Origin of the sequence: Acetatifactor aquisgranensis (assembly GCF_943193215.1) — a bacterium.
Classification (GTDB): Bacteria; Bacillota; Clostridia; order Lachnospirales; family Lachnospiraceae; genus Acetatifactor; species Acetatifactor aquisgranensis.
In genome coordinates, this window is the sequence record NZ_CALPDH010000011.1 from 115,344 (window position 1) to 162,852 (window position 47,509).

Sequence of the window (47,509 nt, forward strand, 5' to 3'; positions counted from 1 at the left end):
ATAAATCTCGTCCGCCGAGAAGACCCTCCCCGGGTTCTTGATCAAAAGCTGCACAATCTTGAATTCCATAGGAGTCAGCTTCACCGGCTCACCGTCCACGCTCACTTCCACAGTATCCTCATTGAGTTCCAGGCCGCCGATGGTGTAAACATGGTCTTTGTTTCCGTCTTCTTTTAAGGCAGACAGATATTTGGAATATCTGCGCAGATGGGAATTGACCCGCGCCAGGAGCTCCAGCGGGGTGAAAGGCTTCGTCACATAGTCGTCCGCCCCCATATTCAGCCCCATGATTTTATCCACCTCTTCCGACTTGGCCGACAGCATGATGACGGGGAATTCATACTCTTTGGACCGCAGCTTCATCAGCATGGTGACTCCGTCCATCACAGGCATCATGATATCCACGATTGCCAGATGTACCTCCTCCCGCTCCGCCACCGCAAGGCCCTCCGCGCCATTGGCGGCCTGATATACCTCATATCCCTGGTTCCGCAGATAAATTTCGATGCCCTCCCGAATCTCCTTGTCGTCCTCTACCACTAAGACGTGATACTTTTGTTCCATTCGATGTCCCTCCGGTTTTCATTGCGGACTTCCCTGGCTGCGGTCTGTGACATCAGTACCGGAAGCTGCCGGCCCTGTAGCAGTCCGGCGTGCTGCCCAAGCTGTGGCCTAGCCCTCCGGCAGCAGCCGGATATTCCGCTTTTTCTGTATTGCGTCTTCCGCAATAACACTATTATAATAATGAACCGCTTTTAAAGCAACAGCTTCTTCGCGGTAGAGGGTACCTTTTTGATACGCGTTCCTTGACATCTCCTCTGCATCATATGTACAGGCTCCGTTCAGGAACTTTGTCACTCTGGCGGCATACTCCCCGGTATCCTCCCCAGTCAGGATGCCGTTTATCCCATCGTCTACCAGGTCCTCCACGCCGGATGCCCTCACGGCAATCACGGGCGTGGCTCCTGCAAAGGCTTCCAGCACTACGATACCCTGGGTCTCTGTCCTGGAGGCGAACAGGAATGCGTCCGCCGCCTTAAAATAGGCGGAAATCCGTTCATTCGGTATGGTTCCCGTAAAGACCACATCATCCCCGAGTCCCAGCTGTAAGCTTCGCTTCTCCAGGGCCTCCCTGTCCGGCCCGTCTCCCACCAGCAGCATCCGGAACGGCTTTCCGTAAAGGCTCTTCATCCGGGCCAGGCTCTCCAGCAGAAATGCCACATTCTTCTCATTGGCCATTCTGGATACTGTCAGTAAAAGCGGCATTTCCACTGCGCCGTACTGTATACGTATCCGCGCCGCCCGCTCATCGCTTACCTGAAAATTCTCCTGCTCAATACCTGTGGGCAGGACTCCGATTCTATCCTGAGGCACATGGCAGGTATCCGTAAGGTACTGCTGCATGCCTGCGGTGGGCGCGAACACGAAATTGCAATGCTTCAAAAAGGTGTGCAGGTACAATGGCATGACTTTCTCCAGCCTGCAGATTCCCTTTGTATAGCAGCGGGCGTACTGTTCATATCTGGTATGGTAGGTGAACACCAGCGGGATATGGAATTTCCGGGACAGGCGCACCGCCGTTCTGCCAATGAGCATGGGATGGTGCACATGAATGATGTCATAATCATTTTTGCGGAATTCCTGCTCTATCCTTGCGTCGAAAGGGTTGGGGAGCACGATTCCTCCGATGAAACGCTTCATACAGGTGGCATAGCGGAACACATTCTCCTCGGCAGGATCCTTTTCCATCTCCTGCTGTTCTTTATAGGTAGGCGCGAAAATCGTCACCTCATGCCCCAGCTCCTTAAGCCCTCTGGCCAGCCGTTCTATGGAGATGGGCACGCCGCCCATGACTGGTTTATAATTGTTCGTCATCAATGCGATTCTCATTGTGCGCCTCCTCTCAAGCTATCCCGAAAATCTGAAAGATTTTTTCACCCATCACATACCCTGCCCCTACGAACACGAAATTCCATATCAGGATCCCGCAGGCGGAGCTGACGATGTATTTGGTCAGATTCATTTTAATGATGCCTGCCGGAATGGACACGATGGTGCGGATCATGGGAATCAGCTTCCCCAGGAACACACCGACGCATCCCTTTCTCCTGATCCATTCCAGGTTTTTCTCCAGAGCCTCTTTCTGTTTGGGAAATTTTCTAGTGTAGGCGTTCAGGAACAGCTCGCCGCCCTTACGCCCCAGCACATACAGAGCCAGGCTTCCCGCAAGACCTGCCGCCACCGTTATCACCATCACCCAGAAAAAATTAATGTTCCCTCTGGATGCCATGATGCCCGAGAGCGGCATGATAATCCCGGCAGGAAAGCCCGGAAGATTCAGATATTCCAGAAATACGATTACGAATATGGCGATTGCCCCGTATTTGGTAAAGTAAAAAGTAATTGACGATAAATCCATAGTTTTCCCTCCCGTTTCTCTCCTCAGCCGCCGGTTCCTTCAGGGGAGCAGGCTCCGCTTTTGTTAAGAATAGTATATGGAGGAAAAATAAATTGCAGGCGCAGAGTTTTCTCAAGAATTCCTAAAGATATTTTAAGGAAATAAAAAACAGTTCAATCTCCCTCTCCCGGATTCCCGTCCTCATTTTATTCTCGGGATAAGGCAGTGTGCTCCTGTTCAGGTCACTGTCAAACACAAGGCGTATGCGGATTATGTGGCCGAAGCAGATTGACACAAATGCCGTAAACTCTCAGGAGGCCCTTTATCTGAATATGCTCTCAGAAATCAACTATGCGTATCGGAATCCTGTCTTTTCTCTGAGAATACCGGCCGACAGAATGAATCTTAACTACTCCTATGTCAGCCATGTTTTCGCAAAATACTGTAAGAGTTCTTTCCCTCAGTATCTCCGTTCGCTTCGGATTGAGACCGCAAAAAAATATCTGGAGTACACAGATGATTCCATCTCTATCATTGCCAGCACATGGGGTGACGCCCGCCCATGGCGGCGCAGATATATTGCAAAATCTTGAATGATATTTGTTTTCTCTGCATTAAAGAAACCCTCCTGAAATTCTCGGAGGGTTTCTTTAATGCACAACTGTATTTTTGAACTGATTAGTTGTTGATCAGCTTGTCCTCTTCATTGTTCCAGCTGTAAAGCTTTCTGATCTCCTCGCCCACTTTCTCCGCTGGATGCTCGCCGGCCAGCTTTCTCATGGCCTTGAAGTGAACCTGTCTTCCGGCAGGAGACATATCAAGCAGGAATTCTTTCGCGAACGTTCCGTCCTGGATGTCGCTTAAGATCTTCTTCATAGCTTTCTTGGTCTCTTCGGTGATAATCTTGGGACCGGTGATGTAGTCGCCATACTCGGCCGTATTGGAGATGGAATAGCGCATCCCGGCGAAACCGCTCTGGTAAATCAAATCTACGATGAGCTTCATCTCATGGATACACTCGAAGTAAGCGTTCCTCTCGTCATAGCCGGCCTCAACCAGTGTCTCGAAGCCTGCCTGCATCAGGGCGCAGACGCCGCCGCACAGCACGGCCTGCTCGCCGAAGAGATCTGTCTCGGTCTCGGTGCGGAAAGTAGTCTCCAGCACGCCTGCCCTTGCGCCGCCGATGCCCAGCGCATATGCCAGTGCGATATCCTGTGCTTTGCCTGTGGCATCCTGCTCCACAGCAATCAGGCAGGGAACGCCCTTGCCCTCCTGGTACTCGCTTCTCACGGTATGTCCGGGTCCCTTGGGCGCGATCATGGTCACGTCCACATAGGCGGGCGGCACGATGCAGCCGAAATGGATATTGAATCCATGGGCGAACATCAGCATGTTGCCCTCCTCCAGGTTGGGCTCGATGTCTTTCTTGTAAAGGTCAGCCTGCTTCTCATCGTTGATCAGAATCATGATGATGTCGGCTTTCTTCGCGGCCTCCGCGGCGGTGAACACCTCGAAGCCCTGCTTCACTGCCTTGTCCCAGGACTTGGAGCCCTCATACAGACCGATGATCACATGGCATCCGGAATCCTTCAGGTTCAGCGCGTGCGCATGACCCTGGCTGCCGTAGCCGATGATTGCGATAGTCTTTCCCTCTAACAGGGACAGATTGCAGTCTTCCTGATAAAAAATCTTTGCCATTTTACTTTTCCTCCATTTGGTTGTTTTATTCTTCCAGCCTAGGGAAAACAAGCTTTCCCTGAGTCGAAAATACATGTGTATTCAGCCCGTCAGCCGACTGACCCGGTCAGTCGAAGCGCACCACAGGCTCCGTTCCTCTCCCCAGCCCTGCTATGCCTGTCCGGGCCAGCTCCAGGATTTCGTATCCCTCCAGCAGACCGATAAAAGCGTCAATCTTCTGCTGGTTGCCCGTCAGCTCAATCATCAGGCTCTCCGGTGCGATATCAATAATCTTCGCCCGGAAGATGTCCGCCACAGAGATGACTCCCTGCCTCTGTTCCGCGGTGGCGCGCACCTTGACCATAATCAGCTCCCGGTATACGCTCTTTTCCGGCTTCAGTTCCTTGATGTTCCGCACATCCTCCAGCTTGGCCACCTGTTTCTCAATCTGCTCCAGAATCTCGTCGTCGCCGGAAGCCACAATCGTGATGCGGGTGATGCGGGAATCCGAGGTCACCCCTGCCGTAATGCTCTCCACATTATAGCCGCGCCTGGCGAAAAGCCCTGAAATCCGGCTCAGGACGCCGGATGTATTGTTGACCAGCAACTGGAACACTTTCTTCTGCATCAAACCTCATCCTCTCTTTCTGACTCACTTATAATCCGCTCTTCTTTTGGTTTTCGTCTCACTCCAGCGGCTTCAATCCCTCGAACAGCTCGTCATAGCTTTTCATGGTATGGCATCTGCCGTAGGACAATTCCCTGTCATCGCCATATTGCAGCAAAAAGCATTTGGCCAGTTCCTCCACCGTGACCTCCAATGTGACCATGAACTGGGTGTAGGCGAAATGATAAGCACCGCTGCCCTCCTCATAGTTGGAGGTAATCAATGACTCCGTCACCTGATCCAAGGGATATAGCTTCAGATGCAGAAGCTCATGCACGATGACCTCCTCCAGATTTTCCTGTTTCGGATTCATGCCATTGAGCATCAGAACTGCTTTCTTATCCGTACAGTCCACTTTCAGGTCGCCGGTCTTCTGAAAGGAGGATTCCATGACGATTTCCAGCTTCACGTCCCAGCTTTCCTCCAAGCGCAGAATCCTGCGCCATTTTTGCAGCAGCTCATTCAGCCGCATTTCTGCGGAATGCATTTCTTCCATCTTCAAGACATCTCCTTCTTAAAATTCCTCCGCTATCATAACAAGTTCCGGACTAAATGTCAACACTAACGCTCATCCCGCGAAGCATCCCACGAAAACATCGACTTATCCAAGCTTTCCTATCATCCTAAGACACCGGGGCGTCCTCCCCTGAAAGCGCCTGCCTGAAAGCCTGCAGCTTCTCCGTCGCTCTATAGGTGATACCAACTCCGTCCTGTCCAAGTACCTCTTCAATGATGTACTGCCCTGCCAGCTTAATATAGGCATCCAGGCTGGCCCCTCCACGAAATCCATGACATAATAGGCCGTCTGGTTCTCCCCGAAGCAGCTGTGTATCCATTCAGCCTATCCTTCAAAAGCCGTCAGCCCTCGTCATTCTCCGCGCACTTGGAGAGCGCCACCGTTCCGGTGCGGGCCACCTCCACGATGCTGATGGTCTGGAGCATCTTGATCATGAGCTTTATCTTCTCCGGCTCGTCGCAGATCTGGATCATCATGAAATGCTTGGACATATCCACGATCTGGGCCTTCATGATCTCACACAGCTCCATGATCTCCCGGCGGTTGCCCTTGTTGTATCTGATTTTGATAAGCATCAGCTCCCTGGCGATGCACTGCTGCTCCGCGAAGGTCTTCACCTTGATGACGTCCAGCTTCTTGTTCAGCTGCTTCTCTATCTGCTCGATGGTGCGCTCGTCCCCACTGCTGACGATGGTCATGCAGGACACGTCGCTGTTGTCCGTCTCTCCCACCACAAGGCTGTCTATGTTGAAGCAGCGCCTGGCAAACAGGCCCGCCACCTTGCCCAGTACACCGGAACGGTTCTCCACCAGTACAGAATATATTCTTTTCTTCATAAAATATCCTCCTATCCCAGTCCCTGTCTATACCAGATCCATAGGGTCGATCACGCATTCCAGCAGCATGGACTCATCCTTTTCCAGGAATGCCTCTATGGTCTCGTCACATTTCTCCATGCTCTCCAGCCGCAGGAACGGAATGCCGTAAGCCGCGGAAAGCTTCTCCAGATCCGGGCTCCCGGACAGGTCTACCACGGAATACTGGTCCTGATAGGTGAAATGCTGGTACTGGCGCACCATGCCGAGATAATTGTTCTTCAGCACCACGATTTTCACAGGGATATGGTGCTGGCACATGGTGGCCAGCTCCATCATGGACATCTGGAAAGAACCGTCCCCGCAGACCGCCACAACCTGTCTGTCTGGCTCAGCCACTTTCACGCCCATGGCGGCAGGAATGGAATAGCCCATGGTGCCCATGCCGCCTGTGGTGAAGAATTTCCCATTCCGCACTTTCACATAGCCGCAGGACCAAATCTGGTTCTGCCCCACATCCGCCACATAGACCGCGTCCTCCTGCATCTTCTCCGTGAGCCGCATGATGAATGCCGCGGGATCCACATAGGCAGGATCAGGATTGCGCTTCGCAGCCATTGTCCGCCGGTAGCCTTTCAGTGTCTCTATCCATTCCCCGCAATTACAGGAGAATTCCTCATTCTTCAAATCCTCAAAGATGTGTTTTGCGTCCCCTACCAGCGGGATGGTGGGGCCCGCATTCTTGCCGATTTCCGCAGGATCCACGTCGATGTGCACCAGCACCTTATTCCGGGTGATCATGTCCGGCTGGTTCACCGCCCGGTCAGCCACTCTCGCTCCCACCATAATCAGCAGATCCGACTCATTCATGGCCCGGTTGGCATAGGCTTTCCCATTATTCCCCACCATCCTGAAATACAGAGGATGGTCCGTAGGCATGACGCCGATTCCCATCATAGTGGACACCACAGGGATATTGTGGGCCTCCGCGAATAGGCGCAGTTCCTCCTCCGCTCCGCTTAAGAGCACCCCGCCTCCGGCGCAGATAATGGGGCGCTTGGCTTTCTCCAGCTCCTTTACCACCTTTTTGATCTGCACTGCATTTCCTTTGACCGTAGGCTTATAGGTGCGCAGAGAGACTGTCTCCGGGTATTTGAACTTGCTGATAGTGGCATTCTGGATATCGATGGGCACATCGATGAGAACGGGCCCCCGTCTGCCGGTATTCGCAATATGGAATGCTTCCTTGAATACTCTGGGGATGTCATTCACATTTTTCACCAGGTAGCTGTATTTCACAAAGGATTCCACCGCCCCCGTGATATCCGCCTCCTGGAACACATCACTGCCCAGAAGCTCGCTGTTCACCTGGCCGGTGATGCAGATCAGCGGAATGCTGTCCGCAAAGGCCGTGGCGATGCCTGTGATTACATTGGTGGCTCCCGGGCCGGAAGTGACCGCGCACACCCCGGGCTTTCCCGTGATTCTGGACACGCCGTTGGCCGCATGGGCCGCATTCTGCTCCGTGCGGATCAGAATCGTCCGGATGTCCGACTCCAGGATACTGTTGTAAAAAGGGCAAATGGCTACGCCGGGATACCCGAACACCGTTGTGACCCCTTCTTCCTCCAAACATTTGACAATGGCATCTGCACCTATCATGTATTTTCCTCCTCTATTCTCGTGATGCGAAACTGTCCGGAATACATACCGCAATTCTTTCTTTTCATTTGTCCGATATTTCTGTCGGCAATGATATATCAATCAGGGTGCCTATCAAATCCCAGGTATCTCGTTCCTTGAAAGCTCAATCTGCCCCTGTCTCCCTCCGCCAGCATCCCATATTCAGAACCGCTCAGGTGAAATTCCATCCTGTCGCCGCTCTCCACCTCAAAGGTAACATAATAGGATGTGGAGGAAGATGTATGGCATCCATAATCCCCGGCCGCTCCTGTATGGTGATGATGCACAGATGTTCTCCGCGAGACGACCCTGGCTTCCACCGCCAGCCTGGGAGACTGATTATTCTTGCTCCACTGGCCGATACCCCGCACGATAGTCAAAACAAACATACCGAGTATCAGAACAAACACCAGAATGAAAAATACTTCAAAAAGACCGCTGCTGAAAAAGAATCCCATGGCAACCTCCTACATCGTTCTGGTTCAAAGCCCTTTACTGCACAAGCCGCCTGGCAAGCCTGACTGCCTCCGCCGCGTCTGCAGAATAGCCGTCCGCGCCGATTTCATCTGCATACTCCTGCGTGATGACCGCGCCTCCAATCATAATCTTTGCGTCCACATGCTCTTCCTTTGCGTAAGCGATGACTTCCCGCATGCGCTGCATGGTGGTGGTCATCAGAGCCGACAGTGCGATGATTTTCGCACCGTTCTCTCTGGCGGCGCGGATGATTTCCTCCTTGGGCACATCCTTGCCCAGATCGATGACTTTAAAGCCGTAGTTCTTCAGCATCAGCGCCACCAGATTCTTTCCGATATCATGGATATCCCCTTCCACGGTGGCGATGACGACTACAGGCATGTCATCACCCTCTGTCGCTTTTAGCAGAAGCGGCTCCAGAATCTCGATAGCGTTCTTCATGGCCTCCGCGCTGGCAATCAGCTGCGGGAGGAAATATCTCCCCTTGTCGAACAGCTCGCCCACCTCATTGATGGCCGGCAGCAGCACTTCATGGAGCAGCGCCTGCGCCTCTTCCCCCTGCCTGATGGCATCTTTGGTCTGCTGCGCGATACCGGCGCGGTTGCCCTTGAGGACGGAATTGTACAGCGTTCTCCGGCAGGCGTTCTCTGCTTTCGTCACGGATGGCTTATCTTCCGCCTTTTCTCTTCCCGGCTTTCCTCCCCCATCCTTACCCGCTTCCGGCAAAGAGGCGATATCCCGGCAGTCAGAAATCTGATGGACTGCGTTTTGGCATGTGTCTCGCTTCGACACTGCCTTTTCCCTCTTTTCGGCTAACGTGCCTGCATATTCGATATAACGTATATCCGCCTCTTCTTTTGCGAGCAGCAGATCCGAGGCAAAAACGCAGCTGACCAGCAGTTCCTGTGAGGGATTGGCGATGGCCATGGTCAGCCCCTCCCTGACAGCCATGGTCAGGAAAGCCGCATTGACATATCCCCTCTCCGGCATGCCAAAGGAAATGTTGGACAGGCCGCAGATTGTGGCAAGCCCTCTCTCCTTACAATAGCGGATAGTCTCCAGCGTCTCCAGCGCCGCTTTCCTGTTGGCGCCTACGGTAGACACAAGGCCGTCCACGATGACATCCTCTTTCTTAAACCCAAGGGAATACGCCCTCTCCAGCACGGTCTCTATGATATGTATCTTTTCTTCCAGGCTCTTTGGCAGTCCCTCGTCCGAAAGAGGCAGCAGAATGAACATGGCGCCATATTTCTTCACGATGGGCAGAAGCTTCTCGAATTTCTCCGCCTCCAGCGAAACCGAATTCACCAGCGCCCTGCCGGGATAATGACGCAGCGCCGCCTCCAGTACGTCCACATGGCTGGAATCTATGGAGAGCGGCAGATGGCATACGCCTCCTACCTCCTCCAGCGCCCGCAGCATGGTCTCCTTCTCGTCGATGCCGCTCATACCCATGTTCACATCCAGAATCTGCGCGCCGCTTCTCTCCTGTTCCTCCGCGTACTCCGTCACCTTGTCGAAAACCCCTTCCCGCAGCTGTGCCTGCAGAAGCTTCTTGCCTGTGGGGTTGATGCGCTCCCCTACAATCAGGAAATTGCCGTCCAGACCGAAAGCGACTGTCCTGCGCTCTGAGGCGAGATAGCGCATCCCTTTGCTTTTTCCAGTCCTTTCAGGAACAGAGCCTGTCCCAAAACATGCATGGAGCTTTTCTATATATTCCGGCGTCGTCCCGCAGCATCCGCCCAAAACAGAAGCGCCTGCCGCCGCCAGTATCTTCATCTCTTCCACAAAGGTATCCGCATCCATATCATAACAGGTGCGCCTGTCTTTGTCCAGAACAGGCAGTCCCGCATTGGGCTTGGCGATGACGGGAACCTCCACACAGGAGACCATGTCCGCGATTACCTGTTCCATATGGGCCGGGCCCGTGGAACAATTGGCCCCGATGGCCGCAGCGCCCAGAGATTCCAGCACGATGGCCGCCGTCTTCGCATCCGTTCCGTACAATGTCCTTCCGTTCGCCTCAAAGGTCATGGTCACCATCACCGGCAGGTCACAGACCTCCTTAGCCGCAATCAGCGCCGCCCTGGCCTCCGCCAGGCTCATCATGGTCTCCACCACCAGCAGATCCACTCCTGCGTCCCGCAGAGCCGTTATCTGCTCCTTATAGACATCTATCAGCTCCTCCAGTTCCATCTCACCGACAGGAGAGAGCTGCCCTCCCGTCATGGTCAGATCCCCGGCCAAGTACACCGGCCTGCCTGCCTCCAAAGCCGCCTGTCTGGAAATGGAGACAAGTCCCTTTATCATGGGCTCAAGCCTGTCCGCCAGCCCATAGTCCGCCAGCTTGATCCTGTTGGCTGTAAAGGTGGGCACATACAGGATGTCCGTGCCTGCAGCCACATACTGCCTCTGGAGATTGCACATCACATCCGGATGCTCCAGAATCCACTGCTCCGGGCACACTCCGGAGGGCATGCCTGCCCTGACCAGATTGGAGCCTGTAGCTCCGTCCAGGTATATGTATGATTTTGCGATAGCCTCAAATTCTTTTTTTGTCATAGTATCCTCGATCCTGCTGTCTGTTCCTGCATCTTATATCCTCTGAAAATCTTAACCTTTATCATACCACAGACATAATTTAATCGTAAAGGGGTGGATTTATCCAATTTAGCAATAAAAACGGTTGCGGAAATAGGCAAAATATGGTAAGTTGGAAGAGTATTTTGTTTAAAAGGCATGAAAACGGAGGTCAAATCAATTGATAAAGAAGATATCTGTCATTTTTCCAGCGCTTTTTATCGCTGTCATACTGACCGCCTGCGGCGAGGACACCGAGCTATCCCGGTTCCGAAAAAGCATGGACGATTTCTGTACCAGAATCTCTGAAATAGACGATTCCATCAACCATATCGATGCGCAGTCAGACGCCGCCGTCACAGAGCTCCTCGACTGTCTGGACGATTTGGACAGCACTTTCCAGGATTTCGCGCAGCTGGATTTCCCTCAGGAATTTGATTATCTGGAAAATCTGGCCGATGAATCCAGCGAATATATGACAGAGGCTGTGAAAAGCTATCACGATGCCTACGGCAGCAGCAATTACGACGAGTACACCGCGGAATACGCCAAGCAGAACTATTCCAAGGCCTACAAACGAATCCAGATCATCATCTCTTTCCTCCATGGAGAAGAGCCCACGGACGCGGACCTGAGCATCGAATACCAAACCGAATGAAAACACCCATCGGCGCAGAACCGGTGGGTGTTCTCTTTCAACCCGTTATTGCAGAAGCTTAATGATTCCCAGCAGCGGAATTTCTTTGTCCTGATCCTGGAATGCATATACCACGCCCAATACGCCGCAGGCGAATGCCACGATTCTCAGAATCCATACGAACCATCTGATGATGGGGATATATCCCAGGATGAAGAGGACGATAAATGCCAGATGCACTACAAGCCCCTGATTCAAATGGAACTTCGCACCTTCCTTGTCTCCTGCAAAAAACGCCACAAACCACCCTACAATCGTCAGATAAGATACTATACCTGTCGTCTTTCTATCCATAGCCGTTTCCTCCAATTCTTTTGTTCTATTTTTTTCCATAGTCTACATAGTAATGCCCCAGAACAGCCGCAGCATATTCTTGCCGATGAAATTCAGGGCAATCAGGCCTACGCCTGCGCCCAGATACCAGTTATGGTATCTCCACCCCCTTACATGCCCGACACCCAGCCGCTCCAGCCCCTGGGTCACCATGAACCCGCCGCAGATTACCGCGGCATAGGGAATGAGCGGATGGTACCAGACAGCCGACAGCAGCCTGCCGTGAAGCAGCGCAGTCAAAGCTCTTGTCCCGCCGCATCCGGGGCAGTAGATGCCGAATACCTCATCAAAAAAACAGGGCATCCGCGGTATCCTGTTTTGAAGCGCGAAATGGTATAGTGCCCACACTCCGGCTCCCAGCCCCAGAAAGATAAGTCCGATATAAAACAGTTCTGTCTCTAATGTCCTCTTCTTGCCCATTTATGTCCTATTACATCATATCCAGGATTTCGTTAAAATAACCTGTCTGTAACATCTGGCCGATTGCCATGGCATAATAAATCGTCGAGATGACCCCCAGAATCAGGCCGATGATGGAACATACAAGGCCACCTGTACCTATGCCGTTTTTGCTGGTCTTGTTGCCCATGGCGGCGCAGATGATGCCGGCTATGCCCAGTATGACAGCCGGGACTCCGTAACAGCAGCAGGAGCATATCGCCAGAATGCCGCACACAAGTCCGGCAATCTGAAGCCCATTGGCCCCATTGTTGGAGCCGAAATCGTCAGCGCTCTGCCGATAAGGAATATTCGCTGTATAGTCCTGATAATTATTGTACTGCGTGCTCTGCCGGCCTGTTCCACTGCCAGCAGATGCCTGAGACGTATTGTCCTGACCGCCGCTGTACTGGCCCTTCTGTTCATAGTCAGACCATGCGTCACCTCCGCTCTCCGTCATTTTCGCACCACATTCTCGGCAGTAAGCCGCGTTTTCATTATCCTGGAACCCGCATATCGGACAAATCTTCTTCCCCATCGCATCATCTCCCTGATTTTTGTTTGTCTAAAGAATGTTCACTATCTTTTATTATACAATAGTGTCAGGGATATTTCCATATAAAAATGAAAATTTAAGATATAAAATATGAAAAAACGCCGCGACTTTATAATCGCGGCGTTTTCATGTCTGTTATGTCGAAATTTTTAACTTGCAGCCGTTTTCAGAATTTGCCTGCGTCAGCAGCCTCCTGCACGGCCACAGCTACAGCCACGGTAGCGCCGACCATGGGATTGTTGCCCATGCCGATGAGCCCCATCATCTCAACGTGCGCGGGAACGGAGGAAGAGCCAGCGAACTGGGCGTCAGAGTGCATACGTCCCAGCGTATCGGTAAAGCCATAGGAAGCAGGGCCTGCCGCCATGTTGTCGGGATGCAGGGTACGTCCTGTGCCGCCGCCGGAAGCAACGGAGAAGTACTTCTTGCCCGCCTCGGTCCTCTCCTTCTTGTAGGTACCTGCTACAGGATGCTGGAATCTGGTGGGATTGGTGGAGTTGCCGGTGATGGATACGTCCACGTTCTCTTTCCACATGATGGCCACGCCTTCGGGAACGCTGTTGGAACCATAGCAGTTCACCTTGGAGCGGAGTCCCTCGGAATAAGGGATTCTCTCGATTTCCTTTACTTCGTTGGTATAGGGATCGTACTCTGTCTCCACGAATGTGAAGCCGTTGATACGGGAGATGATCTTCGCCGCGTCTTTGCCCAGGCCGTTCAGGATAACGCGCAACGGCTTCTGGCGAACCTTGTTGGCTTTCTCTGCGATGCCGATAGCACCCTCTGCAGCTGCGAAAGACTCATGTCCTGCCAGGAAGCAGAAGCAGTCGGTATCCTCTTCCAGAAGCATCTTGCCCAGATTGCCGTGGCCAAGGCCCACCTTACGGGTATCCGCAACGGATCCGGGGATGCAGAATGCCTGAAGCCCCTCGCCGATTGCAGCGGCAGCCTCGGAAGCCTTGCGGCAGCCTTTCTTGATGGCGATGGCAGCGCCCACTGTGTAAGCCCAGCATGCATTTTCAAAGCAGATGGGCTGAATCTTCTTCACCTGCTCATATACGTCAAGTCCTGCGTCCTTGGTAATCTTCTCTGCTTCTTCGATAGAGGAGATACCATAGCCGTTCAGTACTTCCGTAATTTTATCAATACGTCTTTCATATGATTCAAATAAAGCCATTTTTCCTGTCCTCCTTTATCCTTTTATTATTCTTTCCTGGGATCGATAATCTTCACGGCATCGTCGACACGGCCATACTGGCCCTTAGCTTTCTCGTATGCGGTGTTGGGATCGTCGCCCTTCTTGATGAAGTCGGTCATCTTTCCAAGGTTCACGAACTGATATCCGATGATTTCATCATCCTTATCCAAAGCGATACCAGTCACATAGCCCTCTGCCATCTCCAGATAACGGGGACCTTTCTTCAATGTGCCGTACATGGTACCGACCTGGCTTCTCAGGCCCTTTCCAAGATCCTCTAAGCCGGCGCCTACAGGCAGGCCTTCCTCGGAGAACGCGCTCTGGGTACGTCCGTAGACAATCTGCAGGAACAGCTCTCTCATGGCCGTATTGATGGCATCGCACACAAGGTCAGTGTTCAGAGCTTCCATGACGGTCAGGCCGGGAAGAATCTCGGAAGCCATAGCTGCGGAATGGGTCATGCCGGAGCAGCCGATGGTCTCCACCAGCGCCTCCTGGATGATGCCCTCTTTTACATTCAGGGTCAGCTTGCACGCGCCCTGCTGAGGAGCACACCAGCCCACGCCATGTGTCAGTCCGGAAATGTCCTTGACCTCTTTCGCCTGAACCCACTTCGCTTCTTCGGGAATCGGCGCACAACCATGATGCACACCCTGAGCGACTGTGCACATTTCTTCAACTTCCTTTGAATAAATCATGTGAAATCTCCTTTCGATTATGTATGTTATTATTCATGACAATAGAAAGTCCGCAAAGCGTCCTCTCCATTGTTTGTCCATTTGGAAATTGATTCTCCATTTTGTCCTTTTTCATTCTCTCATATTTATGGGAAAAAATCTAGTATTTTTTGTAAAAATGGAGGGTTTTCCGGCTATTTTCCTTATGCCGATAATGCATTATCTTTTTTCCGTTATTTCTGCAGCCTTTTTATAGATACTTCCGGCGGGAATCACGCCCCGCACCATGGACGCGGGATAGATACTGGTATTCCGGCCGATGACGGTTCCGGGATTCAGGACACTGTTGCAGCCCACTTCCACATTGTCGCCAAGCATGGCTCCCATCTTTTTCAGGCCGGTTTCCATGAAAATGCCATCTCCTTTAACCACTACCAGCGACTTATCGCTTTTCACGTTGGAGGTGATGGAGCCGGCCCCCATGTGGGCCTTGAAGCCCAGGATGCTGTCGCCCACATAATTGTAGTGGGGCACCTGGACTTTATTGAATAAAATGACATTTTTCAGCTCTGTGGAATTGCCTGCCACGGCGCCTTTTCCTACAATGGCGTTTCCCCTGACGAAAGCACAGTGCCGGATCTCCGCGTCCTCATCTATGATCAGGGGACCGTTCAGGCAGGCCGTGGGAGCCACTTTAGCGGATTTTGCCACCCAGATACGCTCTCCGCGTTCCTCATAGATGTCTTTGGAAAGGCTCTCGCCCAGCCGGATGATGAAATCATGTATCTTCGGGAGGACCTCCCAGGGATAAGTCGCTTCTTCCAGCAATTCCGCCGCAATCGTCTCCTTTAAATCATATAATTCTGAAACCGTAATCATCTTGTTCATATTCTGTCAATCCTCCCCGGGCAGATTTTCTGCCGCTGCAACCGCTATTATACGCGCGGCCGCCAAAACTTGCCATTCTTCCTGCTGCCGGATAATCGTGCCTTCACCGGCAAGGGAAGAAACAGATGGCCTTTCATGCGAACTCAGGAAGTCTTATAGTTCGCCGCAGCCGCCTGGAATCTGTCGTGCAGCGCCCTCTGGTTGTGCAGCTGCTTGACATACTGCGTCCTGCGCCCCACAAAACCGTTCAGCTTGTCCATGTATTCTTTCGATGTGATGTCCCCCTCCGCCACCAAAGTAAGCCCTTTCTCCCAGCTGGCTGTCAGCGACGGATCCAGGAGCGCCTTGATAGAGCTTTCCACCACGTCATATATCATCTCTCCCATCAGGGTAGGGGTCAGCACCTGTGTCTTCTTGTTCAGGGCAAGGTACTCGATGTTCACCAGCTTCTTCAGGATTTCCGCCCTGGTGGCGCTGGTGCCGATGCCGCTGCCCTTGATCTGGGCCCGCAGCTCCTCGTCCTCGATGAACTGCCCTGCATTTTCCATGGTCAAAATGATGCTTCCCGAGGTATAGCGCTTGGGCGGGGAAGTCTCCCCCTCTTTCACCTCATAGGAATCCGCCGCCAGCTTATCCCCCTTTTTCAGGGCCCCCAGCAGCTTTATGAACTCCTCGTCGCACTTTATCTCGGTCTCCTCGGAATGCCTTTCTTCCATGGAATGCCTTTCTTCCATGGAATGCCTTTCTTCCATGGAATGCCTTTCTTCCATGCTCTCACCGTCTTTTGCCCTGGTATTTCCGCCTTTCCCGGCAGATTTGCCGCCAGGGGCATTGCCCGCGGCATTTCCTGATACATCCCCCTGTCCTCCGGACTGTCCCCCGGACTGTTCTCCGGTCTCACCCCCGGCGCTGTTCCCCCGGGCATCCTCACGTCCCGCCGCGGTCGTTCCGCCGCTGTCTTTCTTTACCGCCACTTTCAGATATCCCTCTTCCACCAGCACCTTGAAATTGGCAAAGAACCTTTCTTCCTTTACCCGGATGCACAGGGCGAACTTCTGATATACGGCAGGCGGATAAAAAATGCTCAGGAAACGGCGCACGATTACCTCATAGACCTTTGCGGAAAGCGGCGCGAGGCCATTCAGATTGTTCAGTCCCTGGCCGGTAGGTATGATGGCATAGTGATCCGTAATCTGCTTGTCGTTCACATATCTGGTCTTGGCGATTCCCTTAAAGCTCCCATTATTCAGGATTTCCGCCGCGAACCCGGACGCCGGTCCGTAGCCCCTCAGTCCGCCGATGTTCTTATGTATCTCCTTGGCCACTGCCGTGGACAGCACTCTGGCATCTGTCCTCGGATAGGTAACCATCTTTTTCTCATACAGCTCCTGAACTACCCGCAAAGTCTCATCGGGACTAATCTTGAAGAGCTTGGAGCAGTCATTCTGCAGCTCCGCCAGGTTGTAGAGCAGGGGCGGATTCTTGTTCTCCTTTTTCCGGCTGATGCTCTCCACCAGAATATCGCCCACCGGCGCTTCTTCCAGATGCGCGATCAGCCGCTTCGCGTCCGCCTCTTCCTTAAAGCCATTCTCCTTGTAGAGCTTTGGAGAACCATACCAGGCAGATTCCGGCGGCTGGGTTCCGGCGCCTCCCACCGCGCGCCATTCCCCCTGGAAACCCTTGTCCTGAAGCCTGAAATTCCCCAGCACCCGGTAAAAGGGAGTCTTCACAAAGGACCGGATCTCCCGCTCCCGGTTCACCACGATTCCCAGCACGCAGGTCATGACCCGCCCCACGGAAATCACGGCCTTATCGCGTTTCAGATAATCTTTTACCGCATTTCCGTACTTCAGGGTAAGCGCCCGGGAGAAATTGATTCCCATCAGGTAATCCTCTTTCGCCCGCAGGTATGCCGCGTCGCTTAGGTTGTCGTACTCCTTCAGGTCCTTGGCCTCCCGGATGCCCCGCAGGATTTCCTCCTCCGTCTGGGAATCGATCCACACCCGCTTGCGCTCCTTGCCCCTGACGCCGGACATCTGCTCCACCAGCCGGTAGATGTACTCTCCCTCCCGCCCGGAGTCCGTGCACACGTAAATCGTAGTCACGTCCGGACGCTTCATCAGGGAGCTTACAATAGTATATTGCTTCTTGGAGCTTTCGATGACTTCATATTTATATTCTTCCGGAAGGAAGGGAATCGTGTCGAAACTCCATCTCTTCAGTTTTTCGTCGTAGGCATCCGGATAGCTCATGGTGACCAGATGCCCCACGCACCATGTGACGATGGTGTCCGCCGATTCCAGATAGCCGTCCCTGGAAGCCGCATTCACTTTCAACGCATTCGCGAACTCCCTGGCAACGCTGGGCTTCTCCGCAATAAATAAATTCTTTCCCACTCTGTTTTCCTTATTTGTTCCATCATAATTTATTCTGTTACTTCTTTTCGATATATCCGCGGGCTTTCAGCAGCTCCGCGCAGAGCACAGCACCGCCCGCCGCTCCCCTGACCGTATTGTGCGACAGGCCGACAAATTTGTAATCATATACCGTATCCTCACGGAGTCTTCCCACGCTGATGCCCATGCCGTTTTCAAAATCCACATCCATCGTCACCTGGGGCCTGTTGTCCTCCTCCAGGTACTGGATGAACTGCTTAGGCGCACTGGGCAGCTGGAGCTTCTGGGGCTCGCCGCTGAAATTCACCAGCTTTTCAATCAACTGCTCCCTGGTAGGTTTCTTCGCGAACTTCACAAAGACGGCTGCGGTATGTCCGTTCAGCACGGGCACTCTGATGCACTGGCAGGTGATGACAGGGCTCTGGGCGGGGACAATGGCTCCGTCCTCCACCTTACCCCAGATGCGCAGAGGCTCTTTCTCGCTCTTCTCCTCCTCGCCGCCGATGTAAGGGATGATATTGCCCACCATCTCCGGCCAGTCCTGGAACGTCTTGCCCGCGCCGGAAATTGCCTGGTACGTGGTGGCTACCACCTCCACCGGCTCGAACTCTTTCCACGCAGTCAGCACAGGGGCATAGCTCTGGATAGAGCAATTGGGCTTTACGGCCACGAAGCCTCTCTTTGTTCCCAGGCGCTTCTTCTGGGCCTCGATTACCTCCACATGCTCCGGATTGATCTCCGGCACCATCATGGGCACATCCGGGGTCCATCTGTGGGCGCTGTTGTTGGAGACCACGGGCGTCTCCGTCCTGGCGTAATCCTCTTCTATCTTTTTGATTTCATCCTTTGACATGTCCACGGCGCTGAACACGAAGTCCACCTGAGAAGCCACGGCCTCCACTTCGTTGACATTCATCACCACCAGTTTCTTCACCGCTTCGGGCATGGGCGTGTCCATCTTCCACCTGCCGCCCACAGCCTCCTCATAGGTCTTGCCCGCCGAGCGGGGGCTTGCCGCTATGGTGGTCACCTCGAACCAGGGATGGTTCTCCAGCAGGGAGATGAATCTCTGCCCTACCATGCCTGTTCCGCCTAAAATACCTACTTTTAACTTTTCACTCATTGTCTTTCCTCCGTCCTCACTTTGTCTGGCTTTTCTCTTCCGCTAAATATTCTTTATGCTTCTCTATGACTTTCCTCATAGCCTCCGGCCCGGGCCCGCCAATGGTCAGACGCTTTTCCACACAGGTCTCAAGGGAAACAGCCATATAGATATCCTCTTCAAATTTATCGCTGATGCCGCGCAGTTCATCCAGGGACAGCCTGTCAATGGAAGTGCCTTTTTCCACGCAGTACAGCACCAGCCTGCCGATGATGCTATGGGCATCCCGGAAAGGCACGCCTTTCCCCACCAGATAATCTGCCGCGTCCGTGGCATTAGTGAAGCCGTTCATGGCGCTGGCCGCCATCCGTTCCTTTCTGAACTTCATGGTACGCAGCATGCCGGTGAACAGGGTAACGCAGTTCTCCACTGTGTCGATGGCATCAAAGGTCAGCTCCTTGTCCTCCTGCATGTCCTTGTTGTAGGCAAGCGGGATTCCTTTCATGGTGGTGAGCAGGGACATAAGCGCTCCGTAGACCCTCCCTGTCTTGCCCCGCACCAGTTCCGCGATATCCGGGTTCTTCTTCTGGGGCATGATGCTGCTTCCGGTGGAATAGGCATCGTCTATCTCCACGAACTGATACTCATTGGAATTCCAGATAATGATTTCCTCGCTGAAGCGGCTTAAATGCATCATCACAGTGGACAGCGCCGCCAGAAACTCTATCAGATAGTCCCTGTCCGACACGGAGTCCATGCTGTTCAGCGTAGGGCCCGCAAAGCCCAGCAGAGAAGCCGTGCACTCTCTGTCCAGGGGATATGTAGTGCCTGCCAGCGCTCCGGCTCCCAAAGGGCAGTAATTCATCCTCTCATAGATATCCGACATGCGCTGCCTGTCCCGCTTGAACATTTCAAAATACGCGCCGTAGTGATGGGCCAGCGTGACGGGCTGCGCTTTCTGCAGATGGGTGAAGCCCGGCATATAGGTCCCCGTATTCTCTTCCATCACGGTGAGAATCACTGTAAGAAGCTCTTTCAGCAGTCCGTCCACCTCTGTGACATGCTTTCTCGCATAGAGCCGCATATCCAGCGCCACCTGATCGTTGCGGCTCCTGCCGGTATGGAGCTTTTTGCCTGCATCACCTATACGGCGAATCAGCTCTGCCTCCACGAAGCTGTGGATATCCTCACAGGTCTCATCGATTTCCAGCGTACCATCGTCAACATCTCTACGGATTCCCGAAAGTCCCTCCAGAATTTTGTCCCGCTCCCCCTCCGTGAGGATTCCCTGCTTCGCCAGCATGGTCACATGAGCCACGCTGCCCTCGATATCCTCATGGAAAAGGCGTTTGTCAAAGCCTATGGACGCGTTGAAGTCGTAGACCATTTGGTCTGTCTCTTTCGTAAAGCGCCCGCCCCATAATTGTGCCATATTTCCCTCCGATTTTTGTCTCATTAAAAATATCTCATCAAAAAGCTGAAATATGTTTGTTACATTCTATCACGCATATTTAATTATATCAAGTCGGCTTTTTTCACAATTTCAGCCGCGGCTTTGGCTCTGCAGAGAAATTTCTCCGTGCAAACTCCCCTTTTTATCCCAGTCCCGCAAAGAATTTTGCCGCAGATTCCACAGAAGCAAGCCTTAACAGCCTGCAAGTTCACGGAAAAGGAACCCCCGCCCGCCGTCTTTCATATAATATAAGAAAAAGAAAATCAGGAATGGCAATATGGAGAATATTCTGGAACTGAAAAACATCGGCTATTCCTACCACAATCTCCACGGGGAAACGAAAGCGCTGCAGAACATCTCCTTCGGCGTCCGGGAGGGAGAATCCATCGCCATCGTAGGCCCCAGCGGCTGCGGGAAATCCACGCTTCTGTCCATCATCGCAGGCCTCCTGTCCCCGGAAGAGGGAACCATCGTGGTGAACAATCCTGACGGCTCCCTGCACTATCCGAAGATAGGCTACATGCTCCAGCGGGACCATCTCTTTGAATGGCGCACTGTCTACCGGAACGTGACTTTAGGGCTGGAGCTGAACCATAAAATGACGCCGGAGCGGCTGGAGGCGGTGGACCGTCTCTTAAAAGACTATGGCCTTGACAAATTCAAGGATAAGCGTCCCGACGAGCTGTCCGGCGGCATGAAGCAGCGGGCGGCGCTGATACGCACGTTGGCCCTGGAACCCCAACTGCTTTTGCTGGATGAGCCTTTCAGTGCCCTGGACTATCAGACGAGACTTTTCGTGTCCGCGGATATCTGCCGTCTCATCCGCGCTGCCGGAAAGACCATGATTATCATCACCCACGACCTGTCGGAAGCTGTCAGCCTGGCAGACCGCATCATCGTCCTGTCCGGACGGCCGGCAGTGGTCAAGAACGAAGTAACCGTGCATCTGACGCTGGCGGACGATTCGCCTCTGGCTGCAAGGAACGCTCCTGAATTCCAGCAGTATTTCAACATGCTATGGGAGGATCTGACTCATGAGAGCTGAATGGAACAGAAAAACGAAAAACAGGAAAAAAGCCTCTTCGGAATTGACAAGACAGGAGGAATTCATCAGAAAGCACAGACGGCACCACCATGAAATCGCTTCCTGGCGGACGATCATCTTCGTCCTTTTTTTAGTCCTGTGGGAAGTCAGTGCCAATCTGAAATGGATCGACAGCTTCTTCTTCTCCAGCCCCAGCCGCGTGGCGCGCTGCTTCGTGGATCAGATCAGGAACAATTCCATGCTGGCCCATATCGGCGTGACGCTGCTCGAGACCCTGCTCAGCTTTCTGCTGGTGATTCTTTTCAGCCTGCTGGTGTCCACGCTGCTGTGGCACTCCAAAAAGCTGTCGGAGATACTGGAGCCCTATCTGGTGGTGCTCAACAGCCTGCCGAAATCGGCTCTGGCGCCGCTGTTCATCGTATGGCTGGGCACCGGCACCCGAACCATCATCGTGGCCGGCATGTCCGTGGCGGTGTTCGGCTCCATCATCAGTTTCTATACGGGATTCCAGCAGGTGGATCCGGAGAAGATTACGCTGATTCACACGCTGGGCGGCAGCAGGCGGGACGCTTTCTGCAAAGTAGTGCTCCCCGGCTCCGTGCCAATACTGCTCAGCACCGCCAAGGTGAACATCGGCCTGGCCCTGGTGGGCGTCATCATCGGGGAATTCCTGGCGGCCAGACGGGGACTTGGGTACCTAATCATATACGGCTCCCAGGTATTCCAGCTGGATATGGTGATTACCAGTATCATCGTGCTGTGCATCATTGCGCTGGGGTTCTATCAGTCGATACAGTTCATTGAGCATCAGATAAAAAAGCAGTTCAAGATGTGATTCCACCGCACTGTGTCGCTTCACCGGCACTGATTCCGCGCAACGCCGGCGGCACATCAGCGCCAAGGCCAAAAGCTTTCCGCTTTCCGGCCTTACATAACTTATCGCCTCAAGCCAGCTGCTTTAACTTGTCGCTGTGCTTCATCACGACATTCTTCATGATGTCGATATCTGCCTGCATGGCATCAATCTGCATGATGCCGTTCTTATACCTCTCATATGTAGAGAGATAACATTCCTCAATATTCTGTATACGGGGCAGAACCTCATTTTCGCTCTGTAGCTTCAGGAAACGTATGTCGTTCCGCATAGGAATACAGCATTCCTCCACACTCTGCAGCCCAGGCAGTATATCTTTCTCATTCTGCTCTTTCAGGAAACGTATGTCGTCTCTGATTGGCTGCAACTTGCTCTCTAGCTTACTCTCCAATATGCTCTCCAGCTTCACATCCATCAACTGCGATATCGCCAATAAGTCCTCGCTCGACAATGTCATAAAATATCCTCCTTTTTACCTGGAAACATACGATACGAAAACAATCACGAACCAACGATTTAGAAGATGATAAAGAAAACAGAAAAAAAGCTTCTGACGGGACTCGAACCCGTGATCTATTGATTACGAATCAATCGCTCTACCAACTGAGCCACAGAAGCTTATCACCCGGACAATTCCGGCAGGTCAAGTCGAACTGTTCTGACCACCTTTCGCAAGACCGATTTTCATTATACAGGCTTTTGAAATAATTTGCAACTACTTTTTTTATTTTTGGAAACTTTTCGCAAATTTGACTCTATTACGTCTTGTTATTATCATTTTTAAACAGGTTCCTTACCTGTGCCCGTATCCTCCATCCGGATTCCAAACTCGGTACATACCGGCACCTGGCAGACTTTTACGAACAGCCCCGGTTTGATTACATGCATATCATGCGGACCATGGACATCATGGAGGAACATTATGACGGATACATCACCCACCTGTTTGAAAAGAGCAGAAACATCGTAAAGAGGGACACTTCCGTCTGCTTCTATGACTGCAGCAACTATTATTTTGAAACAGAAACGGAAGATGACGATTATGTGGATGAAGTGACCGGGGAAACCGCCAGGGGCCTGCGCAAATATGGGCCGTCCAAAGAACACCGCCCCACCCCCATCGTGGAGATGGGGCTGTTCATGGACAGGGAAGGCATCCCCCTTTCCATGTGCATCACTTCCGGTTCCGACAACGAACAGACTACCGCCATCCCGCTTGAGAAGAAGCTCACGCAGATGTTCAAGGGGGAAAAAATTCATATACTGTGCGGATGCAGGGCTCGGATTCCTGAACATAAGGAATTTCAATTCCATGGGCGGGCGTGCCTTTATTGTTACCCAGTCCGTGAAAAGACTTTCCGGCACCTTAAAGGAAGCGGTATCGCATTATCGACCTTCATCTTTCGCCCACTCCTTTTCACTCCACGAGATACCGTTCCAACGGCTCCCTGTGGGCCTCTATGAACAGCCTGAGCCTCCTGCAGTTCCCCTTCGTCTTCCCATAGTCAACACGCTACAATACGGCCACTTTATTGGAATGTGGACTAATCATTAAATTTCGTCTACCTAGCGCTCAGCGGGATATGGGCGAAACCCTTCCGAAAAGGAACCTCCGCGCAATTCAATCTGCTCTAGTACAGATTTATATGGAGTCGATGGAAAATCGTAATATCCCGTTTGATCCCCTGTTTCAGGTATATATATCCGTAAACCGCCAATGTCTGTCGGATTACATTCCCACAACGCATAATCTGCGCATATGATGACATGCTTGAAATTTACATTTATGCCTTTGAGCAGCGAAATAATACAGCAAATCTCCCAAGCGGCCATAGCAATCACTATCATCCGCCCCTCCCTGGCCCGCCCAAGAAGTGTCCCTATAGCATAAAACGGCAGAAGATATAGAAAGACTTTTCCATATCTTGCCAAAGGTGCCGTAAAAAACCAAAAAACCATACAGGATATCATACATCCAGAAATATGGAGGAATTCCCACCTTTTTTCTTTCAGTACCTGATACCCCCCCACGCACAGACAAATAGGCACCAACGCTATGTTAATGACAAAAAGCATATAGTCTGTCCTTCCCATATTTTCCCGCCACACTGGAAACCACACTGAAAACGGGGCATCTGCTTTTGCTACATCGCACAGATTCCATGCCCAGACCTTTATTTCGTTCCGGTCCCTTATCAAGCTTGCCGCCGGCATTTTCCAATCCACAGGAAACAAATCGATTTCCGGGTATGGGTATAACAAATACCCGGAAATAATAACATTTCTAATCAAGAAAGGCATGACCGTCACAATACCAAATCCCAGATAAAGCGCAATTTCCTTCCATCGTTTCCCTGTAACCAATTTGAGTGCCGGGAAGAGTACAAGGAACACCACCATCGTCATAGACAGTTTGAGGGATACACCATAAACTCCCAGTATGCACAAATACGCATAGGGTGCTATATTCTTTTCCCCATCTTCAATCAAATTCACCCATTTGCTGAAAATATAGGCTGTCAGCCCAAGCGCGAAAGCGTCTGTCTCTGGCGAGCTTATATGACGCACTTTGCCCGCATAATACAGAATAATGATTATACGCAAAAAATCCGATGCGTAAATCCTGTTCCTATGCCAAAACCTCATGGAGCACAGAGCGTAAGAAAGCAAGAGCCACATAATGAAGCCATTCATGCTATGCAGTGATTGGCCTGTCAAAAACTTCAGGCTGAACAATGCCTGGAGCGGAAGGAACGAACTGTTGTAGGCCAGCCTGTTGTGCAGATTTCCTAATCCCGGAACCACTCCGTACTCCTCAATCCAGTGGATTGCCTGAGCGTGGTATAGAGCAGTGTCATAATGCCTTACCTCCCCGCTCGCAAAACCGGCCACTAATATCCCGATTCCCACAATTGCAAAAAATCGATATTTAAAAACATCTTTTTCCATATTCCTGAATTTTCTAAGCCAACACTTCATTTTTCCCTTTATCAAGATCACTATAATGGCATCCGCAAAAATCACGCTCATAAATGCGGCTCTGTTGACCCTGCGAAAAAGGCTAAAAAATTGAGCATAAACTGTCAGCGCACAGAGGCCTGTCATCAGAACCATGTCCAATTTCTTCTCTTCGTAGTGATTGAATTTTTCCAAAAAAGACAAAATAGCGGTTCCCCATAAAAATGCCGATGTGCCTATTACGACCCAGCTTAGTAATGTACAAATCATTCTACTTCATGTCCCCCTGTTCGTTTATATTAAAATTAGTTACCAACGCTTGCAATTAGGTATGCCCTAATTGTCTAACGCACCTGGCAAGAATCGGAAAAATCCCTAAAATATGCCGTTTCTATTGCCTTGCATCTTTCACTTCACATAAACCAGGTATCATTTTCTGTTTCAGTTCATTTAACCGCTGGAATATTTACTTTGACACCGTCCTTGAGGATGTGGTATATGGCTACCAGCATGGAATGTGCCACCGCAACGTAAGCTCTTTTCTTCCCACGATGTGCACTGATTCGTGCAAACTGTGCAGAGAAATACGAGTTTTTGTTTTTGACCGCTGAATGGGCGCATGCAACCAGTGTATCCCTCAGCAGGGCATTTCCCTTTGTGGTCTTACCGGATTTACGCTTATGCGCACTCTCATTATTTCCAGGGCAAAGCCCCGCCCATGAAGAGATATGGGCATCTGCTGGCCCTTGTCCGGGATGTAGCTCGCCGTAAGCAGGCCATGCTGCAGAAGATCCGCAATCCACTCTGCATCCTTCACATCCGTTTTGCGACCCGGAACGGCCTTCATATGGCGGGCATTGACTACCATGGCTTTCAGTTCACAGGTCTCAAGGATGTACAGGGGTTTCCAACAGGATGCCGTGCTCTCCATGGCAACCATCTCACAACCGCCCTCTTTGAGCCAGCCATTTCGAGAAGCTCCCTGGTTGTTGCACCGAAGTCCCGTATTTCCTGTTTGCTGCCTTTTTTGAAGCAGGCCACGATGAGCTTCTTGTGCACATCAATACCACAACATTTGTCGTAAACTTTCTCCATTCTGACACCTCCGATGGATAAATTTACGGCACAGCTTCCTATCTCTTGTTATTTTACTTTACGTCCTTATATGCCGTATACTTCCAGTATACACCAGAGCTTATGGCTTGTAACTACCAATAGTCTATCACTCACGATGTTTCATTTATGGTGGTGCCAAGCATCGCGGGCATGAGGGTTTACTTTTGTAGCGCATGAATATAATCCATAATAGGTTTTTCCACAAAATAATAACCACACCCGCCCACAACAATGCAACTTGCTATTATCACGGCAAAACTTATTGTAGTAGGAATCGAAAGTTTTCTGCCTAATATATTTAATATGACAATCAATGGAAAATGCACTAAATACAAGGAAAATGAAATTTTTTCCAAAAAATCAAGAACTCTACTTATGCAGAACTCTTTTCTTTTTTGTATACCATTGCTTAATTCCATACCTACCCCTCCATACACAATTAGCATAAATGCAACGCCAAATTTAAACACTCTGTTGAAAGACATCAATACACTTATTTCTCTATTCTCTGCAATCCAAAAAACAGTCAGCCAAATCATTCCTAATACCAAAGCGGCCTTTTTCTTCACTGCATTAGGTTTCTTCTGTTTAACTGTACATGCAATCAACATCCCTATAAAAAACTCTAAAAACACTGGATTCCCAATAAAACTAATGTATACATTCTTAAAATCACCCATATTTACAGCTATTATCAACGCTACCCAACAAGCAATAATCCCCCCAAAAAACCTTATCCCACAAATATAAATAAATAAAGCGACAAAATAATATAGCATTTCATATGGCAATGTCCAGCCTGTAGGTATTATTGGCATTTCATTCGCCGCAACATCTGTAGGCAGGCACAAAAAGGAACGGAAAATACCCCTTGCATCCAACTCAATCCAACTAACCAATCTGGACCCAAACACTTTAACCACAAAAAAATGCAGAGTCAAAACAACACCTGTGTATATCCAATAGACAGGATAGATTCTAGTCAATCTTTTTTTAATATAGGCAACCGGCTTCATATCTCTGTCATATGTCCACAGCATAAGAAATCCGCTGAGGATAAAGAAAAAGTCAACGCCACACCACCCTTGTATAAAAACTCCCTGAAATAGGTTCCTGTCTATCAACAGATTGGCATGTGCCAATACTATAAGCAACGTTACCCCCCCACGCCCTTTTCCCAAAATATCAATCCTCTTTTGCATTTATCTCCCTCCGCCAAGGTATAGGCATCATATACCAAAATCTGAAATATCCATTCTATTCTCATGACTCCTAATCCATCTATAAGCCACTGATGGCAAACAGATTACATTTATTGACATAACTATAAAACTGCCCAAAATGATTCCACTGAGATACATATCCATATTTTTTGCAAAAAATATGGATAACGGGATATTCATGATTGCCCCGACAACAGATATTACAATAGATACTTTAATATGTCCCACTCCACACAGAAACGACGAATAATTATTCGAATACATTTGCGCAATCATATAGACCGCAACGACAACAATCAGAGTCTTTCCATACTCCAGCCGCTCTCCTAACCAGATTGCTGCAAACGGCTCAAATAGTAAAACACCCATAACTGTGCCTAATGTGAACAACAGAGTAATGAAATTAATCTTCCTTATCGTATTCTTTATCCACTGAATATCATTATGTGCCGCCGCTTCCGTGTATGCCGACCACATAGGCATAATAATAATTCCATGGACCTGTACTACCATATAAAAACATTTATAAACTATGTTATATGGTGTTACACTGGTACTTCCATACAAACTTGAAATCAAAAGATTGTCTGTAGTATTCAGCACCAGTGTACATATCTGCATAACAAAAAAACCTATTCCCAATGAAACTAAAGGTTTCATATAGCGCACACGAATCATCGATAGCTTAGGACGTAAATAAACATTTTTTCCAGCAAGGAAAAAAAATAACAACAGATTATCTATTAGACTTATCAAGCCATACATCAGCGCAACGGCCAGCAGACTTTCATGAAAAAACTTCGAAAGCCCGAAAAGGACAATGATTTGTAATATATGCCCAATTACCCCCATAATACTGTTCAGGCTCGATTGTTGAATCGCATATGCTGATGTCTTACTTAACGCCAGAACAAAATTGACGCAAACAAAAAAGAGGCTGATAAAAATAATAATATCGATGTTCTCATCATCAACATTTAAATTGAAAAAATCAGTCAGCCCCATAAAATGCCAGCAAACCACTAGCAGTATGAAAAAAACACCTGCCATCACAGCACTCCCCAGATATGCTGTGGATATAAAAATTTGCGCATTCTGCTTGTCATCTTTTGCAATAGCCTCTGTAAGTCTGTTCCTAAGTCCATTTCCTATCCCTATATCAAAATAATTTATCCATGACACAATATTCAGGATAATTGCCCATATTCCATACTTTTCCTGACCCAGGAAAGAGAGTGCCATTGGTGTATAAATCAAAGCTAAAATCATGCTGATTGGCTTTAGGAACATGGATATCCCTATATTTTTAACAATTCTCTTATTATCCACTTTTATATCTCCAAATCTTATACGACTCACTGCATGCCTATTTACCTTCTTGTAGATGCCTGATTATTTTTGCCGGATTCCCTCCTACCATAGTCCAAGGCTCCACATCATGCGTCACCACGCTGCCCGCTCCGATAACTGCACCTTCGCCAACAGTGACCCCTTTTAAAATCATACACCCAGTTCCAATCCATACTTTATCACAAATTTTAATAGGTGCAGACTTTACGATTGACCAATCCTTATTTTTAATTGGGCTATATCCGGCAATCAAATCCAGATATTCTTGTTCAGTGTCATTTTTCCGTTCTTTCCATTCTACAGAATGAGAGTTATGGTCATATATCAGACAGTCCCAAGCAATTGTCACATCATTCCCTATGTCAATTCGATTAATCGAAATAAACGTGCTACCGCCTATATGCGAACGGTTTCCCACGGTAATTCTTCCTTTACCTGTTTCAAATACATATTTGCCTCCTATCACACAATGTGCCCCCACCGAAAGATATATTCTTGCCTGCTGTGGATTCCTCAAATCAACCATGAAATCATCCTCATAGAAAGAATCTGGACTCAGCTCAATATATGGTTTCGCCTTTTTCATTTCTTTCCGATGCTTTATTTTTTTCAGTAGAGTGATAACCTTCATTTCTGCCCCCATTCTCCCTTAACCCATTCACAATACTCTTCCAATGCAGATTTCATGTCCGTTGTTTTCCGATATCCTAATGCCTTCATCCGCGAGATATCTGCCTTCCAATTGAGCGGATCCCCCTCTCTGAAAATACCATTAAAAAATATATTCCTCTTCTCTATTCCGATACAATCCGCAAAACATTCAGCGGCCTGCCTAATTGTAATCTCTTCCCCATTAGCCACATTAAAAACGATTTCATCTGTCTCCACTGTAGACAACAGATAAAGCGCCTCTATGACATCATTGACATGAATGTAGTCCCTGCTCTCTTTGCCTGTACCGAACATATCCAATCGGCCTGTTTTCTTGAATTTGTCATACATATCCCAGAATATCTGTTTCCGCAGCCCGTTTCCATAAGCCGAAAAAATTCGGGCAATCTTTATATCCATTCCATAATTCTTTACAAAATACATGCACATCTCTTCACACATTACCTTATGGAGCGCATAAGGAGAAAGCGGATTCGTCTCTTTTACCTCGCTAATCGGTAACCGAACAGGATTTCCGTATACACCCGCACTTGACAAAAATATAAACCGCATTCTATTCTCTAGATGCAGCTGATGCATTGCAAACAGGATATTATGAGTCAATACCACATTTCCATGAAAATCTTTTTCTGGAAACCGGACGGACTGAGCTACATCCGCACAGCCCGCACAATGAATGATAACATCTGGTCTACATATCTTAAGCGCCTCCAAAACAGCAGCAGAATCACCCATATCCATTTTTTTCATATTAGTTTCTGCACCTGTTTCCAAAGCGAAATCCCACCCCTCTACCTGATATCCGCTCTGCAGAAACCTTTCTGATAATTTAGAACCTATGAAGCCAGCCACACCAGTAATTAATACTTTTGCCATATGCACCCCTAAATCAATAACAATCTAACATTTTTTTGAAATTTTCAGAATATTTTTTTGCTCGCTCATACATGTCCTGTACCCCGTCTTCTATTGAATCGCAATGCTCACACTTGATTTCTTTTTCAATTAATCCCGCCAATTGTTTTGGATTATATGGATCAAACAAAATGCATTTCTCATTTTTCTGTTCCCTATGAATCGGAATATCCGATAACAATATTGTCTTGTCCAATACCTTGGCATCTTCAACCACAGTTCCCCACCCTTCAAAGAGCGATGGCTGAACGACAAATTGAGAGTTTTTCATGATGGCGAGCTGCTCTTTCCTGTCTATAAACCCACAATTCAACAGATGCCCTCCCATAGCTATGTCCTCAAAATAAGACGATATCTTATCGATATAATGTGGTGTGCGCGAATCTTTCATTCTCCCAGTAAATACAAAGAACATATCTTGATTTTCTACTTTTTCCAACAATAATTTTGCCGCTTCAAGCACTACAATGTGGTTTTTGTGTTGCCAAAATTGATTTGCTATATAAATATATTTTCTATCAAACAAGTGATATTTTTTAAGTATTTCATCTTCCTCACTTATTATATCCTCAATTATTTGGGGCTCAATATAGGACACAAATGGAACTACAAATACACTGCGCTCTCTACCATAAAAAAGCTTCAAATCATTTCTGCAATCTTCACTGCTTAACACCAGCGGATACCCTATACGAACAATTTTTCTGCTTGCCTCTATCCGATGTTCTCGTTCACTCTCTGTATAACAGTGGGGCAATCGATTGTGCTGAAAATCAGGAATCCACGAAATACCTCTAATCTGAAAAAAACTACTGATTTTAGTAGAACATGGAAACATATATTTTATATTCATTATTTTACATAGAAGTATACGGTATAGCTTTTCAATTTCACAAAAAGATTGCGGAATTGTAATCATCTGAACAAAATCCGACAATCCCTGAAACACATTTATGTTCTCCCTGAATGTTAGCAAAAACAAGTTATACTTCCTGCATATGTATTCATTCTGTGATAAGACAAATGCAATATTTTTGATATAATATAATCCGCCAATCCATTGCGTATTTCCCTTTCCCACTAATAAGATTCCTGGCTTCATGACATCCCCCTATGCTGCTGATACAGTCTTGATTTTACTAATAATAATCCAGTTTCATTGCTTTCATTTCTCCATAGAAATAGCAGCGAAAGAAAAATCGGATAAGTGCACAAGCTTTCGGAACACATAAATAGCAAAAAAATCAATTCGACACAGCACAATGCTACTCCAGATGCTTGAAAAAGACGTTTAATTCCAGTATGCAGTAAGGCTAAATACACAACTGTCATAGGTACTCCTATGCCAATCATCAAGCTGACCAAACCGTTAGAAATATATATCACATTAAGCTTTTGCAGTTCTTCAGAAACAGCGACAAACATTCCCTTGCCTAAAAAAACATTTTGGAAAGCTACTGATAAACCTGAAACAGTATCATTCATCCTTGTCCCAAATGAACCACTTCTATATATCAATTTGTCGAATACTCCGCTAAATAAAGCAACAAATATTATTCCCCAAATAACTCCCATGATGATTATCAGATTTTTCCGCGTATTCCATTTTTGAGGACTATGTAGTATTTGAAAAATAAAGCTTAATGCCAACGCCATATACCCAGTGGTCGACTTTGTTGATAATACTCCCAGAAACAGAATTCCAACTATGAGCATTCTGACTTTTGGCTTTAATCCGTCTAAAGCTCCACTAAAGGCAAACAGAATAGCGATAATTATATAAACGGCATGTGCTCCTGGTTCCCAGAACATTCCTGCATTACGTTTAAAAAATCCATTTAAAGAAAACCAACCCATAGTATAATAGGGTGTCAAATAAACAATATTATGTCCCGGCTGATGAGTATAAGGCACAATTCGTTCGTAATACCCAGGCAGATTACTATAATCCAAATACACCACCAATATAAAGCATACTAAACTTATAATTGTCTCAAATGTCATAAAGAATATATATTTTTTTTTAAAATCTGATTTTGTCATATTGCTTTGTAATATCAATAAAGCAAAACAACTTATGCAAAAGATAATGAAACTATTTCGGTTAAAGCGTAATCCATGAATACACACACCATAAACTGTACTTATACCTCCATATAGCAAAATAATCAAAAATGTAATAAAGTTGGCCCTCATAATAACTCTCTTTTTTAAATAATAAAGAATGGCTAAGGCCAATAAAAACATGTTCGTAAAAAAAGAATTATAAATACGAAAGTGCTGGCTGCCTGAACAGATAATAATCCATGCAACAAAAAGAAATGGCAACCATTCCTTCATTCTAAGTCCCTCAGTCTTATGTCGCATGTCATCCATCCTCCCTATCAGCTGTAGTTTATAAAGGATTATCTATTTACTAACGATAAAAACAACGCCTCGTACTCATGGCGCATACGCTCTGGCAGTAAGTATTTCTTATAATTTATTGCTTTCTCATCATATGTAAAATCCATTTTAATCGCTTTTGAAATTACTTCTGCTAATGATTCAGGAGACTCACTGCTAAAAGTATATCCTATGTGATTCTCTTCAATCAAATATCTTATACTTCCATGGTTCGGTCCTATTATTACTTTTTCTTTTATGACACCATCACCTAATGGTCCGCTAGCTCCATCAAAAATTTTCCTATAGGGCAATATCACAATATCTGTTTGAGCAAAATATTCTTCCTTTTCTTTATCGCTTACTACTCTTAAATCTAAATATATTTTATCCTTATATTGTGCCGAATGTTCCGAAATATATTTTCTATCAAAATAAGTATCTTTCCCAACTATATATAATATGAAATTTTCCTTAACTAAGTTAAGTGCCTCTAACAAAATATCCAATCCTTTATCATATCTCGTAGCACCAAATGCAAGCAGTCTTCTGGGTGAATGAATTGCTTTATTATTGTCAGCCGCGCCAAACCCTGGGTACTCAAGTCTCTTTATATTCTTTATTCCATAGGACATTAATTTATCTTCTACCGGCTGAGTATGAACTACTGCATAATCTATCTTTCTTGAAATTAATAAATAACTTAATTTCCTTAAAAAGCCACTCCAAAAGTGATGATATATCACAATAATTCCAAACTTTTTGAGATTACCGAGATAAAGTGAAAAATATCTCATAAGTGAATCCATATGCATGATTAGTATAATATCTATTTGCTCTATATCTGCTATAGAGGCAATCTCCTTTATCCACCTGATATATGAGATTAAGTCTCTGGATGGATTTGTCTTCACTATATATTGTTTTGCATTAATCTCATTACATTGTACCGGCAAGCAGATAATACTTTGGTATATTTTACTCTCCACTAAATTTTTTAGATAAATAATATGGTGGCCATCACAAGCAATATCAACAAATAAAATCTTCATCAGTTATGTGCATCCTTTCCAGTTTGCTTAATTCTCTTTCACTCCTCGTTTTACATATTATAAAGCTCTGATCCATTCGATTAGCAATTTCATCTTGTCCATAAATAGAAACGGCATTTTACTTTTAGAAGGTATCCATATTTGTCCTATTGGTTTTACCTTTGATGCAATTTTACTAAAATCTATCAAAGGTTGGGAAATGTCTAAAATCTCTCCATTTTCATTATTCAGCAAACATATGGCTCCCGCATTCTCGGAGACCATTACATACTCTCCCGCTAATAAAGCTTCATTTACTACTGCACCAAAACAATCATATATGCTTGGAAGAACCAGCACTTGTCCCACGAAATACCATGCCTTAAGCTCAATTCCTTCTTTTCTACCAACATATAGTATATAGTCTTCCCCCTCAACATCTCCAATCATTTTCTGTACATTGGCTAAAACCTCTGGGTTCTTTTCAGACGCTCCACCTATCAACACAAGCACATTATCAGGATACATTTCATGGCTTTCTATAAAAGAATGAACAAGATATTCAACATTTTTTTCCGGTGCCATTCTTCCCACATATAGAAACACTTTCTTCCCAACCAATCCATAGTCTGCGATGTACTTGCGTGCCATATCCACTATTTGCTGTTCATTTTCCCTAAATTCGCCCTCCTCTTGTACTATAGGAAACGAAAAAGTCTTGATCCGGAAATTCTTGTTATACCAGTTTTCAACTTTATCATTGCACAAAATAATGCCATCTATAAATTTAACGCCAAAATTCCTTGCCGTTTTCCTTATTCCCGTACATTCCTCCGCTATCTTCAAGCTGTCATCACAAATTGTAACAATTTTATAGCGTTTCCTGTAAATCAGCCGTGTCAGCACAGCGCTCCACAGGCCTTCTCCGTATTCTCCTACAATAACAATATCCGGATTAAATTTATGTATTCTTTGTCTATGCCCCAGATATATGGTTCTATTTCCTATTTTTATACTTTTATCAAAATAATCTGGTTCAAATTCAAATTTGGAGCTTATCTGGCTATAATCAAAAGTTTGGCTTTTGAGATTCGGATAATATAAGCATATCTTTACCTTCATTTTCTTATGTAGTTCATTAAAAAAATGAAGTCTATATGGCGCAATGGTAGGATGGAATATTAAAATTTTCATTCCGTTTTCATTTATCATTACATTTAACCCGCTTCACCTTATGATAAATGCAAAGCATTTTCATATAATTTTTTTCTTCTGAATAATGTTGATTATAATGTTCTGTAATATGGTCACACTTATTTTCAAGCATCCACTTCACGGCCCAGACAATAGATGGCACATCATTAGGCCTAAACCGTAAACCTGTCACTGTATTTTCAATTAAGCTGCCTGTGTTTCCTATATCAGAACCCAGTACTGGTATCCCCACACTGTATGCTTCCACAATTGTCATAGGAAAGCCCTCATAGCACTGTGTGGGGAATATAAGAGCTTCTGATTCTGCCATGATTCTTCGGACTTTTTCGTTTGTGACATATCCCATCATTCTTATGGTTTTCAAGTTATTTCTTTGGATATAATCCCTGCACCATCTTTCCATTGATCCCACACCACATATAATCAAATTTGGCGTGTTTTTTCCTTGTGTAAATTCTACTTGCTCTATCTGTTTCCAAGCTTGAAGCAGAACATCAATTCCTTTCTGTTTTTCTAAACGTCCAACATACATAAATTGGTTTGCTTTTCTGTCATTCAAACTCAAGTATCCATTACCCCCCCCGGATCTCACATCATTATATATTGCATTAATATCACTATAATTTTTATTGTGCGAAAATTCCTTTACATATTTTTGATAGGCATTTTCACCAAGAGTAACAATATCCTGTCTTTCGAAATGCTCCACTATAGATACAAGGGAATCAGATGAATCATATTGAAACTTTAAACCATTAATGCCATCATCAACCAGCCCTCCCGCATTTCCTATATCCCCAACTATAACGGGTGTATGACTGGCAAAAGCTTCAATTATAACCATCCCAAACGCTTCATACCACTGCGAAGCTACGACCACAGCTTTGGCAGACTTTAATAGTTCTGCAAGCCGTTCCTTTTCCGCATGTCCCATAAATTCTATATTCAGAAATCCTTTATTTCTCACGATTTCTCTATAATACTCTAAGTCCACACCTGTACCAGCCAATATCAATCTCTTATCCGGCATCCTTGAAAATGCTTCAATCAACAAAGGAATCCCTTTTGTCTCGTCAATTCTTCCAATGTATAAATAAAAATCCCTTTCTACCTTTTCGTTTTCTATACTAAACGTAAAATTGGGCTTTACGAAAACTTTTTCCGGATTTATTTGTTTCAATTCCAAAAGTTTTTTCCTATTAAATTCTGTCAGACAGATATAATTCAGTTTCTTATAGACCCCTATCATCCTATGGAACTTCATGCTGATTACACACAACAATGTCTGCAGGCAACTATTCCGATAGCACCGATGTTTTATTGCACAGCTAAGCCCATGTTTTATACAATCTTCACATATATGCCCATCCCGATAGAACATAGCACCTGGACAAAGCAACCTAAAATTATGTACAGTCTGCACTACTGGTACATTCATCGAAAGGGCTGCATAATATACAGATGGGCTAACCAAATTTAAAGTATTATGAACATGTACTATCCCAATTTTCTGTTCTTTTATTATCTTTCTGATATCTATATATGTGCGCGGATTAAATATCATAGTAAGAGGTAACGCTATTTTTTTCATTACTGGCATTTGGTTCAACTCTGAATTGTCGCGGCTGTAGAACCAGACCTTATGCCCATGGCTCTCCAGCATTTTCTTTTCATTGGAAACGACAGTATCTTCTCCGCCAGGCACTTGATAATAATTATGTACAATTAAAACATTCGGCTTGTTCATTCAATATTCCAAGAGTATGTGCCACACCCGACTGCACATTAAATCTTCCTTTCCATCCAAGTTTCTCTATTTTTTGACTATTAAGAACCTGCCTGGGAATAAATGTCCTGTCCGCAAAATCTGCGTCTGTCCCCTCAACCTGAATCACTTTTCTGCCAGCTACACTGGCAACAATCTGAGCAAATCCTGCAATTGACACTTTTGCATTAGGGTTGGAGCAATTATATGCCTCTCCTGCGATTCCATTCATTAAAACAGCTAGGATAGCCGACCCACAATCAACAACATAACAATATGACCGAACCTGTGTTCCGGTGCTCTTCAGAATTATATCTTCACCGTTCAGCGCATTATTTATGAATTGGGCACTAGCCCTATTATCCGCCTTTGTCATCGTCGGACCATACGTATGGCAAGGGCGTACAACCACTGTATCCAATCCATATTGTCTTCCATATGAAGCACATAATGTTTCTGCTGTACGTTTACTGGATGGGTAGCTTGATCGTGGTGCCATGCTGTCTAGCTCTCCCCTACTATACTCTTCGTCAAACTCGTTCACTTCCATATTTCCTTTGCCATAAACCTCCCCGCTTGAAACAAAAAGAAACCTTTTTGCTCCATGAGTTCTGCCATATTCAAGCAGATTATATGTCCCATTGACAGTTGCGATTATCGTACCGACAGGATCCCCATTAAAGGCGGCTGGATATGCATTTCCCGCGGCATGAATAATATAATCCACTCCAAAGTTAAACCTTAATGGCTCCAATGCATCATATCTGACATACTTCAATTCGCTGCATCTGATTTGATTGAATCTGTTAGACAAATGCTCAATGCTTCTGCCTGCAGCATATACTTTAATGTTTCCCCCTTTTATTTTATTATAGCGCATCAATATATCCACAATGAAAGAACCGATTAGACCTGATGCCCCTGTAATCAATATACTTTTTCTGGCCATTTCCTCTATGCCAGGAGACTGTTCTATCGCAGTATCTAAATCTTCTAAGTAAATCCTACTATCGTATAAACCCATAGCATCCTTCTTATTCTTTCAGCCATTCCGAACGTCTTGCAAGCAGCAATGCTTTAAAAATATCTATATCTTCTATCGTGGTCAACTTAATATTCTTTTCCGATCCTGCGGAAAAATGAATCTTTTCACCCATCTCAATCATCAAGGTACATGATGCAACAGAATCCAGTACACATTCCTTTTGGGCTCGCCGATGCAAATTGCATATCCGTCCCAGCGGAAATCCCTGCGGGGTCTGAGTTCGCTTCAGACATTGTCTTGGATAGCTTTCGGCAGAAGTTTCCCCATCTGTAGTCGTCATCATGGCCTCTGCACAAGGAATTGCTGCAACACCACATCCATACTTCTTAGTGGTAACAATGCAATCTGATATAATCTCCGCAGACACCATCGGTCTAATTGCATCGTGAATCAATACAATATCATCAGGAGAATAATGTTTCTCCAGTTCATAAATGCCATTACGGATAGAAGCCTGCCCATTTTCACCTCCCGTAACCACATGCTTTAGCTTAGAAATATTAAACTGATTAGCATATGCCCAGAGCACTTGTTCCCATCCGCTGATACAGACAACAGTAATTACATCAATGTCCGCATGTTTCTGAAAGGCTTCCAATGTATATACAATGATTGGCTTTTCATTCACAGTCAAAAATTGCTTTGGTATGTTCTGATGCATGCGGCTTCCTGCACCGCCTGCAATCACTAATGCTATATTAGCCATTTCCTCTCCCTTGTGTCTGTCATTCATTCGCATGTTTTTTTATATAGTCTCTGTATGGCACATCTGTCATAATCATTATTCCATGATGAGGCACTCTCTTATCTTCTGGCGGCAGTGTCTTATAATTCCCATAAAGACTACTTAAATAGCCATCCGCATCCTCCACCCCAAAAAATTCTTCTGATTCAAATTTATATCTTCTTGGTATTCCAAAATATGTCGACTTCATGTACTCTTTCACAGACGCTGAACCCACTAAGTTCGCCACATAATCACTTCTATAAAAGCTATGCTTTTCCGCATATTTTACAAGATTTCTGTATATCCTTTTTTCGCCCAGGACACTTGCGTAAATCCGGAGTATTTTCCGCAATGTACAATCTGCGATGCTCTTTCCGGCATGTGTAAGATTCTGATTCAATTTTAATAAAAGGAATTTATATCTTGCTATTCCAAAACACAGATTCGATGCTATTCTATTATTACCCAGCCCATCCAGCGGAAAGATATCTATAAAAATCCCCCAAGCTCTTTCCATCATGTCATATTTCTCAACCAGCGTCGTGTTCGCATCAGCAATTTTTGCAAATCCAAAATTATAATTTCCATCCCTTTCTCCAGGAATCTCAATCTCCATCCATTCTGGCAAAGCTTTAGCAGCTAGGCTCAGGAACTTGTTAAAATCCTTCCTTGGCATACCTATATCCATATCATCATCCCATGGAATGAATCCTTTATGGCGAACTGCTCCCAGCATCGTTCCGCCAATCATGTAATATCGTATATTGTTCTCTACGCATATTCTATGGATAATCTTCATCATTCTAAAAAGTACATTCTGTGTATCGTTCATCTAAATTTCCTCTGATATCTGTGCTGTCTGCTTTTCATCATTTCCCTCTCACATATGCCTCCCAGATAAACCTAGCATTCGTATACACATATCTGCCTAACAGCCGCCTCGGTTCCTGTTTTAGCCGGTACAGCCATTCCAAATTATTCCTCTGCATCCACTCTGGTGCCCGCCTGATGTTCCCGGCGAAATAATCGAATCCTGCACCCACCCCTATCATCAGCCCTTTCAGCCTCCCCTGATGCCCCGCCATCCATCTCTCCTGTTTCGGCGCCCCCAGACCTACCCACACAAAGTCAGCCCTCGCCGTATTTATCAGACCAACTATTTCGCTATCCTTCTCTGCGGCCACAGGCCCAAACGGCGGGCTATACATTCCCGCAATCTGAATTCCCCGATACTCTGCCTCCAGTCTCTGCGCCATCTTCTCAAGCGTCTCTTCCGTGCTTCCGTAGAAAAAATGTCGGTATTCCCTGTCCGCAGAAATCCTGAAGATTTCGCCCATCAAATCCGGGCCGGCAGTGCGTCTCATCTCTGGGAAGCCTCTCCTGCGCCCCAGGGAGCTTAAAGGGCCACCGTCTGGAATCGCCATGATTCCGCCGTTCTGCACTTTCCGGTATTCCGAATCCTCGTAGGCAGTAACCACTGTATGTACGTTGCTGACGCAAATATAATCGCCTGAAAGCGCGGGCAGGTTACCCGAAATATATCCCACAAGCCATTCCATGTCAATGGCTGCTATGTCCACCCCCAAAATACTACAGACAGATATGGAAGACTTGTCCAGCTTTCGCATATAAGCCCGGTTATATGTAGCCGCTATGGTCTCGCGCATCTGTCCGTCACCTTCCTTTCTGTTCTTGGGCCATGCCTTCCCATTGTTTCGCACTTTCTTCACATCGCCACATACCCCACCACCGCTTTCTCCAAAGCGGCAATGCTCTCATGTTCCTTATGTACCCTCGCCCGCAACGACCTTCCCCGTTCCTCGACCAGAATCACCGCATCGCACTCCGCCAGCATCTCCAATGTACTGGCAGTCACATTCATATCGGCTCCGACCATCAGCACGACATTCTCCTGCAGCTGCGGCACAATCGCTTTCACGAACTCCTGCAGTTTTCCGAACTCTATAGTCCCGGTCACCAAAAAGGCCCCTCCATCCTTCGCAAGGTTCGTAATGTTCACCGATGCAATCCTGTACGCCTCTTCTTCTGTCATCTGCCCCGAAACGCCTTCCTTTTTTTCCAGGAAACGGTCAATGCCGGACAGCAGCTTCTTTTTTCGTCGGCGCGGGAACGTCCCCAGCAGACGGTAGTCATATCTTTCTAAGATTTCGCTTTCCCCCCGCATCTTGTCGCTGAGCGCATAAGATACTACATAACAGAAAAATATCCCAAAGAGCCCTGCCGCAAGGCCCATGGCACAATATTTCAAATAACTGTATTTTTTCAATTCCCCCAGCCGGCTTTCCAGTTGGTCTATCTGTTTCTGTGTCTCCTCCGCCGTCTGGCCCGGGGCTTGTCCTTGTCCCTGTTCCTGAGATTGGGCCTGCGCCCTTAACTCGTCCAGAATCCGTGTCTGCTCCTGTAGCTGTGCCTGCACCTCGTCCCTCTTTCCCGGAAGAATCGTCATATTGTACAGAGCTGCATATCCAGCCGTCAGCCCCCCGGCAATCACTGTTATCAACAGCACGGAGCGCCATCTGTACAAGATATGGAACAGCATATCCTTCAAATCAATCTTCTGCTCATACTCTTCCCTGTAATCCATCCTCATCCTCCTTCACATCGCGCCATCCCTGCCGAGCACCACCCGCACCGTCCTCAGCAATATCCTCAAATCCAGCCCCATGCTCCACTCCGTAATATACTTCGTGTCCAGCCTGACCACCTCTTCAAAATCCGTAATCCGGCTCCTCCCGCTGACCTGCCATAGGCCTGTGATTCCCGGCCGCACAGCCAGTCTTGCCCGATGGTGCGGCTCATACCTCTCCCACTCGTCCAGGGTCGGCGGTCTCGTCCCCACCAGGCTCATATCGCCTTTCAGCACATTAAAAAACTGTGGAAATTCATCCAGGCTATAGTTCCGCATAAAATTTCCGAGACCTTTCCTCACTGTCCCATCCGGCAGCACCCTGCACCCTATAATCCTCGGGTCGGCTTCCATCTTGAACATCAACCCATCCCCATGTCGGTTCCTCTCCATCAACTCCGTCTTCCGTTCCTCCGCATCCATGTACATGCTCCGGAATTTATATATGCGAAACCGTTTTCCGTTCATTCCCACTCGCTCCTGCGTAAAGAAGACAGGACCCGGAGACGATATCAGAATTGCCGGTGCAAGAATCATGAACAGGACACAGGTAATAAGACACCCCGCAATCCCTCCTGCTATATCCATAGCCCTTTTCGCAAACTGTTGCAATGGCGTGGCATAACCTATGCTGGTAGTCAATACCGTATGTTCCCCCAAATGATTGACGGACTGGCGCATCCCGCTGCCTTCCTCTGCCCGGAAAACGCTGACATGGACTACCACTCCCATCCCGGCCAGCTGTTCTGCCAGTTCCGCCGGATAGGCCTGATTCCTGGGCAATATCACCAATGCTTCGTCCACCCAGCTGCGGCACACAGCTTCCACTACATCACCTGTCCCCGCGACCACCGGGATGCCGGACAGTTCCTGTCCCCGCATATCTCTGTCGAGAACTGCGATACCTGTCAAAAGGAACTGGTCGGAACTATGCTCCAATACATCTTCCACGCTCTCACCAGCCAGAGCATATTCCGTCACAAGGAGCAAAGAACGCCTCTCTGCGAATGCCGCTCTGCGCTGCAATAGCCACACTTTCCATAAAAATCTGGCAAAATAGCCGATGCAGACATAGAGAACACCTGTCAGGTAGATGATGAATCTGGAATAATCGACATTCTTCCGGGCAGTGAACAAGTACATAATGATAATAGCTTCTACGAGACAGGCATGCCGCAACATCGCTGCAAACTCCTCATAGCGTCCTCGTCTCAGCACACCGCTGAATGTCCCTGACAGCAGCACAATGACCAAATCCGCCAGCAGGAGCAATACTCCGATGCCCCGGTATTCTCCATCCGAGTAAGGGCTGGACGGCCCCATGCGGACTGTATATGCCAACATAAAAGCTGCCTGCAGGCACAACATGTCCAGCATAATGAAATCAAAATGCTTCAGCCATCCTCCTGCTTTCTTCCTGTACATGGGCAACATGCTCCTCATCGAAAATCCGTATCGCAACGACTGCGCATCCCGCTCCGGGAACTCGCTCCATTTTCCTGAAGCGGGATGCAAAGCCGTCAATCTCTCCTCTACTCCCCAATCATAAAGGAGATATCATTGCAAGGTTCTTTTCACGTACTGCCCTCCCAATGAAGCAGGGAGGGCAGTACAACCACATGTCTAAGGATATCAATAGTCAAAATAATCAGATTGTTGGAACGGGTTTTCACCCGTTAATTAATCATGCATGATTAATCCTATGCTTTCGCTGCATAGAGAGGTTTTATTATCCGTTGTAACGAACCTTCTTGGCACATACTGCAGCCCCTGCAAGGCAGATGACTGCCAGGATGCCCGCTACAGGCATGGTCTCACCCGTCTTGGGAGATACGGGTGTAGTCGTGTTTCCACCACCGTTATCTGCCGGGGAGTCATTAGAAGCAGGCGGCGTAGAATCGTCAGGATTGGACGGCGCAGGGTTATCATCATTGGCCAGTGTCAGTACCGCAAGGTAGACCGGGGAGAAACCTTCCGGGAACAGCGCATATACATAGCCGTTCTCAGTCTTGGTCTGGAGCACTTCCCACGCCGTGCCATTCCAATGGCCTACCACATACTCTGCGCCATCTGTGACAGGAACCAGGGATACGTACATTCCGCCTGTCGGCATCGTACCAGTTGCGCTCACCTCGATTATCCAGCTATAGTAGGAAGTGTCTGCTCCAAACTTATTGTTTGTCACATCCTGCAGTGCGTTATTGATCGCCTCGCTTGCATCCGCTTTTGCAATAGCCTCCTCATAGCTATTGCCAAAAACATCATCGTACGCGTCTGTGGGGAGCGCTTCAGCTGTTACGTCCACACCTGTTACTACATTGCCCTCGCTGTCCTGAATACCGCCCTCCTTGATGGCAGCGTCTACAACTATTGCCGCATCGACGCTCTCCGTATCAGGGCTTCCCGCTGCGTTCACGGTCATGCCCAGCATCATTGCGGCAGCCATGCCCAGCGCGAGCATCTTAGAAAATCTTTTCATTGAATCTCTTCCTCCTTCCCTTATGTTCATGTGGTTATATCAAGCCTTGCGGCAGGATACCATTATCGCAGACTTCAACTTTCCGAACTTATTCTACTTCTTCATAAAACACATCCAGTATTAACCTGTACAATGCTTCGTCATCCAGGTAGAACTCCTCAAACCTTTCCCCCATATCAATCTCTCCCTCCAGCATACACATGTCCTCAAAGCTATATCCGATAACCTGTGTCGCCAGGTAACCTACCTCATCCACAGTAATGTCAGTCACCATATATCGGCTCAAGGTGCCATATAGATTCACCGGTAAGGCAATATCCTCTTTCAGTGCGGCGACCGCGGCAACAGCATACGCTGTCAGGTACTGTCTCTGTCTCTCCAGGCGCCTCCCTGCGCTACCCGCACTCCTGGTGTCCCTGTCGTGCAAGTAGTGGTAAGCGTCTGTCCCTTCCAGATGCAGCTCCTCCCCTTCCCGCACATGAAAACCATCAAAATCCATCGTCTCCATCGCTGTCAGATCAATGCCCCCGATGGCATCATTGAGCAGCGGGATAGCTCCCATATTGATGGCACAATAACCATGGATAGGAAGTCCATAAAAAAGCTTCGAAACAGCCTCCCTGCTGCGCTCACAGCTCACTTGCGCCCCATCTCCGTAACCGTGCTGCAGGCACAGCTGAGCCGTGACGATTCCCAGATAAGCTCCGGTTCTACTGTAGACCTCTACCTCTGTCATGGTATCCCTTGGTATGCCTATGACAGTGGCCTTCTTATTGTGGGGATTCAGCGCCAACAGGAATATGGCATCGGACTGCCCTCCATCTATCCCATCCTTTACCGGCTCCACTTCCCCCATCTTATCGATTCCAAGGAAGAGAAATGTCAGGATATCCGGGTTGTAGCGATAATGCACGCCTTCATAGCGCACATCGCCCACTTGCCATCCATCACCTCCGTCTTCCACGCTGCCGCCATAAGATACTGTTATATCCGCCAGATTCACCAGCAGTTCCTCTCCGCTGGCGCTGCTATATAGGCGGTTCTTTCCCACTATCTGCAGCACCAGAAAACCTATCGCCGCCAGGAACACCAGTACCACCAGCGCCAGCGCCAGACTCACCAATATACGCCCAAGCCTCCCGCTTCGCCCGTCAGCCGTTTCCCTGCTTGTCCTGCCGCCGAATCTAACGGCTTCTTTCCTATTCGCCATTCAGCAGCACCCCCTGTACCAGGAATCTGTTGTTGGGCTTGGTTGAAATACATGTAGACAATGTCAATATACGGCTGTCTGCATCCACCTCCACGCCCTCCCTCAGCACGCTTCCCATACTCCGGATTTCCATGATATCTTTTACGTAATTCTCGAACACCCGCTTGTCCTGAAACCTGTCATGGGCATATAGGATATGCTCATCGCCGGACTCGTAAGCTGCATAGATTTCATATACCAGCAGTTCCTCCGGCGTATATATGTACACATACGGATGCGATTCCGTGTACTCGCTGTCCCCATAATTGTGGAGCCCGGCGAACATGGTGCCATTCTTCATATTATGCCCATATACCACTGTATTGGGGTCGGTGAAATCTTTCCCATTATAGTCCTCTGTATAGATACATCCCGGGTATCCCCTGCTGCCATCCAGGTTATAATTTAAATAGTAGGAATTATCCGTGGGATGCTGCAGGACAGGATAGTCTATGGCAGTGTCCGGTATATAAATCCATGCATAGATATCCTTGTTGACATTCTCCTGCAAATCAGCGAAATCCACCACTTTATCCGGTATGGGCACACCCATATCTTCCAGCGCCTTCGCAGAATCAGCTTCGGCAGGTTCCTCTGTCAGCTCTTCCGAAAGTTCCTCTCCGTCTTCTGGTTCCTCTGTGGCGATAGGCACTGTGCCGGTATGCTCGGCCAGTTCCTGGTATGTATGCTCGGCGTTTTTTTCGTTGGCTTTTCCCGCACAGGCCACAGCCGTGCAGACACATGCTGCCGCAAGGAACGCCGCACTTGTGATTTTCCATACACGATTGTTCTTCCCGTCCATATCTCTGTTCCCATCCTTCATGCTTTCAAATTTTTAATGGCTTTAAACATCATCTCACTAAAAAGTTCATCTTACCTGCACGTAAGGCGAACAATAATCTCCATGATTTTTATTCTAAACCCTGTATAGCCATATTGCAAGCAAAATTTAATTTTTTGTAAATATTCCTAGTTCTTTATCATAACAAGTCAAGTAATTTATGGCAAATTGCCGTTCAAAAGATAGAATGCGTACTTTCGTTCAAATGAAAATGCTGTTAGCTGAAAACAGAATGTTATTGCATACTATTACTAAATGCGAAATTTAAGGAGGTATCACAGAAAGTATGAAGAAAATTACAAAAGCGAAAACCAAAAAAGTCCAAAAGGCAGTTTTGGAGGAAATGGGAGAGTTCCTCTTTCAGGAACATCACCCAGGTAAAAAATGCAGTCCGTGCAGCAGCATGGGGGACTTATGTCTTGACTGGTTACAGGTTCGGTATGGCACGGTAAAAAAGAGCACGTATTCTGCATATCAATATTGTGTAAAGGTACATATTTTTCCGTTTTTCGAGAACATTCTTCTTTCGGAGCTGAACAGAGTTATTATCCGTACCTTTGTAAATGAGACGCAAGGAAGAGGGCTTGCGAATTCCACTGTACATTTCATTTTTTCTATCTTCAGGTTCATTGTAAAATATGGGGTCGAATGCAAATTGTTAGACAAAGAAATTCTGTCATACTGTTCTGTCAGCAGCCGCAGACCAGAGTCGAGAGTGCTGACGGTTCAGGAAAGTACCAGGATGAAGGAGTATCTGCTGGAGCAAAATACAGTTTTTTCTATTGCCATATTACTGTGCCGGGGAACAGGAATACGGATAGGAGAGTTATGCGGTCTGAAATGGGGGGATATCGATTTCCGGTCAAACACGTTCAGGGTACGCCGGACGATATCCCGGATTCCGAACCCGAATACTTCGGAAGGCCAACCCCGGACGATTCTTTATATACGGACTCCCAAATCATATACCTCTTCCAGGGAGATTCCTATTCCGGACTATCTGATTGATTTGCTGAAGGCCATGAGCAAAAAAGATAACCTGTATCTGTTGACGGGATCTGAAACCTGCACAGAGCCGCGCAACGTACAAAAGAAATTTAAGACAATATTAAGACATTGTGGAATGCAGGACTGCAATTTCCATGCCATGCGACATGGCTTTGCCACGGCCTGCCTGGAAAAAGGAATAGACTGCAAGACCGTTTCAGCTATTCTGGGGCACGCATCTACGCGTACGACTATGGAAATCTATGTACATACTTCCCTGAAGCAAAAACAGAATTGCGTCAATTCTATTGACTGAAAAAAATTCGCCTTACGTGCAGGTAAGGCGAACTTTTTTGTAAAAAAGTGCCTTCGGCACTTCAACCCCCTAGCCCCCATTCATGGGGGAAAAATTGTGCGGCACACAATTAGGGGT

At 47.5% G+C, this 47,509-nt stretch carries 47 protein-coding genes, 1 tRNA gene and 2 pseudogenes (1 of these 50 running past the window's edge); 6 read left to right on the forward strand and 44 right to left on the reverse strand.

From position 1 onward, the window contains the following. From NFS35_RS11310 to NFS35_RS11320, 3 genes are all read right to left on the reverse strand, one after another. On the reverse strand, positions 1-564 hold the 5' portion of the coding sequence (locus NFS35_RS11310; protein WP_251207230.1) for a response regulator transcription factor. Its footprint begins 147 nt before the window's first position; the window shows 564 of its 711 coding nt (coding positions 1-564); its start codon is at positions 562-564; its stop codon lies beyond the left edge, outside the window. Positions 565-672: 108 nt separating this feature from the next. Then, the gene (locus tag NFS35_RS11315) at positions 673-1,890 is read right to left on the reverse strand and encodes a glycosyltransferase (RefSeq protein WP_251207231.1); all 1,218 of its coding nucleotides are present in this window, start codon (positions 1,888-1,890) and stop codon (positions 673-675) included. 13 nt (positions 1,891-1,903) lie between these two features. Beyond that, complete coding sequence (locus tag NFS35_RS11320) at positions 1,904-2,419, reverse strand: DedA family protein (protein WP_251207232.1); 516 nt, start codon at positions 2,417-2,419, stop codon at positions 1,904-1,906. A gap of 251 nt (positions 2,420-2,670) precedes the next feature. Here NFS35_RS11320 and NFS35_RS11325 point away from each other — a divergent pair, with 251 nt between their 5' ends. Continuing rightward, positions 2,671-2,991 (forward strand): helix-turn-helix domain-containing protein, encoded by a 321-nt coding sequence (locus tag NFS35_RS11325; RefSeq protein ID WP_251207233.1) that lies wholly within the window; start codon positions 2,671-2,673, stop codon positions 2,989-2,991. Between the two features lie 85 nt (positions 2,992-3,076). On the opposite strand, the gene ilvC is transcribed toward NFS35_RS11325, so the two are convergent. The 8 genes from ilvC to NFS35_RS11365 form a co-directional block, all read right to left on the reverse strand. Beyond that, entirely contained in the window at positions 3,077-4,096 is a 1,020-nt protein-coding gene (ilvC, locus tag NFS35_RS11330; RefSeq protein WP_251207234.1) for a ketol-acid reductoisomerase, read from the reverse strand. A 106-nt stretch (positions 4,097-4,202) separates the two neighbouring features. Continuing rightward, positions 4,203-4,703 (reverse strand): acetolactate synthase small subunit, encoded by a 501-nt coding sequence (ilvN, locus tag NFS35_RS11335; protein WP_251207235.1) that lies wholly within the window; start codon positions 4,701-4,703, stop codon positions 4,203-4,205. Between the two features lie 58 nt (positions 4,704-4,761). After that, positions 4,762-5,238, reverse strand: a complete 477-nt coding sequence (locus tag NFS35_RS11340; protein WP_251207236.1) for a hypothetical protein — start codon at positions 5,236-5,238, stop codon at positions 4,762-4,764. A gap of 127 nt (positions 5,239-5,365) precedes the next feature. Beyond that, positions 5,366-5,578, reverse strand: coding sequence for a hypothetical protein (locus NFS35_RS11345; RefSeq protein WP_251207237.1), 213 nt, complete (start codon positions 5,576-5,578; stop codon positions 5,366-5,368). 22 nt (positions 5,579-5,600) lie between these two features. Next, positions 5,601-6,095: an acetolactate synthase small subunit gene (ilvN, locus tag NFS35_RS11350; RefSeq protein ID WP_251207238.1), complete on the reverse strand. Its 495-nt coding sequence runs from the start codon at positions 6,093-6,095 to the stop codon at positions 5,601-5,603. Between the two features lie 27 nt (positions 6,096-6,122). Then, positions 6,123-7,736 (reverse strand): biosynthetic-type acetolactate synthase large subunit, encoded by a 1,614-nt coding sequence (gene ilvB, locus NFS35_RS11355; RefSeq protein ID WP_251207239.1) that lies wholly within the window; start codon positions 7,734-7,736, stop codon positions 6,123-6,125. Between the two features lie 98 nt (positions 7,737-7,834). Beyond that, a complete protein-coding gene (locus NFS35_RS11360) occupies positions 7,835-8,215 on the reverse strand; it encodes a DUF2500 domain-containing protein (protein WP_251207240.1) in 381 nt (126 codons plus the stop codon). Between the two features lie 34 nt (positions 8,216-8,249). Continuing rightward, entirely contained in the window at positions 8,250-10,796 is a 2,547-nt protein-coding gene (locus NFS35_RS11365) for a homocysteine S-methyltransferase family protein (protein WP_251207241.1), read from the reverse strand. Between the two features lie 199 nt (positions 10,797-10,995). Between NFS35_RS11365 and NFS35_RS11370 the strand changes: the two genes are divergently transcribed. Next, positions 10,996-11,472, forward strand: coding sequence for a hypothetical protein (locus NFS35_RS11370; protein ID WP_251207242.1), 477 nt, complete (start codon positions 10,996-10,998; stop codon positions 11,470-11,472). A gap of 45 nt (positions 11,473-11,517) precedes the next feature. On the opposite strand, the gene NFS35_RS11375 is transcribed toward NFS35_RS11370, so the two are convergent. From NFS35_RS11375 to argH, 9 genes are all read right to left on the reverse strand, one after another. After that, positions 11,518-11,805, reverse strand: coding sequence for a hypothetical protein (locus NFS35_RS11375; RefSeq protein ID WP_251207243.1), 288 nt, complete (start codon positions 11,803-11,805; stop codon positions 11,518-11,520). A gap of 42 nt (positions 11,806-11,847) precedes the next feature. Next, the gene (locus NFS35_RS11380) at positions 11,848-12,264 is read right to left on the reverse strand and encodes a DUF2752 domain-containing protein (protein ID WP_251207244.1); all 417 of its coding nucleotides are present in this window, start codon (positions 12,262-12,264) and stop codon (positions 11,848-11,850) included. 10 nt (positions 12,265-12,274) lie between these two features. Further along, on the reverse strand, positions 12,275-12,820 hold the full coding sequence (locus tag NFS35_RS11385; RefSeq protein WP_251207245.1) for a DUF4190 domain-containing protein: 546 nt from the start codon (positions 12,818-12,820) through the stop codon (positions 12,275-12,277). 184 nt (positions 12,821-13,004) lie between these two features. Further along, positions 13,005-14,015 (reverse strand): GGGtGRT protein, encoded by a 1,011-nt coding sequence (locus tag NFS35_RS11390; RefSeq protein WP_251207246.1) that lies wholly within the window; start codon positions 14,013-14,015, stop codon positions 13,005-13,007. Between the two features lie 26 nt (positions 14,016-14,041). Next, positions 14,042-14,734, reverse strand: a complete 693-nt coding sequence (locus tag NFS35_RS11395; RefSeq protein WP_251207247.1) for an iron-sulfur cluster assembly scaffold protein — start codon at positions 14,732-14,734, stop codon at positions 14,042-14,044. Between the two features lie 198 nt (positions 14,735-14,932). Next, the gene (locus tag NFS35_RS11400) at positions 14,933-15,601 is read right to left on the reverse strand and encodes an LbetaH domain-containing protein (protein WP_251207248.1); all 669 of its coding nucleotides are present in this window, start codon (positions 15,599-15,601) and stop codon (positions 14,933-14,935) included. A 143-nt stretch (positions 15,602-15,744) separates the two neighbouring features. Continuing rightward, on the reverse strand, positions 15,745-17,997 hold the full coding sequence (locus NFS35_RS11405; RefSeq protein ID WP_251207249.1) for a DNA topoisomerase: 2,253 nt from the start codon (positions 17,995-17,997) through the stop codon (positions 15,745-15,747). Positions 17,998-18,034: 37 nt separating this feature from the next. Beyond that, positions 18,035-19,120, reverse strand: a complete 1,086-nt coding sequence (asd, locus tag NFS35_RS11410) for an aspartate-semialdehyde dehydrogenase (RefSeq protein WP_251207250.1) — start codon at positions 19,118-19,120, stop codon at positions 18,035-18,037. A gap of 16 nt (positions 19,121-19,136) precedes the next feature. Continuing rightward, positions 19,137-20,531, reverse strand: coding sequence for an argininosuccinate lyase (gene argH / locus NFS35_RS11415; RefSeq protein WP_251207251.1), 1,395 nt, complete (start codon positions 20,529-20,531; stop codon positions 19,137-19,139). 298 nt (positions 20,532-20,829) lie between these two features. Here argH and NFS35_RS11420 point away from each other — a divergent pair, with 298 nt between their 5' ends. Both NFS35_RS11420 and NFS35_RS11425 read left to right on the forward strand, forming a co-directional pair. Beyond that, a complete protein-coding gene (locus NFS35_RS11420) occupies positions 20,830-21,597 on the forward strand; it encodes an ABC transporter ATP-binding protein (RefSeq protein WP_251207252.1) in 768 nt (255 codons plus the stop codon). After that, positions 21,587-22,432, forward strand: a complete 846-nt coding sequence (locus tag NFS35_RS11425) for an ABC transporter permease (RefSeq protein WP_251207253.1) — start codon at positions 21,587-21,589, stop codon at positions 22,430-22,432. The genes NFS35_RS11420 and NFS35_RS11425 overlap by 11 nt, the downstream gene beginning before the upstream one ends. A 109-nt stretch (positions 22,433-22,541) precedes the next feature. Here the strand turns inward: NFS35_RS11425 and NFS35_RS11430 are convergent, their stop codons facing one another. After that, a complete protein-coding gene (locus NFS35_RS11430) occupies positions 22,542-22,928 on the reverse strand; it encodes a hypothetical protein (protein WP_251207254.1) in 387 nt (128 codons plus the stop codon). 88 nt (positions 22,929-23,016) lie between these two features. Further along, positions 23,017-23,089 (reverse strand) — tRNA-Thr (locus NFS35_RS11435). Between the two features lie 162 nt (positions 23,090-23,251). Between NFS35_RS11435 and NFS35_RS11440 the strand changes: the two are divergent. Then, a pseudogene (locus NFS35_RS11440) lies at positions 23,252-23,852 on the forward strand (IS1634 family transposase); the annotation flags it as partial. A gap of 185 nt (positions 23,853-24,037) precedes the next feature. Here the strand turns inward: NFS35_RS11440 and NFS35_RS11445 are convergent. The 22 genes and pseudogenes from NFS35_RS11445 to srtB form a co-directional block, all read right to left on the reverse strand. Next, a complete protein-coding gene (locus NFS35_RS11445) occupies positions 24,038-25,699 on the reverse strand; it encodes an LIC_10190 family membrane protein (RefSeq protein WP_251207255.1) in 1,662 nt (553 codons plus the stop codon). A gap of 176 nt (positions 25,700-25,875) precedes the next feature. Then, the gene (locus NFS35_RS29660; RefSeq protein ID WP_251207287.1) at positions 25,876-26,157 is read right to left on the reverse strand and encodes a transposase; all 282 of its coding nucleotides are present in this window, start codon (positions 26,155-26,157) and stop codon (positions 25,876-25,878) included. Next, positions 26,067-26,360: an IS110 family transposase gene (locus NFS35_RS11455; protein ID WP_251207256.1), complete on the reverse strand. Its 294-nt coding sequence runs from the start codon at positions 26,358-26,360 to the stop codon at positions 26,067-26,069. Before NFS35_RS11455 ends, NFS35_RS29660 begins: the two co-directional genes overlap by 91 nt. After that, the gene (locus NFS35_RS11460; RefSeq protein ID WP_251207257.1) at positions 26,303-26,524 is read right to left on the reverse strand and encodes a hypothetical protein; all 222 of its coding nucleotides are present in this window, start codon (positions 26,522-26,524) and stop codon (positions 26,303-26,305) included. The genes NFS35_RS11455 and NFS35_RS11460 overlap by 58 nt, the downstream gene beginning before the upstream one ends. 179 nt (positions 26,525-26,703) lie before the next feature. Then, positions 26,704-27,747, reverse strand: coding sequence for an acyltransferase family protein (locus NFS35_RS11465; protein WP_251207258.1), 1,044 nt, complete (start codon positions 27,745-27,747; stop codon positions 26,704-26,706). 27 nt (positions 27,748-27,774) lie between these two features. Continuing rightward, the gene (locus NFS35_RS11470) at positions 27,775-29,097 is read right to left on the reverse strand and encodes a lipopolysaccharide biosynthesis protein (protein ID WP_251207259.1); all 1,323 of its coding nucleotides are present in this window, start codon (positions 29,095-29,097) and stop codon (positions 27,775-27,777) included. Between the two features lie 58 nt (positions 29,098-29,155). Beyond that, positions 29,156-29,305 (reverse strand): annotated as a pseudogene (locus NFS35_RS29880) (galactoside O-acetyltransferase); the annotation flags it as partial. 440 nt (positions 29,306-29,745) lie between these two features. Further along, the gene (locus NFS35_RS11480) at positions 29,746-30,666 is read right to left on the reverse strand and encodes an NAD-dependent epimerase/dehydratase family protein (protein ID WP_251207261.1); all 921 of its coding nucleotides are present in this window, start codon (positions 30,664-30,666) and stop codon (positions 29,746-29,748) included. 13 nt (positions 30,667-30,679) lie between these two features. Beyond that, the gene (locus NFS35_RS11485) at positions 30,680-31,807 is read right to left on the reverse strand and encodes a glycosyltransferase (protein ID WP_251207262.1); all 1,128 of its coding nucleotides are present in this window, start codon (positions 31,805-31,807) and stop codon (positions 30,680-30,682) included. Next, a complete protein-coding gene (locus NFS35_RS11490) occupies positions 31,804-33,045 on the reverse strand; it encodes a hypothetical protein (protein ID WP_251207263.1) in 1,242 nt (413 codons plus the stop codon). Before NFS35_RS11490 ends, NFS35_RS11485 begins: the two co-directional genes overlap by 4 nt. A 65-nt stretch (positions 33,046-33,110) precedes the next feature. After that, the gene (locus NFS35_RS11495; protein WP_251207264.1) at positions 33,111-34,142 is read right to left on the reverse strand and encodes a glycosyltransferase; all 1,032 of its coding nucleotides are present in this window, start codon (positions 34,140-34,142) and stop codon (positions 33,111-33,113) included. Between the two features lie 57 nt (positions 34,143-34,199). Beyond that, entirely contained in the window at positions 34,200-35,333 is a 1,134-nt protein-coding gene (locus NFS35_RS11500) for a glycosyltransferase family 4 protein (RefSeq protein ID WP_251207265.1), read from the reverse strand. Further along, the gene (locus NFS35_RS11505) at positions 35,323-37,083 is read right to left on the reverse strand and encodes a glycosyltransferase family 4 protein (RefSeq protein ID WP_251207266.1); all 1,761 of its coding nucleotides are present in this window, start codon (positions 37,081-37,083) and stop codon (positions 35,323-35,325) included. The genes NFS35_RS11500 and NFS35_RS11505 overlap by 11 nt, the downstream gene beginning before the upstream one ends. After that, on the reverse strand, positions 37,052-38,125 hold the full coding sequence (locus NFS35_RS11510) for an NAD-dependent epimerase/dehydratase family protein (protein WP_251207267.1): 1,074 nt from the start codon (positions 38,123-38,125) through the stop codon (positions 37,052-37,054). The genes NFS35_RS11505 and NFS35_RS11510 overlap by 32 nt, the downstream gene beginning before the upstream one ends. Before the next feature lie 10 nt (positions 38,126-38,135). Beyond that, positions 38,136-38,852 (reverse strand): IspD/TarI family cytidylyltransferase, encoded by a 717-nt coding sequence (locus tag NFS35_RS11515; RefSeq protein WP_251207268.1) that lies wholly within the window; start codon positions 38,850-38,852, stop codon positions 38,136-38,138. Between the two features lie 19 nt (positions 38,853-38,871). Then, positions 38,872-39,705 (reverse strand): LicD family protein, encoded by an 834-nt coding sequence (locus tag NFS35_RS11520; protein ID WP_251207269.1) that lies wholly within the window; start codon positions 39,703-39,705, stop codon positions 38,872-38,874. Positions 39,706-39,742: 37 nt separating this feature from the next. Further along, positions 39,743-40,603 (reverse strand): WecB/TagA/CpsF family glycosyltransferase, encoded by an 861-nt coding sequence (locus NFS35_RS11525; protein WP_251207270.1) that lies wholly within the window; start codon positions 40,601-40,603, stop codon positions 39,743-39,745. After that, positions 40,600-41,478, reverse strand: a complete 879-nt coding sequence (locus tag NFS35_RS11530) for a hypothetical protein (protein ID WP_251207271.1) — start codon at positions 41,476-41,478, stop codon at positions 40,600-40,602. The genes NFS35_RS11525 and NFS35_RS11530 overlap by 4 nt, the downstream gene beginning before the upstream one ends. A gap of 12 nt (positions 41,479-41,490) precedes the next feature. Continuing rightward, positions 41,491-42,945, reverse strand: coding sequence for a sugar transferase (locus tag NFS35_RS11535; RefSeq protein ID WP_251207272.1), 1,455 nt, complete (start codon positions 42,943-42,945; stop codon positions 41,491-41,493). A 304-nt stretch (positions 42,946-43,249) separates the two neighbouring features. After that, the gene (locus tag NFS35_RS11540) at positions 43,250-43,999 is read right to left on the reverse strand and encodes a hypothetical protein (RefSeq protein WP_251207273.1); all 750 of its coding nucleotides are present in this window, start codon (positions 43,997-43,999) and stop codon (positions 43,250-43,252) included. Between the two features lie 88 nt (positions 44,000-44,087). Further along, complete coding sequence (locus NFS35_RS11545; RefSeq protein WP_251207274.1) at positions 44,088-45,209, reverse strand: LCP family protein; 1,122 nt, start codon at positions 45,207-45,209, stop codon at positions 44,088-44,090. Then, positions 45,199-46,050: a class B sortase gene (srtB, locus tag NFS35_RS11550; RefSeq protein ID WP_251207275.1), complete on the reverse strand. Its 852-nt coding sequence runs from the start codon at positions 46,048-46,050 to the stop codon at positions 45,199-45,201. Before srtB ends, NFS35_RS11545 begins: the two co-directional genes overlap by 11 nt. 442 nt (positions 46,051-46,492) lie before the next feature. On the opposite strand from srtB, the gene NFS35_RS11555 reads away from it, so the two are divergent. Then, a complete protein-coding gene (locus NFS35_RS11555; protein ID WP_275564680.1) occupies positions 46,493-47,392 on the forward strand; it encodes a tyrosine-type recombinase/integrase in 900 nt (299 codons plus the stop codon). Positions 47,393-47,509 lie beyond the last annotated feature (117 nt).

Bases quoted from the DNA above. Each gene is read 5' to 3' on its own strand.
- asd (WP_251207250.1), bottom strand. From the start codon at position 19,120: ATGAGTGAAAAGTTAAAAGTAGGTATTTTAGGCGGAACAGGCATGGTA.
- NFS35_RS11340 (WP_251207236.1), bottom strand. From the start codon at position 5,238: ATGGAAGAAATGCATTCCGCAGAAATGCGGCTGAATGAGCTGCTGCAA.
- NFS35_RS11545 (WP_251207274.1), bottom strand. From the start codon at position 45,209: ATGGCGAATAGGAAAGAAGCCGTTAGATTCGGCGGCAGGACAAGCAGG.
- NFS35_RS11320 (WP_251207232.1), bottom strand. From the start codon at position 2,419: ATGGATTTATCGTCAATTACTTTTTACTTTACCAAATACGGGGCAATC.
- NFS35_RS11495 (WP_251207264.1), bottom strand. From the start codon at position 34,142: ATGAAGATTTTATTTGTTGATATTGCTTGTGATGGCCACCATATTATT.
- NFS35_RS11490 (WP_251207263.1), bottom strand. From the start codon at position 33,045: ATGAAGGAATGGTTGCCATTTCTTTTTGTTGCATGGATTATTATCTGT.
- NFS35_RS11530 (WP_251207271.1), bottom strand. From the start codon at position 41,478: ATGGATTACAGGGAAGAGTATGAGCAGAAGATTGATTTGAAGGATATG.
- ilvN (WP_251207235.1), bottom strand. From the start codon at position 4,703: ATGCAGAAGAAAGTGTTCCAGTTGCTGGTCAACAATACATCCGGCGTC.
- NFS35_RS11535 (WP_251207272.1), bottom strand. From the start codon at position 42,945: ATGTACAGGAAGAAAGCAGGAGGATGGCTGAAGCATTTTGATTTCATT.
- NFS35_RS11520 (WP_251207269.1), bottom strand. From the start codon at position 39,705: ATGAACGATACACAGAATGTACTTTTTAGAATGATGAAGATTATCCAT.
- argH (WP_251207251.1), bottom strand. From the start codon at position 20,531: ATGGCACAATTATGGGGCGGGCGCTTTACGAAAGAGACAGACCAAATG.
- NFS35_RS11460 (WP_251207257.1), bottom strand. From the start codon at position 26,524: ATGGAGAAAGTTTACGACAAATGTTGTGGTATTGATGTGCACAAGAAG.
- NFS35_RS11455 (WP_251207256.1), bottom strand. From the start codon at position 26,360: ATGGAGAGCACGGCATCCTGTTGGAAACCCCTGTACATCCTTGAGACC.
- ilvB (WP_251207239.1), bottom strand. From the start codon at position 7,736: ATGATAGGTGCAGATGCCATTGTCAAATGTTTGGAGGAAGAAGGGGTC.
- ilvN (WP_251207238.1), bottom strand. From the start codon at position 6,095: ATGAAGAAAAGAATATATTCTGTACTGGTGGAGAACCGTTCCGGTGTA.
- NFS35_RS11515 (WP_251207268.1), bottom strand. From the start codon at position 38,852: ATGGCTAATATAGCATTAGTGATTGCAGGCGGTGCAGGAAGCCGCATG.
- NFS35_RS11445 (WP_251207255.1), bottom strand. From the start codon at position 25,699: ATGATTTGTACATTACTAAGCTGGGTCGTAATAGGCACATCGGCATTT.
- NFS35_RS11395 (WP_251207247.1), bottom strand. From the start codon at position 14,734: ATGATTTATTCAAAGGAAGTTGAAGAAATGTGCACAGTCGCTCAGGGT.
- NFS35_RS11345 (WP_251207237.1), bottom strand. From the start codon at position 5,578: ATGGATACACAGCTGCTTCGGGGAGAACCAGACGGCCTATTATGTCAT.
- NFS35_RS11315 (WP_251207231.1), bottom strand. From the start codon at position 1,890: ATGAGAATCGCATTGATGACGAACAATTATAAACCAGTCATGGGCGGC.
- NFS35_RS11385 (WP_251207245.1), bottom strand. From the start codon at position 12,820: ATGGGGAAGAAGATTTGTCCGATATGCGGGTTCCAGGATAATGAAAAC.
- NFS35_RS11555 (WP_275564680.1), top strand. From the start codon at position 46,493: ATGGGGGACTTATGTCTTGACTGGTTACAGGTTCGGTATGGCACGGTA.
- NFS35_RS11375 (WP_251207243.1), bottom strand. From the start codon at position 11,805: ATGGATAGAAAGACGACAGGTATAGTATCTTATCTGACGATTGTAGGG.
- NFS35_RS11540 (WP_251207273.1), bottom strand. From the start codon at position 43,999: ATGAAAAGATTTTCTAAGATGCTCGCGCTGGGCATGGCTGCCGCAATG.
- NFS35_RS11325 (WP_251207233.1), top strand. From the start codon at position 2,671: ATGTGGCCGAAGCAGATTGACACAAATGCCGTAAACTCTCAGGAGGCC.
- NFS35_RS11360 (WP_251207240.1), bottom strand. From the start codon at position 8,215: ATGGGATTCTTTTTCAGCAGCGGTCTTTTTGAAGTATTTTTCATTCTG.
- NFS35_RS11390 (WP_251207246.1), bottom strand. From the start codon at position 14,015: ATGGCTTTATTTGAATCATATGAAAGACGTATTGATAAAATTACGGAA.
- NFS35_RS11485 (WP_251207262.1), bottom strand. From the start codon at position 31,807: ATGAAGCCAGGAATCTTATTAGTGGGAAAGGGAAATACGCAATGGATT.
- NFS35_RS11430 (WP_251207254.1), bottom strand. From the start codon at position 22,928: ATGACATTGTCGAGCGAGGACTTATTGGCGATATCGCAGTTGATGGAT.
- NFS35_RS11380 (WP_251207244.1), bottom strand. From the start codon at position 12,264: ATGGGCAAGAAGAGGACATTAGAGACAGAACTGTTTTATATCGGACTT.
- NFS35_RS11465 (WP_251207258.1), bottom strand. From the start codon at position 27,747: ATGCAAAAGAGGATTGATATTTTGGGAAAAGGGCGTGGGGGGGTAACG.
- NFS35_RS11500 (WP_251207265.1), bottom strand. From the start codon at position 35,333: ATGATAAATGAAAACGGAATGAAAATTTTAATATTCCATCCTACCATT.
- NFS35_RS11510 (WP_251207267.1), bottom strand. From the start codon at position 38,125: ATGGGTTTATACGATAGTAGGATTTACTTAGAAGATTTAGATACTGCG.
- NFS35_RS11505 (WP_251207266.1), bottom strand. From the start codon at position 37,083: ATGAACAAGCCGAATGTTTTAATTGTACATAATTATTATCAAGTGCCT.
- NFS35_RS11480 (WP_251207261.1), bottom strand. From the start codon at position 30,666: ATGGCAAAAGTATTAATTACTGGTGTGGCTGGCTTCATAGGTTCTAAA.
- NFS35_RS11365 (WP_251207241.1), bottom strand. From the start codon at position 10,796: ATGACAAAAAAAGAATTTGAGGCTATCGCAAAATCATACATATACCTG.
- srtB (WP_251207275.1), bottom strand. From the start codon at position 46,050: ATGGACGGGAAGAACAATCGTGTATGGAAAATCACAAGTGCGGCGTTC.
- NFS35_RS11425 (WP_251207253.1), top strand. From the start codon at position 21,587: ATGAGAGCTGAATGGAACAGAAAAACGAAAAACAGGAAAAAAGCCTCT.
- NFS35_RS11400 (WP_251207248.1), bottom strand. From the start codon at position 15,601: ATGAACAAGATGATTACGGTTTCAGAATTATATGATTTAAAGGAGACG.
- NFS35_RS11420 (WP_251207252.1), top strand. From the start codon at position 20,830: ATGGAGAATATTCTGGAACTGAAAAACATCGGCTATTCCTACCACAAT.
- ilvC (WP_251207234.1), bottom strand. From the start codon at position 4,096: ATGGCAAAGATTTTTTATCAGGAAGACTGCAATCTGTCCCTGTTAGAG.